This window comes from Streptomyces sp. P9-2B-2 (genome assembly GCF_030406865.1).
GTDB classification, from domain to species: domain Bacteria; phylum Actinomycetota; class Actinomycetes; order Streptomycetales; family Streptomycetaceae; genus Streptomyces; species Streptomyces platensis.
Genome location: NZ_CP129126.1, coordinates 1,032,388 through 1,086,769, shown reverse-complemented (window position 1 = coordinate 1,086,769; position 54,382 = coordinate 1,032,388). Strand labels below are relative to the sequence as shown.

Genomic DNA, 54,382 nt, shown 5'->3' with positions numbered 1-54,382 from the left:
GCATATGGGGCACCCAGCCGCTGCACGACGGACGGGTCTACGCCTATGCCACCGCGGCCGTCCCGCCCGGCGGCCGGGCCCCCGACGGCGAACGGGCCGAACTGCTGCGCCGCTTCGGCTCCTGGCACCACCCCATCCCTGACCTCCTCGCCGCCGTCGACCCCGCCGCCGTGCTCCGCAACGACGTCTACACCGCGGCCGCCGCACCGCCCGCCTTCCACCGCGGTCGGGTCGCGCTGCTCGGTGACGCCGTCCATCCGATGACCCCCAACCTCGGCCAGGGCGGCTGCCAGGCCGTCGAGGACGCCGTCGTGCTGGCCCATCTGGCCGCACCGGACGCCGACCTCGCCGCCGCGCTCACCGCGTACACCCGGCAGCGGCTGCCGCGCACCATGGACGTGGTCCGCCGGGCCGAGCGGATCGGCCGGCTGACCACCTGGCGCTCCCGGCCGGCCCGCGCGCTGCGCGCCGCGCTGATGGCCGTCCCCGCCCGCCTGGCACCGGATCTGGCGCTGCGGGCCATGGACGGCATCGCCGATTGGCGGCCGCCGACCGGCACGTATGCTTCCGGCACGCGAGGCACCCCCAGCGCGGCACAACCCAAGGAGCATGAGTGAAGGTCGGCTGCATCGGACTCGGCGACATCGCCCAGAAGGCGTACCTCCCCGTCCTGGGCACACAACCGGGGCTCGAACTGCATCTGCACACCCGCACCCCGGCCACCCTGCAACGCGTCGGCGCCACCCACCGGCTGCCCCCGGCCCAGCTCCACCCGGACCTGGACTCGCTGCTCGCCGTGGGCCTGGACGCCGCCTTTGTGCACCCCGCCACCTCCGCCCACCCCGAGATCGTGACCCGGCTGATCGAGGCCGGCGTACCGACCTATGTCGACAAGCCGATCGCCTACGAACTCGCCGAGTCCCGGCGCATCGTCACGCTCGCCGAGGAGCGGGGGGTGGGCCTCACCGTCGGCTTCAACCGCCGCTTCGCGCCCGCCTACGCCCAATGCCGTGAGCACGCCCGCGATCTGATCCTGATGCAGAAGAACCGCATCGGCCTGCCCGAGGACCCGCGCACCCTGGTGCTCGACGACTTCATCCATGTCGTCGACACCCTGCGCTTCCTCGTCCCCGGGGAGGTCGACCACATCGATGTGCGGGCCAGGATCCGGGAGGGGCTGATGCAGCATGTGGTGCTTCAGCTATCCGGCGACGGCTTCACCGCCCTCGGCATCATGAACCGCCTCAGCGGCTCCGCGGAGGAGATCCTCGACGTCTCCGGGCAGGACACCAAGCGTCAGGTCGTCAATCTCGCCGAGGTCATCGACCACAAGGGGCAGCCGAGCGTCCGGCGCCGCGGCGACTGGGTGCCGGTCGCCCGTCAGCGCGGGATCGAGCAGATCGTGCTGGCGTTCCTGGACGACGTACGGGCCGGCCGGCAGCCGTCCGCGCAGGACGCGCTGCGCACCCACGAACTGTGCGAACGGGTCGTCACCGACGCGCTCGTGCAGAGCGTCTGCTGAGCGCCCGCAGCCCCGCATACCCGCCGGCGAGCACCAGCGCGCCCATCGCCCCGTACACCGCCCAGTCGCCGTACCGGGTGTACGGGGTGGTGCCTTCGGCCAGCGGCAGGTCGTAGACGGCGGCCGCGCTGCGGTCGGTGCCGAGCCGCACGCCGATCTGCTCGCCCCGCGGGCCGTAGACGGCACTGATACCGGTGAGGGTGGCGTGCACCATCGGCCGCCCGTTCTCCGCGGCGCGCAGCGCGGCCAGCGAGGCGTGCTGCGCGGGCGCCCAGCTCTCCTGGAAGGTCGAGGTCGAGGACTGGGCCACCAACACCTGCGCCCCGTCGCGCACCAGATGGCGGCTCATATCGGGGAAGGCGCTCTCGAAGCACACCAGCGGTCCGACGCGCAGTCCGCCCGCGGAGGCGACCGGCATCACCACCGTGGCGGTGCCGCGCAGCCGGTCGGTCGGGGCGGCCTTGCCTACCCGGGTCGCCCAGCCGAGCGCGGACCGGAACGGGATGTACTCGCCGAAGGGCACCAGCCGCATCTTGGCGTAGCGGTCCCCGGTCGGTCCGTCCGGTCCGATCAGGACGGCACTCTTGGAGATGCCCGGCCGTCCGGCGTGCGCGGAGTCGGCGTTGATCAGCAGCTCGGCGCCGGTCCGCCGGGAGAGGGCGGCGAGACGCTCGGCGAGCGCCGGGTGGTCAGCCGGGTCCTGGGTGAGGCTGCTCTCGCCCCAGACGATCAGGCGCACCCCGCGGCCCGCCAGCGACCGGGTGAGCGCCTCGCTCCGGGCCAGCCGTTCCGCCGGGGTGCCGGTCAGGTTGGGCTGGACGACGGCGATCCGTACCGTGCCGGTGGTGCGGAGGACCGGTGACCGGAACCAGGCCGCGGTGACCGCCAGCGCGCACACCAGCAGCCCGGCGACGGCGGGCAGCCGGGCCGCCGGGCGGGCGATCAGCTCGGCCAGGGCGGTGTTCACCGCCACGATCAGCAGGCTGACCAGCCACACCCCTCCGAACGAGGCCAGCCGCAGGGCGGGCGGCACCTGCCACTGGCTGGCGCCCATCAGCCCCCATGGGCCACCCAAGTACTCCCAGGACCGGACGAGTTCGACCATCAGCCAGCCGGAGGGCACCAGCACCAGCGCGGCGGCGCACCGGCCCGCGCCGGGCGCACCGCCCAGCAGCGCCCGCACCAGCAGCCCCCAGGGCGCCCACAGCGCACCGAGCAGCAGGGCCAGCACGAGGATGAAGACATGCAGGCTCGGCAGCAGCCACTGGTGGACGGCGAGTATGAAGCCGGTGCCGCCCAGCCAGCCGTCCAGCGCCGCCCGTCCGTACGTCGGAGCCGTCCGCACCAGCAGCAGCCAGGGCACCAGGGCGGCGTACGCCAGCCACCACCAGGACGGGGCGGGAAAGGTCAGGGCCGGGACCGCTCCGGCGAGCGCGGCGGCCAGGCCCCGTGACCAGGGGGAGCCGAGCCACCGCGCCTGCCGGCCGAGCGGTCTGTCCATGCCGGGCTCCCTGGTGCCGGTTTTCGCCGGTCGGACGGCCAGTGTGCGCGGGTGCGCCGATCAAGAAAAGGGGGTGTCGCCGCAACAGCCGATACCGGATCGCGACCGGCTGCGCGGCCCTCAGTCCGCCACCGGCTGCACCTGCCGCCACTTCTCGTGGACGACGACTCCGGTCAGCCGCCAGCCTTCGGTGGTGCGGCGGGCGGCGAATTCATAGCGCCCGGCGCAGGTGTAGTTGGGGGCGGTCGGCCCGCCTCCGGCGTCCGACGCGGGGCCGGCGAGCCGCATCGGGTTGAGGTAGTCGGCCTGGACGGTGGCGGTGTCGCCGGGGGCGCCGTCCCGCCGGTTGAGGGTGACCCGGCGGTTGACGATCAGATGCTGCCGTATCGCGAAGTGCCGCAGCATCTCGGCGAGCCAGGCGGCCATCTCCTCGGCGCCGCCCTCGATGCCGCCCGCTGAGCGGTAGTCGGCGCGGCCGTCCGGGGTGAACAGGGCCAGATAGCCGGGCCAGTCGCCGTCGTCCACGGCGATGGCGTACCCGGTGATCAGATCGTCGATGGCGAGGCGGTCCATGAGCGTGGAGTGTTCCGCGCGCTGCGTCATCGCCTCAGTTTTCGGCATACCGGGGCCCCCGCCAAGAGGCGGGGGCTCACCGGCGCGGCGTCAGTTCACCAGCGCCGACTCCGGCAGGTGGTCCGGGCCGGAGTCCGTGCGCCCGGCTTCCGCGGCGGCCCGCCGGTCCTCCGAGTCGGCGAACTGGGTCCGGTACAGCTCCGCGTAGCGCCCCTCGGCCGCCAGCAGCGTCTCGTGCGTCCCGCGCTCGACGATCCGCCCGCCCTCGACCACCAGGATCAGGTCCGCGGCCCGTACGGTCGACAGCCGGTGGGCGATGACCAGGGCGGTACGGCCCTCCAGCGCCTCGGTGAGCGCCTCCTGCACCGCCGCCTCGGAGGTGTTGTCCAGGTGGGCGGTGGCCTCGTCCAGGATCACCACCCGGGGGTGGGCGAGCAGCAGCCGGGCGATCGTCAGCCGCTGGCGCTCGCCGCCCGACAGGCGGTAGCCGCGCTCGCCGACGACGGTGTCCAGCCCGTCGGGAAGTCCGGCGATCAGCTCCTCCAGACGGGAGCGGCGCAGCGCGTCCCACAGCTCCGCCTCGGCCGCCTCCGGCTTGGCCAGCAGCAGGTTCTCGCGGATCGAGTCATGGAAGAGGTGCCCGTCCTGGGTGACCATGCCGAGGACGTCGCGCAGCGAGGCGGCGGTCAGATCGCGGACGTCCACCCCGGAGAGCCGGACCGCCCCGGTGTCGGTGTCGTAGAGCCGCGGCAGCAGCTGGGCCACCGTCGACTTCCCGGCGCCCGACGAGCCGACCAGGGCGACCATCTGGCCCGGTTCGGCGCGGAAGGAGATGCCGTGCAGGACCTCTTCGCCGCCGCGGGTGTCGAGGGTGGCGACCTCCTCCAGGGAGGCCAGCGAGACCTTGTCGGCGGACGGATATCCGAAGCGTACGGAGTCGAACTCGACGGACACCGGGCCCTCGGGGACCGCCCGGGCGTCCGGCTTCTCGGTGATCAGCGGCTTGAGGTCGAGCACCTCGAAGACCCGCTCGAAGCTGACCAGCGCGCTCATCACCTCGATATGGGCGCCGGACAGCGCGGTCAGCGGGGCGTAGAGCCGGGTGAGCAGCAGGGCGAGCGAGACGATCGCGCCGGGCTCCAGCTGTCCGCGCAGCGCGAGGAAGCCGCCCAGGCCGTAGACGACGGCCAGCGCCAGGGCGGAGACCAGGGTGAGGGCGGTGACGAAGTACGTCTGGACCATGGCCGAACGGACCCCGATGTCACGCACCCGGCGGGCCCGGGTGGCGAACTCGGCGGACTCGCGGGCCGGACGGCCCATCAGCTTGACGAGGGTGGCACCCGGCGCGGAGAACCGCTCGGTCATCTGGGTGCCCATCGCCGCGTTGTGGTCGGCGCCCTCCCGGCGCAGATCCGCCAGGCGGCGGCCGACCCGGCGGGCGGGCAGTACGAACAGCGGCAGCAGCACGAGTGCGATCAGGGTGATCTGCCAGGACAGGCCGATCATCACCCCGAGGGTGAGCAGCAGCGTCACGATATTGCTGACGACCCCGGACAGGGTGTCGCTGAACGCCCGCTGCGCACCGATCACATCGTTGTTGAGCCGGCTGACCAGCGCTCCGGTACGGGTACGGGTGAAGAAGGCGATCGGCATCCGCTGGACGTGGTCGTACACCGCGGTGCGCAGATCCAGGATCAGGCCCTCGCCGATGCTCGCCGACAGCCAGCGGGTCACCAGCCCCAGGCCCGCCTCGGCGACCGCGATGACGGCGATCAGCCCGGACAGGCGGAGGACGAGGGACGGTGCGTCGCCGCCGACGATGGCGTCCACCACCCGGCCGGCGAGCAGCGGGGTGGCCACCGCGAGCATCGCGGTCACCGTGCTCAGGACGAGGAACCACACCAGGCGGCGGCGGTGCGGGCGGGCGAAGGCCGTGATGCGGCGCAGGGTGCCGCGGGAGAAGCGGCGCCGTCCTTGCTGCGCGGTCATCGAACTGTGCAGGGCGTGCCAGGCGGTGACTTCCATGTCCATCGTGGCCTCCAGGTGCCGGGGTCGCGTCACGGGATCGCCGTGCGTGACCGGCGACATAAAGGAACCTAGAACCTCAACCAATCTTGAGGTCAAGCCATTCCGGTGCGCTCACCCGTCGGATTCAGGAGCCGGAGTGGTCGTCGAGCGGACGTTCCCACGTCACGGGCGGGTGCGAGCCGTCGGGGGACCGCACCGTCAGCCGTACGCCCGGCCGTCCGTCGGGCAGCGTGGCGGTGGTGTCCACCACGACCGACACCCGGGGCGGCGACGGTGCCCCCACCGACGTCAGCGCCCGGTCCAGCGCGGTCAGCAGCTCCCGGCCGGTCCGCTCGTCCACCCGCGCCTCGACCGGGCCGACGAACTGCACCGACGGTCGGCCGCCGAGCGCCGCACCCGCCGCCCGCAGCACCCGGGTGCGGAGGCCGGGCGGCGCCTCCGACGGCCCCTGCTGGAGCGCGATGATCGCCGTCCTGATCTCCTGGATCGTCGCGTCCAGCTCATCGATCGCCTCGCCGAGCCCCTCCTGCACCTCCGGCAGCAGCGCCTTGCGCCGGGCGGTCTCCAGCAGCATTCCGGTGGCGAACAGCCGCTGGATGACCAGATCGTGCAGATCGCGGGCGATCCGGTCGCGGTCCTCGAAGACGGCGAGCCGCTCGCGGTCCCGGTGCCGGTCGACGAGCACCAGCGCCACCGCGGCCTGCGCGGCGAACTGGGTCCCCAGCGTGCGTTCGGTGTGGCTGAAGCGCCGGTCGCCGGACATCCGGCACAGCGCCAGGGCGCCCAGCACCCGCCCGTTGCTGCGCAGCGGCAGCAGCATCGTCGGGCCGTAGTGGCGCGACAAGGGGGAGATCGAGCGGGGGTCGGCGGCGAAGTCGTCGGAGAAGACCGCCAGCCCGGCGTGCAGCTGGTGGAGCACCGGGCTCGCGGGAGGTATCCAGTCGTGGAATGCCTCGGTCCGCACGTCCTCCGACAGCACGGTGGAGATCGCCACCACCTCCATACCGCCGTCGGCGTGCGGCAGCAGCACCGCTCCGGTGGCCGCCTCGGCCAGTTCCCGGCCCTGTTCCGCGACGACGGTGAGGGCGTGGGTGGCCGTGGAGCGGGTCTCGGGCCCGGCCAGCAGCGCCGTGGTCACGGAGGCCGCGCCCTCGATCCAGCGTCGTCGCTGCCGGGCGGCCGCGTGCATCCGGGCATTGCTCAGGGCCAGCCCGGCCTCGGCGGCCAGCACCCGCACCAGATGCCGATCGCCGTCGTCGAATTCCCCGCCGTCGCCCTTCCCCGCGACGTACAGCGTGCCGCACACCTCGCCCGCCACCTGGATGGGCACCTCCAGCGCGGCTCCGACGGGCGGCGCGGCCCCGGGGGAGACGCCGTGGGTGATCGGCTCACCCGGCCCGCCGCCGTCCGCGTCACGGAGGGCGACGGCGGCATGGTGCGCACCCGTGAGAGAGGCGGCGGCCTCGGCGATACGGTCCAGCGCGCGGCCCAGATCATGGTCGGAGCCGACCCCGCCCCCCTCTTCCCACAGGTGCGGAAGCCCGGAGAACGGCCCCGCGGCCGGCGCAGGCGGGCTCTGCGCGGTCCGGTCGGGGAGATCTCCAGCGGGATCCGACGGCTTCAGGGCACACCTCACACTTTCCGGCGATTCGGCCAGTCTAATTCGCCCGAAAGTGTTCCATTGGGGCCGTCCGGGCGAGGCGATTGGGGAGGCTCATGGCGAGGCCCCGAGCGAGGCGTCCGGCGGGGCGCCCGGGGCGATCAAGGGCCGGTCGCGGGGGCGTCGGGGCGGCCCGGTCCGCGGTCCGGCCGCCGGGCCGACGTGCGCCCGCCCGCCGACGCCGGAAGCTGCTATTTCCGGCCGCACGGTGTCCACAGCCCCTCGCGGGTCTACGCGGCCCGCAGCCCGGGCGCACAACCGGCGACGTACGCGGAACCGCGGTCGGCCGTGCCGCGCCCCGGGGATCCAGCCCTGGGGCACCTGTCTCAGCCACACCCGCGAGGGTCGACTTTGAGACAACCTGTAGATGTCCCGGTCGCTGGGACTTGGAGGCCGCGGCCTGCGGGTAAGCCGTAGACAACTACGGACAGCAGCAGAAACGCAGGAACACAGCCGACACACCACCCCCGACCCGGAAACGGGCCGAACCGCCCGGAATGCGCCGGGCGCCCCCCACACCTACCGAACGTCTCCGCCGCAGACGCGTGGCCATATCCCGCGCCTCGGCACGAAAGTGGGCCGGGCCGATGGATGAAGGTCAGTACTACCCGAGACTTGTGGGACCCAGCCCCGCGACGGGCGGCACCACCGTCCTGGAACTCCGCGGTGAGCTGGACATCCTCGCCGTGTCGGTGCTGTCCGACCAGCTGGACGACCTCACCGGTGTCCAGGGCAGCGATCTCCTGCTCGATGTGCGCGCGGTGACGTTCATCGACTGCGCCGGTCTGTCGCTGCTCAGCCGTGCCCGCTACCGCACCCGGCAGCGCGGCGGCCGGCTGCGGCTGACCGGGGTCACCCACGGCGGAAGCGTCGCGCGGCTGTTGCGCATGACCGGGCTGAACGGCACCTTCGAGATCGTGTCCGACGGGGACGCCGCCGGGGAACCGGCCGCCGGCACCGCCGGATCAGCTGAGGTCACGGACGGCGCCGGTACGGCCGTTGCCTGACCGGCGCCCTCCGGTACGCCGCCGCCCGCCCCCGCGGACCGGCGGCGCGGTCATCGGATCAGCCCGGCAGGACCGCCTCGATGGCGGTGACCAGCTCCTCGGCCTCCGGCTCGGTCCGCGGCCGGAAGCGGCCCGCGACCTTGCCGTCGGCACCGATCAGAAACTTCTCGAAGTTCCACTGGACGTCGCCGGCCGTCCCCTCGGTGTCCTCGGTGCCCGTCAGCTCCGCATACAGCGGATGCCGGTCCGCGCCGTTGACCTCGGTCTTCTCGAACAGCGGGAAGCTCACGCCGTACGTCGCGGAGCAGAAGGTGGCGATCTCCTCGGCGGTGCCGGGCTCCTGGCCCGCGAACTGGTTGCTGGGGAAGCCCAGCACGCTGAAGCCACGGTCCCCGTAGCGCTGCTGGAGCCGCTCCAGGCCCGAATACTGCGGGGTCAGCCCGCACTTGGACGCCACATTCACCACCAGCAGGGCCTTGCCCCGGTAGTCGGCGAGTGAAGCGGGCTCACCGGTCAGGGTGCGCAGGGGGATGTCGTACAGGCTCACGGTCATGCTCCTCGTCGCGGTTCCGCGGATAGGGACGGCCATCATCCGTCCCAACAGCGGAGCCCGCCCTGATCTTCCCCGGATCGTCCACCGGCCAGGACACCACCGGCCGAAGCTCCCCGGAGCGCCACTCCTTGAGCAGCTGGTCGAAGATCGGCGTCCCCTCCTCGGCCGGGCGGCGCGCCTGTGGAGCGGGGGGCGGCAGGGGCGGCGGCTGGCGGGGGAGCGCGATGCGCTGAAAAGGGTGTGCGGCGGGCTTCTTGGCGTCCATGCCCGGACTCAACCGGAAATAGGTTCCCCGGGTTGCGGGACGCGGCCGGGACGGCCCTCAGATGCCCCTGCGGTGGTGACGGGCAGAAGATACGTTCGCGCGGCGGCGGGACCGGCGGGACAACGGGCGGAGGGGCCGGCGGGTGTCCCGCCGGCCCCTCCGCTCTCAGCCGCCTCCTGTGCTTCGCGGCCCGGCCCCTGCCCGTCGGACCGGGCGGGGGTGGGCCGGGCCGGTCAGCTCCGGCACAGCAGTGAGGCGAGGACCTCCCGGAGCGCCGCCTCGGGGTCGGCCACCCGGCCCTCGGCCCGCCAGGCGACAAAGCCGTCGGGGCGCACCAGCACCGCGCCCTCCGGTGTCGTCCCGTGCTTCTCGGCCCAGTCGGCGCCCTCTTCGGGGGCCATGTCGTCGTTCGGCCCGGTGCCGATCATGTAGCACGGCAGCCCCAGGGCGAACTCCTCGTTGGCGCCCTTGGCCGCGGTACGCCACATCTCGCCGTCGGTGCCGGTCAGCAGCACGAAGGACTTCTCGTACAGATCGAGGGTCGAGCGGCGCTCACCGGCGGCGTGCAGCCACATGTGCGGGGCGCGGGTGCCCGGTTCGCCGGTCAGCCGCATCTGGTCGGGGACCACCGGCAGCTCGGGATCGGCGCCGACGACCGCGCCCTGCGGATAGCAGTACCCCAGGGCCACGGTGAGCACCCCGCGCTGCCGCCCGCCGCCCGCACCGGGCGCCGGGACGTACCCCGGGTGGCTGTGCTCGGCGGAGCGGGCCGAGGCGCGCGCACTGGTCTCCCGCGCCACCGGCTGCCGCTCCGCCTCGTACGACGCCAGCAGCTCGGGGCCCGCCCAGCCGTTCAGTACGGCGCTGAGCTTCCAGGCGAGGTTGTGCGCGTCCTGGATGCCGGTGTTGGAGCCGAACGCTCCGGTGGGGGACATCTCGTGGGCCGAGTCGCCGGCGAGGAAGACCCGGCCGGCCGCGTACCGTTCGGCGACCCGCTCCGCGGCGTGCCACGGTGCCTTGCCGGTGATCTCAACGGGCATGTCCGGTACGCCCGTTGCCCGGCGGATGTGGTCGATGCACCGCTCGTCGGTGAAGTCCTCCAGGGTCTCGCCCCGGTCCGGGTGCCACGGGGCGTGGAAGACCCACTCGGCCCGGTTGTCCACCGGCAGCAGGGCGCCGTCCGCCTCGGGGTTGGTCAAGTAGCAGGCGATGAAGCGGCGGTCGCCGACGGCGTCCGCGAGGGCCGGGGCGCGGAAGGTGATGCTCACGTTGTGGAACAGGTCGCCGGGCCCCGTCTGGCCGATGCCCAGCCGCTCCCGTACGGGGCTGCGCGGGCCGTCGGCCGCGATCAGGTAGTCCGCGCGGACGGTCCTCTGCTCACCGGTCTCCCGGTTCTTCAGGACCGCGGTCACGCCCTGCGCGTCCTGTTCGAAGGAGCACAGCTCGGTGGAGAACCGCAGGTCACCGCCGTGCTCACGGGCGCAGTGCACCAGCTCCGGCTCCAGGTCGTTCTGGCTGCACAGGCACCAGGCGGAGGGGCTGAACTTGGCCAGTCCGCCGCCCGGGTCGATCTCCTTGAACAGCCACTCCTGTTCGTCACCGGTGAGCGAACGGGCCTGGAGGATGCCGTGGTTGTCGGCGAGCGTGGACGCGGCCTCGCGGATCCGCTGCTCCGCGCCGGCCACCCGGTACAGCTCCATGGTGCGGACGTTGTTCCCCCGCCCGCGCGGGTGGCGGGAGGTGTCCGAGTGCTTCTCGACCAGCAGATGCCGGATACCCAGACGTCCCAGGAACAGCGACGCGGACAGGCCGACCAGGGACCCGCCCACGATGAGTACCGGAACCCGGTCTTCGGCGGTGGGATTCATTGCGTGCTCCAGCTCCAGGGGCGTGTACGGCAGATGGAGCACGAATGCCCGGCTGCGGCCGTGTTCGATCACGGTTCACCTGCATGGCTCACAGATCTCGCGCCACCCGTGGGTCCCGGCCACGATCGAATCCGGGACGCCCCCGGACACCGGGCGGGCCGTCCCCACCATCCGGCTCAGTCACCGGATCGCACCGGAACTGACGACGCACCACTGGGGCCGTCGGGCCCCGAAGGAGATGCGTAGACGATGACAACGCTGTCGGAACGAATATCCCAGTCAGCCTTCGACGGCTCACGGCTTCGGGTCGTGCTGCTCCTGGATCTCCACGAAGGGGCCCAGCAGGACTTCCTGGAAGCCTACGAGCACCTGCGCAACCAGGTCGCGTCCGTCCCCGGGCACATCACCGACCAGCTGTGCCAGTCCATCGAGAACCCCTCACAGTGGCTCATCACCAGCGAATGGGAGAGTGCGCCGCCGTTCCTGGCCTGGGTCAACAGCGAGGAACACGTCAAGATGGTGCAGCCGCTGCACGGCTGTGTCCGTGACACCCGCTCGCTGCGCTTCAGCGTGCTGCGCGAGACCTCGAACATCGCCAGCCTCGCGCCCGAGCCCCCCAAGGGACGGCTCCAGGCCAACCCCCGCGTCGGCGACGGCGTGGTCCGGCACGCGCTGACCTTCACCGTGAAACCGGGCAGCGAATCGATGGTCGCCGAGATCCTCGCCGGGTACACCTCCCCGGAGGCCAAGGTCGACGACACCACCAGGCTCCGCCGCACCTCCCTCTTCATGCACGGCAACCGCGTCGTGCGCGCGGTCGAGGTGCAGGGCGACCTCGTCGCGGCGCTGCGGCACATCTCCCAGCAGCCCGAGGTCCGGGCCGTCGAGGAGGCCATCAACCCGTATCTGGAGCAGGACCGCGACCTCGGCGACCCGAACTCCGCCCGGGTGTTCTTCACCCGTGCCGCCCTGCCCGCGGTGCACCACGTCGCGGCCGGTGGACAGCAGCCCGACGGCATCAGGCGGCATGCGCTGTACTACCCCGCCAAAGAGGGCTGCGGCATGGCGCTGGCCCGGATGCTGGCCCGCCAGGACGAACTGGCCGCCGACGATCCGTCCTGTCCCGTCGCCGGCAGCACCATCTTCCAGCGCGACGACGTCGTGGTCCGGATGGTCGACCTCCGTATCCCCGTCGACAGCGACCCCATGCTGTCGCTCGGTGTGCGCGGCCCCCGCAAGACGGCCGTGCTGCGGCGCCTCATCGACACCGATGTGGCCGGCGGGCTGTCGAACGACCGGGAGATCGCGCACTTCCTGGAGCGCGCCGACATGGCCCTCATCACCGACCGCCGGGCACCGGGCGCCTGACGCCCCGGCCGTAGGCAGGCCGCTCATCCATTCAACCGCCGGCATCACGCCCCTGGAGGAACAGCCATGACCACGCACCGCCCACGCATCGTGGACCTCAGCGAGACCCAGCCCAACCGCCGGCGCGGAGGTGATCTGCGCGCCATGCTGACACCCAGCGCGGTGGGCGCCACGAGCGGCTTCATGGGCATGGCACTCGTGCAGCCCGGCGAGCGCATTGGCGAGCACTACCACCCGTACTCCGAGGAGTTCGTGTACGTCGTGCAAGGCCTGCTCGAAGTCGACCTCGACGGGGAACCGCACCCGCTGCGCCCGGACCAGGGTCTGCTGATCCCCCCGTACATGCGGCACCGCTTCCGCAATGTCGGGGACGAAGAGGCCCGGATGGTCTTCCATCTCGGCCCGCTGGCTCCGCGCCCCGAGCTCGGCCACGTCGATACCGAGGGCGCGGAGGAGAGCACACCGGTCGCGCCACCGGAACGCACGGAGCCGGTGTCATGACCCGCCGCGTGGCGGTCACCGGCGTCGGTATCGTCGCGCCGGGCGGCGTGGGTGTGCCCGCCTTCTGGGACCTGCTGTCCTCCGGTCGTACGGCGACGCGTGGCATCACCCTCTTCAATCCCGAGGGTTTCCGTTCACGTATCGCCGCCGAGTGCGACTTCGACCCCGCGGCGCACGGTCTGAGCGAGGAGCAGGTGGCCCGCTCGGACCGGTACATCCAGTTCGCGATGGTCGCCGCGGACGAGGCGCTGCGCAGCGCCGGCCTGGACACCGAGGCGGAGGACCCCTGGCGGGTCGGGGTGTCGCTGGGCACCGCGGTCGGCGGCACCACGCGGCTGGAGCACGACTATGTCGCCGTCAGCGGTCACGGTGCCCGCTGGGATGTCGACCACCGGCCGGCCGGCCGCCACCTGGAGCGGGCGTTCTCCCCGAGTTCGCTCGCCTCCGCGGTGGCGGAACAGATCGGCGCCCACGGCCCGGTGCAGACCGTCTCGACGGGCTGCACCTCCGGCCTCGACGCCATCGGGTACGCCTTCCAGTCCATCGAGGAGGGCCGGGTCGATGTGTGTATCGCCGGGGCCTCGGATTCGCCGATCTCCCCGATCACCGTGGCCTGCTTCGACGCGATCAAGGCGACCTCGGCGAACAACGACGATCCCGCGCACGCCTCCCGCCCGTTCGACGCCCACCGCGACGGATTCGTGATGGGTGAGGGCGGCGCCGTGCTCGTCCTGGAGGAGCTGGAACACGCCCGCGCCCGCGGAGCGACCATCCATTGTGAGATACGTGGCTATGCCACCTTCGGCAACGCGTACCACATGACCGGCCTCACCCAGGAGGGCCTGGAGATGGCCGAGGCGATCAACCGCGCACTCGGCCACGCCAGGGTTGACGCCACCCAGGTGGACTACGTCAACGCGCACGGTTCGGGCACCCAGCAGAACGACCGGCACGAAACGGCCGCCGTCAAGCGGTCGTTGGGCGCGCACGCCCACAAGGTGCCGATGAGTTCCATCAAATCCATGGTGGGCCACTCGCTCGGCGCGATCGGCGCCATCGAGATCGTGGCCTGTGTGCTGGCACTCACCCACCAGGTGGTGCCGCCCACGGCCAACTACGAGACTCCGGACCCGGAGTGTGACCTCGACTATGTGCCCAAGACGGCCCGGGAGCTGCCGCTGCGTTCGGTGCTCTCGGTCGGCAGCGGCTTCGGTGGATTCCAGTCAGCTGTGGTACTGACCCGACAGGGTGGGAGGGCATCATGAGCTCCCCGAAAGAACGTCGTTCCGTCGTCACCGGCATCGGTGTCATCGCCCCTAACGGGGTGAGCACCGAGACCTTCTGGAAGGCGACGGTGGAGGGCATCAGCGTCCTCGACCGCGTCACCCGTGAGGGGTGTGAGCATCTGCCCCTCAAGGTCGCCGGTGAGGTAAGGGGCTTCGATCCGGCGGATCTGATCGAGGAGCGCTACCTCGTCCAGACCGACCGTTTTACCCACTTCGCCATGGCGGCGGCCAACCTCGCGCTGGACGACGCCCGGCTCGGCCGTGCCGACTACAACGACTCACCGTTCGCGGTGGGAGTCGTCACGGCCGCCGGATCGGGCGGTGGTGAGTTCGGCCAGCGGGAGCTGCAACGGCTCTGGGGCCAGGGCTCCCGCCATGTCGGCCCGTACCAGTCCATCGCCTGGTTCTACGCGGCGAGCACCGGACAGATCTCCATCCGCGGCGGCTTCAAGGGGCCGTGCGGAGTCGTGGCCAGCGACGAGGCGGGCGGTCTGGACGCCCTGGCGCATGCCGCCCGCACCATCCGGCGCGGCACCGACGCCGTCGTCGTGGGTGCCGCCGAGGCACCACTGGCCCCCTACTCGGTCGTCTGCCAGCTCGGCTACGACGATCTGAGCAAGCTCGACGATCCGGCCCGTGCCTACCGCCCGTTCACCAGCGGCGCGTGCGGCTTCGTGCCCGCCGAGGGCGGCGCGATGCTGATCGTCGAGGAGGAGGAGGCGGCCGTGAGCCGCGGGGCGAGTGTCCGGGCCGTGCTGGCCGGGCATGCCGCGACCTTCACCGGGGCCTCCCTGTGGGAGGAGTCCCGGGCCGGGCTCGCCCATGCGATCGGTCGCGCGCTGGAGGATGCGCGGTGCGCCCCGGAGGAGATCGATGTGGTGTTCGCGGACGCGCTCGGCGTTCCCGCGGCCGACCGGGCCGAGGCGCTGGCGCTGGCGGACGCCCTGGGCCGGCACGCCTCGCAGGTCCCGGTGACCGCACCCAAGACGGGCACCGGCCGGGCGTATTGCGGCGCCCCCGTCCTGGACACCGCGGCCGCGGTGCTCGCGATGGAGTACGGCGTCGTGCCGCCCACCCCCAACGTCGTCGACGTCTGCCACGACCTCGACGTGGTGACCGGCCGGGCCCGCCCGGCCGAGTTGCGGACGGCGCTGGTGCTGAGCCGGGGACTGATGGGCTCGAACGCGGCGCTGGTGCTGCGGAAGGGCTCCGGGTCCCCCTCATGAGAAGGAGAACCTCGGATGACCGCTCAACTGACGCTCAATGAGCTGGCCGCACTGATGAAGTCCGCGGCCGGCCTCACCGTCGACCCCAAGGAGCTGGCGAACCGGCAGGACGCGACCTTCGCGGACTTCGGCCTCGACTCGCTCGGCCTCCTCGGCATCGTGGGCGAGCTGGAGAACCGTCAGGGCCGGCCGATGCCGACCGACGCGGAGCGCTGCAAGACGCCGCGCGACTTCCTCGCCCTCGTCAACACCGCCAATGACACCGTGCCTACGACAGGAGCATGACATGCCCGGCCACACCGAGAACGACATCACCATCGCGGCGCCCCTCGACCTCGTCTGGGACATCACCAACGACATCGAGAACTGGCCGCAGCTGTTCAGCGAGTACGCCTCGGTCGAGGTGCTGTCCAGGGAAGGCGACAAGACCACCTTCCGGCTGACGATGCACCCGGACGACAACGGCACGGTCTGGAGCTGGGTCTCCGAGCGGGTCGTCGACCGCGAGAACCGCTCGGTCCGCGCCCGCCGCGTCGAGACCGGCCCGTTCGCGCACATGGACATCCACTGGAAGTACGCCGAGATCCCGGGCGGCACCTCGATGCACTGGACCCAGGACTTCGCGATGAAGCCCGACGCGCCGGTCGACGACAAGGGCATGACCGAGCTCATCAACCGCAACTCCCGGATCCAGATGGAGCTCATCCGGGACCGGATCGAGCAGCGGGACCGCGAGCTCCGGTCCGCCACCGTCAGCTGACGGCCCACCAGGCCGCGTTCGGACCGCCTGCCGGCGGCAACGAAGGGACCCCTGATGCATCACGCTCTGATCGTCGCGCGCATGAAACCCGGTTCGGCTCCGGACATCGCCGAGGTCTTCAATGCCTCCGACCGTACGGAACTGCCCCACCTGGTCGGCGTCTCGCGGCGGACCCTCTTCCAGTTCGGTGACGTGTATCTGCACCTCATCGAATCCGACCGGCCGCCCGGCCCGGAGATCGCCAAGGTGACGGAACACCCCGAATTCCGCGCCGTCAGCGACCAGCTGTCCGCCTTCGTCAGCGCTTACGACCCGGAGACCTGGCGAAGCCCCAAGGACGCGATGGCCCAGCAGTTCTACAGCTGGCAGCGCGACGGCAGCAGCTGACGCGCACGCGGAGCCGAGGCGATCCCCCGGCTCTCGCGCATCCCCGGACCGGGGCAAGGTCGCCCGGCGAGGAGCAGTCTCCTCACCGGGCGACCTGCCGTGCCCGGACCGCTCATTCAGGGACGGTGCACTCGAAGGCGTGCAGATACGGGTTGACGACCAGGATCTCGCCGACCTTCAGGCCGGCTTCGGCCATCCGGCTGACCAGGCTCGCCTTGGTGTGCTTGGCGCCACCGACATTGAGCAGCAGCAGCAGATCCATGGCGGTGGTGAACTTCATGGAGGGGCTGTCATCGACGAGGTTCTCGATGATGACGACCCGGGCGCCGGGACGGGCGGCCCTGACGACGTTCCGCAGGGTTCTGCGGGTGCTCTCGTCGTCCCACTCCAGGATGTTCTTGATGATGTAGACATCGGCCTGGACCGGGATGTCGTCGCGGCAGTCGCCGGGCACGATCTGTGCCCGAGCGGCCAGCGCGCCGCCGTCCGCCAGCCGCGGGTCCGGGTGCGCCACGACCTTGGGCAGATCGAGCAGCGTGCCCTGGAGCGTGGGGTGCTTCTCCAGCAGGCTGGCGAGGACATGGCCCTGCCCGCCGCCGATGTCCGCCACCGAGGACGCCCCGGTCAGGTCGAGCAGCCCCGCGATGTCCTGCGCCGACTGCTTGCTGGACGTGGTCATCGCCCGGTTGAAGACCTCGGCGGACTCCCGTGCGTCCTCGTGCAGGTAGTCGAAGAACCCCTTGCCGTACAGCTCGTCGAAGACGCTGTGGCCGGAGCGCACCGCGTCGTCCAGCCGCGGCCAGGCCTCCCAGGTCCACGGCTCCGTGCACCACAGGGAGATGTAGCGCAGGCTGTTCGGGGTGTCCTCCCGCAGCAGCCGGGACATCTCCGTGTGGACGTACTTCCCGTCGTCCGTCTCGGCGAAGATCCCGTAGCAGGACAGCGCGCGCAGCAGCCGGTCCAGCGGCCGCGGCTCGGTCTGCACCGCGGCGGCCAGTTCCTCCGCGGTGGTGGGCCGGTCGCCGAGGGCATCGGCGACACCGAGGCGTGCCGCCGCCCGTACGGCCGCCGCACACGCGGCTCCGAAGATCAGCTCCCGGAGCCGCATCGCGGGTGGGGGAGTGGAGCTTACGGTGGTCATTGCGCCTCTATTCTCCCGATGCCGACGGGGTCAGCCCGTCCCGGGGCAGCCGTCGGCACAGCCCGGCCGGCTCCGAGGTCCGGCAGACGTTGCGGATGAACCGGTTGCCCTTGCCGGGGAGGTCCCGGTTGGCCAGGTCCACCGGCCTGTTGTGCAGCACGATGTTGTGGCTGATGACGTTGTGGTGGTTGAGCACCTTCACGAAGCTGTGGAAGAGCACGACACCACCCGAGAGCGGCGACTTGCCGTGGTGGTCCCGGATCACGTTGCGCCGTACCAGGACGTGCTCGGCTCCGGTGAGCACGACGCCGGAACCCTGGATGTCCGGCAGCCGGGTGTTGCCGCGGCAGAACTTGTTGTTCTTGTAGATGGAGTTGTTCCGTACCGTCAGCGCGCCGGCCTGGGGACGGGACTCGTCACCGACGACGAACACCCCACCGCAGTTCCTGGTGATGGTGTTGTAGCCGACCGTCAGGTTCCTGACCCGCCGGATCGTGACGCCGATGCGGTTCCCCGCGAGGTAGTTGTCGCTGATCACGGCGCCCCGGGTGTCGGCGCCGCCGCCCTCTTCCTTGGTCTTGTTCGCGAGGAAGATGCCCGCGTCGCCGTTGTCGATGGCGGAGTTGTCGCGGAAGACACCGCGGATGGACTTCTCCTGCGCGATGCCCCACACACCGTTCTTCCGCACGGTCACGTGGATCACCGAGAGCCGGTCGGTCCCGGAGGCGAAGATCCCGTTCTTCTTGAAGCCTCTGACGGTCAGCGAGCGGATCGTGACGTCGCGCAGCGTTCTGCCCTTTCCGACGACACAGATGCCGTTGCCGTCCTTCCCGCAGGCGTTCGCGGCCCGTCTGCCCGACGGGGCGATCACCGTCTTGCGGCCCGCGCCGACCAGGCGCAGCCGTGACTTGTTGATCAGCACGCTCTCCCGGTAGACGCCGGGCCGGACGACGATGGTGTCGCCCGGCCGCGCCCTGTTCACCGCGCGCTGGATCGATTCGCCTGCGTGGACGACATGGCGTCCGGAAGCGTCGCACGGGGACGCGGCACCCAGGCCGCCGATCATCACCGCGGCGACGCAGCCCATGTATTTCATCTGTCGTAGCACCATGAGGCGAAGCTATGGGTGATCACTCCGGCTCGCCACACATGGTGAGCCGATCGTCACGGTGGGTGCAGCCGCCAGCTTTCGACACGCCGTCAGCTCCCTTGCCCGGCCTGCCGCCGGGCCCGCCATCAGGGCCGGTCAGCGGGCTTGTCCGGGTCCCTGTCGGGGGTGTCGGGCGCGTCCGGACGCGAGGGGCAATCGGTCGGCCCGGAATCAGCTGACCGGGTATCGGACCGGGTGGCGGACGGGGTGTCGGACGGCGCATGCGACGGCCCGTCGGGTCCGGTACCGGGCCCGGTATCCGACGGGTCGTCAGCCGGCCCGTCCGGCCACGCCTCGGTCAGGAAGGCCGCGAGGCTGGTCGGCAGAAACCACGGACGGGCGCGGAAAACGGTCACGGAAGACCAACGCGCCAAGCCCGGCCGACGACACCGGCCCGGGCGCAGCGAGGCCCCTTGATCACCCCAACGGCCGCGCGGGAAAGCGGGCCGCCGGGGTGGCGGCCCCTCAGCGGCCCTGCTGGATCGCCGCGTCGATGCCGTCCAGGATGACGGCGAGTCCGATGTCGAAGGTGCTCCGCGCCTCGCGTTCCATGTAGGGGACCGCGTCGCCCGGGTCCGGGGCGGCACCCTCGGTCTCCAGCCGGACCAGCAGCGGAAAGCGCTCCGCGAAGTCGGGGACCATCTCGGTCAGCAGGCCGGAACGGGCCTGCCACCACTCCTCGTCGGACACTCCCGTCGAGGCCGCGGCCTGCCGCGATTCCGTCACGGTCTGCGCGGCGCCGCGGATGAAGTGGAACAGCGCCCCGACCACCCGTCGCAGCACCGCCGAGCTCAGCTCCGTCGCGTACAGCAGGCGGAGCAGCGTCTCCAGGGCGCGGTATTCGTTGGGGCCGAGCACCGGGCGTGCCTGGGAGACCTGGAGCACCCAGGGGTGGCGGAGGTAGAACTCCCAGGTGTCCTCGGCCCACGAGGTCACCGCGGTGCGCCAGCCCGGCGTCAGGTCGTAGTCGGTGGGCAGCTCGGCCAGCACCTGGTCATACATCAGGTCCACCAGCTCGCTCTTGCCGGGGACGTAGGTGTAGAGCGCCATCGCGGTACGGCCCAGCCGTTCGCCGACCGCGCGCATGGACAGCGCCGCCATACCGTCGGCGTCCGCGACCGCCACCCCGGCGTCGACGATCGCCGCCACGCTCAGCGCCGGCTTGGGTCCCGGCCACCGCCGCGTCCGCGCTCCGGCGGGGCTTTCCGCACGCCACAACAGTGCCATCGAACGACGGGCGTCGCCCTGGCCCGCGAAAACCACCACTTGCCACTCCTTACGGCATAAAGTAACGTCCCCGACCGGACTCTTTACGGCGTAAAGATAGCAGAGGGGTGGCAGCGCACATGGGGGACGGGCAGACCCGCCGACGGCCGGGCAACGGGGAAACATCGGCCGCGGACCGTCACGACCTGATCCAGGTACGCGGCGCCAGGGAGAATAATCTCGCCGATATCTCACTCGACATTCCCAAGCGCCGGCTCACCGTCTTCACCGGTGTTTCCGGCTCGGGGAAGTCCTCCCTGGTTTTCGGCACCATCGCCGCCGAATCGCAGCGGCTCATCAACGAGACCTATACGGCCTTCATCCAGTCCTTCATGCCGAGCCAGGGCCGGCCCGATGTCGACGCGCTGCACCATCTCAGCGCGGCGATCGTCGTGGACCAGGAGCGGATGGGCGCCAACTCCCGTTCCACGGTCGGCACCGCGACCGACGCACAGACCATGCTGCGGATCATCTTCAGCCGCCTGGGCACCCCGCACGCCGGTACCTCCACCGCCTTCAGCTTCAACAGCGCCGAGGGCATGTGCCAGGAGTGCGAAGGGCTCGGCCGGGTCTCGGCGATCGACACCGGCGAGCTGCTGGACACCGAACTCTCCCTCAACGAGGGGGCGATCACCGCTCCCGGCTTCACCGTCGGCTCGTGGTACTGGCAGACCCTCGCCACCTCCGGATTCTTCGACCCGGACGTCAAACTCAAGGACTTCACGCCCGCCCAGTGGGACGACTTCCTGCACAAGCCCGCCACCAAGATCAAGGTGGGCACCTCCACCCTCAACTACGAAGGCCTGCTGGTACGGGTGCAGCGCAGCTACCTCGCCAAGGACCGGGCCGCCATGCAGCCGCACATCAGGGCCTTCGTCGACCGGGCGGTGACCTTCACCGCCTGCGGTACCTGCGGCGGAGCCCGCCTCAACCCCGCCGCCCTCGGCTCCCGGATAGCCGGCCGCAACATCGCCGAATGCGCCGCCCTCCAGATCAGCGACCTGGTCACCTTCGTCCGGGGCATCGACGACCCCGCCGTGGCCCCGCTGGTCGCCACCCTCTGCCACACCCTCGACTCGCTCGTCGAGATCGGCCTGGGCTATCTGAGCCTGGACCGGGAGTCCGCCACGCTCTCCGGCGGTGAGGCCCAGCGGGTGAAGATGGTCCGTCACCTCGGCTCCAGCCTGACCGATGTCACCTATGTCTTCGACGAGCCGACCGTGGGACTGCATCCGCATGACGTCCAGCGGATGAACGATCTGCTGCTGCGGCTGCGCGACAAGGGCAACACGGTCCTGGTCGTCGAGCACAAGCCCGAGACGATCGCGATCGCCGACCATGTCGTCGACCTCGGCCCGGGAGCCGGCTCCGCCGGAGGAGAGCTCTGCTTCACCGGTGACGTCGCCGCGCTCCGCGCCTCCGGCACCCTGACCGGGCGTCACCTCGACCACCGCGCCGGGCTGCGCGAGCGGGTGCGGCGGCCGGTGGGAGAGCTGACGATCAGCGGCGCGAACACCCACAACCTCAAGGACGTCAGCGTCGGCATCCCGCTGGGGGTGCTCACCGTCGTCACCGGCGTCGCGGGCTCGGGCAAGAGTTCCCTGATCCATGGGTCACTGCCCGGACGGGACGGCGTGATCGTCGCCGACCAGTCCCCGATCCGGGGTTCCCGGCGGTCCAACCCGGCCACCTATACGGGGCTGCTCGGCCCGATCCGTACGGCGTTCGCCAAGGCCAACGGCGTCAAGGCCGCCCTGTTCAGCGCGAACTCCGAAGGGGCGTGCCCCACCTGCAAGGGCATCGGCCTCGTTTACACCGACCTCGCGATGATGGCGGGGGTGGCCTCGGTGTGCGAGGAGTGCGAGGGCAAGCGGTTCACGCCCAAGGTCCTCACCTACACCCTGCGCGGCAAGAACATCAGCGAGGTCCTCGCCATGCCGGTGGCCGAGGCCCGGGAGTTCTTCGCCACCGGGCAGGCCCGCACCGTCCTCGACCGCCTCGCCGAGGTGGGGCTGGGCTATCTCGGCCTGGGCCAGCCGCTCACCACCCTCTCCGGCGGCGAACGCCAGCGGCTCAAACTCGCCCTCCACATGGCGGAGCGGGGCGCCGTCTATGTCCTCGACGAGCCGACCACCGGACTCCATCTCGCCGATGTGGACCAGCTGCTGGGCCTGCTGGACCGGCTGGTCGACGACGGCAACACCGTCATCGTCATCGAGCACCACCAAGCCGTGATGGCGCACGCCGACTGGATCATCGACCTCGGCCCCGGCGCCGGCCAGGACGGCGGGCGGGTGGTCTTCACCGGCACCCCCGCCGATCTCGTCGCCACCGGCGACTCGCTGACGGCCCGCCATCTGCGGAGCTACGTCACGGCGCACCCCGCACAAGCCCCCGCCCTCGCCCCTGCTGCCCCATGGAGGACCCGATGACAGCCGTGCCCGTCGCGCTCATAGAGGTCACCGACGTCCGGCGGATCACCCCGCACATGGTCCGGATCACCTTCGCCGGTGCCGGCCTCGACGACTTCCCCACCTGGCCCGACCAGCAGCTCAAGCTGCTCTTCCCCAAGCCGGGCCGGCGCGCGCCCCGGCTGCCCGACGCCGCCGCGGACGGCGACGCGATGAGCTGGTACCAGGCGTTCCTCGCCCTCCCCGAAGACGACCGGCCGTGGATGCGCAGCTATACGGTGCGCGCCTACGACCCCGTCCGGCACCGGATCACCGTCGACTTCGTGCTGCACGGCACACCGGCGACGGCCGGCCCGGCGACCCGGTGGGCGGCCTCCGCCGCCGTGGGCGACCTCCTCGCCCGGTACGGCCCGGCCGCCGAGTACGCCAGGGCGCTGCCGCTCGACCGGGCCGACTGGCTGCTGCTGGCCGGCGATGCGACCGCCCTGCCGGCCATCGGCTCCCTCGTCGAGGCGCTGCCGTCCGGCACCCGCGCGCTGGCCTGCGTCGAGGTGGCCGGCCCGGCCGACGAGCAGCACTTCACGACCCGGGCGGAACTCACCGTGCAATGGGTGCACACGGACGGCCGCCACGACACCCTCCCGGCCGCCGTACGCGCCCTCACCTTCCCGCCCGGGCCGGTCTTCGCCTGGCTGGCCGGGGAGGCGGGCGCGGTCCGTGCGCTCCGGCGCCATCTGGTCGACGAGCGCGGTATCGACAAGGGCCGGATCGACTTCAGCGGCTACTGGCGCCGGACTCTCACCCAGGACGACGCCCCGACCGACGAGGACCTCGCCGAAGCACAGGAGCGCCTCGCGGCCGCCCGGTCCCCGCAGGACTGAGGCGGATTCAGCCCGCCCGCTCCGCCGCGCTGCGCTCCACACAGAACTCATTGCCCTCGATATCGGCCAGCGTCACCCACCCGGTCCCGTCCGGGCGCCGGTGGTCGGCGACCGGCGTCGCGCCGAGCGTCAGCAGCCGCTCGACCTCCTCGTCCCGGCCCCGGTCCTGCGGCTGGAGATCCAGGTGCACCCGGTTCTTCCCGGCCTTGGCCTCGGGCACCGTGACGAACAGCAGCGCGGTGCCCGCGGCCGTGACCGTGGCCTCCGGATCGCCCGGCAGGTCGTCCTCGGCCAGCGAGCCGTCCAGCACCTCCGCCCAGAAGCGCGCCAGGCGATAGGCGTCGGTGCAGTCGAGGGTGAGGTGGCGTACCAGTGAAGTCATGGGCGTCACTATGTGGTTGGGGCGTGGGGCTGTCCACCGGAATTGTTGCGGGCGGGGCACCGGCCGATGCCCCGCCCGCGGCCGGTGCGGGTCCGGCGTCGACACAGGTCCGCCCGGCCGGCCCCACAACTGTGCGCGGCAGCCGCGGAGTTCGTCCGGGCAGCGGAGGGCCGGGTGGTGAGCGGGCGGACGACGGCGTACGCACGTGCCGTGCCCGTACCGCGCCCGCCCCCGGTTTCTCCGCGACACCCATTCAAGAAGCCCGCCCGCGTCGTCTACAGTTGCAGAATTCCGCAATTCAACAGATGACGCGACGGCCGTGCGGCCTGAACGCGGAGGACATGCGTGGGCGGTTTCGCCGAATCGGCAGGGGAACGGGTGTGTGCGGCGTGGTCCGCGGCCGGTCCCGGGAGCGGGGCGCGGACATGAATGGTGCGTGGCTTCCGGTCTGTCAGGCCAAGGCCGATTTCTTCCGGATGCTGGGCCACCCGGTCCGTATCCGGGTGCTGGAACTGCTCCAGAGCGGACCGATGCCGGTGAGCGGGCTGCTCACCGCGATCGGGGTGGAGCCGTCCGCGCTCTCCCAGCAGCTGGCGGTGCTGCGCCGCTCGGGCATGGTGACGGCCACCCGCAGCGGTTCCACCGTCGTCTACGAGCTGGCCGGCGGCGAGGTCACCGAACTGCTGCGGGTCGCCCGCCGGGCCCTCACCGAGGTGCTCGCCGGGCAGCATGCCCTGCTCACCGAACTCCGGCAGGCCGACGCCGGCGCACGGCCGACGGCCGCCGGGGTGCCGGCGACCGGCGCGGTGGGGGCGGTCTCGTGATCCGCTCGCCGCGCTCCACGGACGCCGGCCGGACGGGCACGGTCCGCATGAGCCCCACCGGAACAGGGTGATCGCTGATGTCCGGCGCACCACGGCGTAAGGGGCCGCCGCCCTGGCGTGCGGTCCGCTCCCGCACCTGCATACCCACACCCTCCGGCCCGGGCACCGTACGGCCCTGCCGGGGGCGCCCACCCGGGCGCGGGACGATCCGTACGGCACCCGGACACGGCCGGGCCTGCCCGGAGGGCGCCGCCCGCCCGCACACCTCGGCGCGCTGCGGCGTCCGGCGGCCCCGGGCGACCGCGATCCGCCCCGGGACCCAGCTGGCGCGGCTGCCCGGCGCGGTCCTGTTCCCCCACCGGGCTCCCCGGCGCAGCCTGTGGCGACGGGTGTTCCTCTACTTCGTCGTCAGCCATCTGCTGCTGGTCTTCCTGGCGCTCGTCATCTATCTGGGCCGGCACGCCGGGACATAGCGGGCAGGTCTTCCTCGGCCCGGTCCGGTCCGCGCGCCGCAGCCGGGCCGCCCGAGAGCCCCCGGACCCGCCACAGCCAGCCGACATCCCGCCCGAAGGACCACACCAGCGCCGCCAGCGCCCCGCTCACCGCGACCGCCGCCGCGGGGCGCGGCAGCACCCCGGCACCGGCCACGACCAGCACGATGCCTTGCAGCGCCGCCACGGTCTTGCGGGCCATGCTGTGCGGCAGCGCGCCACTCAGCCATGGCCAGACCCAGGACGCCGCGACGAAGACGTACCGCATCAGGCCGATGCACAGCACCCACGGGCCCAGCGGCACCACGAGATACACACAGAGCACCAGGATGAGGAAGGCGTCGACCTCCATGTCGAAGCGCGCCCCGAGCGGCGTCACGGTGCCGGTGCGCCGGGCCACCTGACCGTCCACCGCGTCCAGGATCAGCGCCACGGCGGCCAGCGCGACCAGCACCGCGACCGGCGTCCGCCGCTCGAAGGAGTCCGCGACCAGCGCCGTCACCCCGCCGACCAGGATCGTGCGGGCCAGTGTGACGCGGTTGGCCATACCGAACGAAGCCATACCGAATGACCGGGGCCACGACCGGCGCAGCGCGACGGTGAGCACCACCCAGGTGGCCACCGCGAACACGCAGCCCGTCAGCCACCCCGCGGTGCTCAGACCGACCACCCGGCGGAGCGCTTCCAGTATGAGCAGCTGCACTCCTGTGCCCGCCGTAATGTCCGGTCCGAACGGCCTTGTGTCGTAACGCTCTTGTACGGTCACCATGCCTCCCGGATGTGTGGCGGAGTCGAGAGGTGCCGCGTAGGGTGACGGCGTTCTCATGATCCCCAGCATCGACGAATCATCGCCGGAGCGTCCAGGAGGATTCCGATGCCGCGCGTCGCTTGTGCGTTTTGGCTAAACGCTCCGGGTCACGGTGAAATCCGGACAGTGCCCTTGCCGGACCCCGGACCCGATGAGGTTTTGGTACGCACACTATGTTCCGGAGTGAGCCGCGGAACGGAGACCCTGGTCTTCCGTGGCGGCGTCCCCGTGAGCCAGCATTCCGTGATGCGGGCGCCCTTCCAGGAAGGCGATTTCCCCGGGCCCCTCAAATACGGCTACCTCAATGTCGGAGTTGTCGAGGAAGGGCCTCCCGCTCTACTGGGCCGCACCGTCTTCAGTCTCTACCCGCACCAGACGCACTATGTCGTCCCGGCGAGCGCGGTCACTCCGGTGCCCGACGCGGTGCCCGCCTCGCGGGCCGTACTGGCGGGCACCGTGGAGACCGCGGTGAACGCCCTGTGGGACGCCGCGCCGCTGGTCGGCGACCGGATCGCGGTGATCGGTGCGGGCATGGTGGGCTGCGGTGTCGCCGCGATCCTCGCCCGCTACCCCGCCGTCCGGGTACAGCTGGTGGACGCCGACCCCGCGCGGGCGGCGACCGCCAAGGCACTGGGCGTGGACTTCGCCCTGCCGCAGGACGCGCTGGGCGACTGCGACCTCGTCGTCCACGCCAGCGCCACCGAGGAGGGGCTCGCGCGCTCGCTCGAACTGCTCGCCCCGGAAGGCACCGTCATCGAGCTGAGCTGGTACGGAGACCGGCAGGTCAGCCTGCCGCTGGGGGAGGCCTTCCACTCCCGCCGGCTGGTCGTCCGCAGCAGTCAGGTGGGCGCGGTCTCCCCGGCCCGCCGCGCCCGCCGTACCTTCGCCGACCGGCTCGCGCTCGCCCTGGACCTGCTCGCCGACCCCGCCTTCGACGCGCTGATCACCGGCGAGTCCGCCTTCGAGGAGCTGCCGGAGGTGCTGCCCCGGCTCGCCTCCGGCGACCTGCCGGCGCTGTGCCACCGCATCCGCTACGCGTCGGCGGACGGCTGACCGCCCCGCGAAACCGCCCTGAATTCCATCCCCGGCGACCCCGCCACTGAGACCGACATCACACCGGAGGAACGGCCTTGTTCAGCATCACCGTCCGCGATCACCTGATGGTCGCCCACAGCTTCCGTGGCGCGGTCTTCGGCCCCGCGCAGCGTCTGCACGGCGCGACCTTCATCGTGGACGCGACCTTCCGCCGGGCGGAGCTCGACGCCGACAACATCGTCGTCGACATCGGCCTGGCCACCCAGGAACTCGGCGGTGTGATCGCGGAGCTGAACTACCGCAACCTCGACGACGAGCCCGCCTTCGCCGGTATCAACACCTCGACGGAGGCCCTGGCCAAGGTCATCGCCGACCGGCTCGCCGACCGCATCGAGGCGGGCAACCTCGGCGAGGGAGCCCGCGAGCTGGCCGGGATATCGGTCACCTTGCACGAGTCACACATCGCCTGGGCGACGTACGAGCGCACTCTGTGACCCGAACCGGCGCCGCCCCGGGGGAGCGGGTGGTGCACTTCGTCCTGCCCGGTGACATCGACGACCCGACGTCACCCAGCGGCGGCAACACCTACGACCGCCGGGTGTGCCGCGACCTCCCGGCCGCGGGCTGGCAGGTACGCCCGTACGCGCTGTCCGGCAGCTGGCCGCGGCCGGACGCCACCGCCTGCGCGGAGCTGGCGCAGCGGCTGGCGGCGCTGCCGGACGGCGCCGTGGTCCTCCTCGACGGCCTGGTCGCCTGCGGTGTCCCCGAGGTCCTCGCCCCCGAGGCGGAACGGCTGCGCCTCGTCGTCCTGGTGCATCTCCCGCTGGGCGACGAGACCGGCCTCGACCCCGCCGTGGCCGCGGAGCTGGACGCCCGCGAACACCGCACCCTGCACACCGTCGCCGCCGTCGTGGCCACCAGCGACTGGGCCGCCGACCGGCTCGTCACCCACCACGGACTGGCCCCCGAGCGGGTCCACGCCGTCCGGCCCGGCGCCGACCCCGCGCCCCTCGCACCCGGCACCGACGGCGCCACCGGGCTGCTGTGCGTCGCCGCGGTCACCCCGCGCAAGGGACAGCACCGCCTGATCGACGCACTGGCGACGGTCACGGACCTGCCGTGGAGCTGCGCATGTGTCGGCGGGCTCGGCCGCGACCCCGGCTATGCCGCCCAACTCCGCGGCGCGGTGGCCGGGTTCGGCCTCGACGACCGGATCACCTTCACCGGGCCCCGCGCGGGCGCGGACCTGGAGGCGAGCTACGCCGCCGCCGACCTGCTGGTGCTCACCTCGTACGCGGAGACCTACGGCATGGTCGTCACCGAGGCGCTGGCCCGCGGGATCCCGGTGCTCGCGACGGCGGTGGACGGCGTACCCGAAGCGGTCGGGCAGGCCCCCGACGGCAGTGTCCCCGGCCTGCTCGTACCGCCCGGCCACCCGGCGGCGCTCGCCGAGGCACTGCGCGGCTGGCTCGGCGATCCACAACTGCGGGACGGGGTCAGAAGTTCGGCGCGCGCCCGGCGTGCCATGCTGGAGAGGTGGGAGATGACGTCGCACAGTCTGGCCGGAGTGCTGGAACGGGTTCGGCACAAGCCCCGGAGCACGCGATGAGCGCGCCCGAGAGGCCCCGATTCGCCCCGCGGTGGCTGGAGTTGCGGGAACGCGCCGATGCCGCGGCCCGGGCCCCCGAGCTGCTGCGCCCGCTGCTGGCGTGGCTTGAGGCACAGTCCGCGCCCGAGGGCCCGCCCGGCGGCCCCCGCGGTCTGGTGATCCGTGATCTCGGCTGCGGTATCGGCTCCATGGGGCGCTGGCTCGGCGTCCGGCTGCCCGGTCCGCAGCAGTGGGTCCTGCACGACCTGGACCCCGCGCTGCTCGCCCTCGCCGGGGCGCGGATGCCGGTAACGGCCGCCGATGGCACGCCCGTTGCCGCCACCACCGCGCGCGGCGATCTGGCCACCCTCACCGCCGACGACCTCGCCGGGACCTCGCTGGTCACCGCCTCAGCACTGCTGGATCTGCTCACCGAGGACGAGGTGGAAGACCTCGCCGAGGCCTGTATGGGCGCGGGCAGCCCGGCGCTGCTGGCGCTCTCCGTCGCCGGACGGGTCGAGCTGACCCCGGCCGATCCGTTCGACGCCGAGATCGCCGACGCCTTCAACGACCATCAGCGCCGTACGGACCAGGGCCGCGCACTGCTCGGACCGGACGCCATCGCGGCGGCGGTCGCGGCCTTCGAACGGCACGGGGCGACGGTGCTGGTGCAGTCCAGCCCGTGGCGGCTCGGCTGTGCCGAATCCGCGCTGATCGCCGAATGGCTGCGCGGCTGGGTCGGTGCCGCGCACGCCCAGCGGCCGGAGCTGGCGCCCGAGGCCGTCGCCTATCTCCGCCGGCGGCTGGAGGAGTGTGCGGCGGGGGAGCTGACCGTCGCGGTGCACCACACCGATCTGCTGGCGCTGCCCCGGCAGCGGTCCGGGAGCGCATGATGACGCGGTCCCGCTGGGCGGCATGGCTCAGGATGCTCGCGGGACTGGGCATCCTGGTGGCCCTGGTGTGGCATCTGGGCTCGCAGGCCTTCCTGGACGGGCTGCACCGGATCGACGCCGCCACCCTGCTGGCCGCGCTCGCCATCGGCGTGCTGACCACGGTGTTCAGTGCCTGGCGCTGGTGTCTGGTGGCCCGCGGCCTCGGCCTGCGGCTGCCGCTCGGCCGGGCCGTCGCCGACTACTACCGGGCGCTGTTCCTCAACGCGGCGCTGCCCGGTGGCGTGCTGGGGGATGTGCACCGCGCCGTGGACCACGGCCGCACCTCCGGCAACCTCGGCCGGGGGGTCCGCGCGGTGGCCCTGGAACGGACCGCCGGCCAGGTCGTGCTGCTCGTCACCGGGGCCGCGGTGCTGCTCGTCCGGCCGTCACCGGTCCTGGCACCGGTCGCCCGCTTCCTCGCCTCGCCCGCCGTGGCGCTGGCCGCGGCCGTTACGGGTCTGCTGGTGGTCGCGGTCGCCGTCCGGCTGCGCCGCCGCCGGGGCGCCTCCCGTGGCGAACGCGCCCTGCGCACCGTATTGGCCGAAGCCCGCCAGGGCCTGCTGGCCCGCGGCGTCTGGCCCGGTGTCGCGCTCTCGTCCGTGGCCGTCCTGGCGGGCTACCTCGGGATGTTCGTCCTGGCCGCCCGGGTCGCGGGCGTCACCGCACCGGCCGCCGAGCTGGTGCCGCTGGTGGTGCTGGCGCTGCTCGCGATGGCGCTGCCGTTGAACGTGGGCGGCTGGGGACCCCGGGAAGGCGTCGCCGCCTGGGCCTTCGGCGCCGCCGGACTGGGCGCGACGCAGGGACTCACCACCGCGGTGATCTACGGCGTACTCGCCTTCGTCGCAAGCCTCCCCGGCGCCGCCGTGCTGCTGGGACCCGCCCTGCGCCGCGCCGCTCCGCTTCCCGCGGAACAGCCGGCGGCGTCCGCTGCCCTGCCCCGCCCGGCGGACGGGCACCCCCGTACCGGGAGTACGGGGATGGTCCGGCAGCGCGGTGCGGAGGTCCCGTCGGCGGTGGGCGGGGGAGCGCGGTACCAGGCGCAGACGCACGGCGAGCGGAGCGAGACGCCCTGGTCCGCCGGTCCGCCCTGACCGGCGGACCTGCCTCAGTCCGCCGGTCCGCCCGAGGGCTCACCGGCCGACCGCAGGGCGAACTCGAAGAGGGTGTCCTCGCCGAGCAACGCGCGCCGTAGTGGCGGGCGCAGCGCCTCCCGCATCACCGGCGTCCCGGGAAAACGGAGGCCGGGGATGCCGTCACCGAGCAGGACCGGGGCGACGGTGACATAGAGCCGGTGCAGCGCCTGTTCGTGCAGGAACCGCGACACGGTGACCCCGCCGCCCTCGATCAGCACCCTGCCCAGCCCGCGCCGCGCCAGCGCCGCGAGCAGCCGCTCCGGGGCGAACGCGGCCGCGTCCGGCAGCACCAGCACCTCGACTCCGGCGCCCGGGTCCGCGGGGGCGGCATCCGGTCCCACCACCCACAGGGTCGGCGCCGCGCCGTCCGTGAACACCCCGCTGCTCCGCGGCACCCGGCCCCGCGGATCGAGCACCACCCGCACCGGGTTGTCGCCCGCACAGGCGCGTACGGTCAGCCGCGGATCGTCCGCCGCGGCGGTGCCGGCCCCGACGAGCACCGCGTCGGACAGCGCGCGCAGCCGGTGCAGATGGCAGCGGTCCTCCTCGCCGGTGACGAAGTCGGCATCGCCGGTACGGGTCGCGATGAAGCCGTCCAGGCTCTGCCCGAGCTGGGCGAACGCGACCTCCGGGCCGGCCAGGCAGAGCGGCAGATAGCGGCCGGCCAGCTCCTGCGCCTCGGGTGTGGCGGGCCGCCCCCAGCGCAGTCCGCCGTCTCCGTCCGGGGCCATCCCGGCGGCGAGCGCCTCGTCCGTCGTACGGAGACGCCGCAGCAGGTCCCAGGCGGCCGACGCGTCGAGCAGCTCAGACATCGGCTGCCGCCCGGTCGCCGAACAGCGCTGCGTATTCACCGAATGCCTCGGTGAGCCCGGCCAGCAATTCCCGTCCCTTGTGGGCGGATGCCAGCGACGGCCGCCCGATGACACCGGATTCGGTATAGGCCGACATGCCGAGCGTCAGCAGCTGCTTCCGGTCATCGGCGACGCAATCCGCCGATTCATAGCCTTCCTTGACCAATTCGGGATGGGCATACAGCAGAATGGACGTCTCGACCTCTCCCGCATGCATATCGGTGTGCGACGGCGTCTCCACCCCGGCCCGGGTGCGTGCCGCGTCCCAGTCGGCGGAGCCCGGGAACAGTGCCATCCGCACCCCGCGCCCGGCGGATTCCTGAACGACATTGCGCAGGACGTAATTTCCGCCGTGCCCGTTGATGAGAATCAGGGTGTCGATACCGGACCGGTGGAGCGAATCGGCGATGTCCGTGACGACCGCGTGCAGGGTGCGGGCGGAAATGCTCACGGTCCCCGGCCAGTCGGCGTGCTCATGCGAACAGGACACCGTCAGCGGCGGCAGCACCTGGACGGGACGGCCGGCGGCCACCTCCCGGGCGATGGTGCAGGCGATGACGGTATCGGTGGTCAACGGCAGGAAGGCACCGTGCTGTTCGAAGCTGCCGATGGGCAGCACGGCCATCGTCGGCCGCCGTGCCCGTACGTCCTCCGTGGTGTCCGCCGGCAGCGGGCCGGTGGCCGAAGTCGGGTGTCCCGAAGCGGTCATGGGATGCTGCGGCCTTTCGTCGCCGACTCGCGGAGTCGTGGTTGTCACGGCATCGTTTGTCACGGCGTCGCAGCATACTTGTTGTCATGGTGAGTGAGTTCTGCCGATCATTTACCCGCGCGGGTACGATCGCCGCCATGATGGACCCCGAGGACTCCGCCGGCCCCGACCTCCGTGTCGCAATCAATGATGCCTTCGGCCAACGGCCGGGCGTGGAACAGGTGGTGACGGTCAGGCTGCCCACGACCTACGGTGAATTTCTCGCCGTGGGCTATCTGGACCGCCGTAGCGGTATCGAGCAGGTGGCTCTGGTCCACGGCGATGTCGTGGGGGAGTCGGTGCTGACCCGGGTGCATTCGGAATGCCTGACCGGTGATGCCTTCGCGTCCACCCACTGTGAATGCGGCGATCAATTGTCCGAGGCGCTGCGCGCGATCGTGGCGGAAGGCCGCGGCGTTCTGGTCTATCTCCAGGGCCATGAGGGCCGCGGAATCGGGCTGCTGGGCAAGCTCCGCGCGATGAAGCTCCAGGAGGGCGGGCTGGACACCGTCGAGGCGAATATCGCGCTCGGGCTGCCGGTCGATGCCCGTGACTACGGCGCCGCGGCGGAGATCCTCCAGGACCTCGGTGTCCGGTCCGTACGGCTGCTGTCGAACAATCCGCGCAAGCGCGAGGCCCTGCTGCGGCACGGGATCCCCGTCGACGAACAGGTCCCGCTGCTGATGCCGCCCCGTGCGGAGAACATCCGCTACCTCCGCGCCAAACGGGAGCGCCTCGACCACGATCTGCCGCATCTGGACAGCGTCCCCGGTCTGTCCTGAGGCCGTCCGCGGCCGGGACCGCGCACACCCCGCCCGCTACGCGTCGAGGGAGGGCGCGCGACGCGAAGTCGCGGACCCTCCCTCGGTGATTGCGGCCGGCCGGATCAGGAGACGGCGGGAGCCGCCTCGGCCGCGGGGGCCTCCTGCCGTGCCGGTACGACGCGCTCCGCGAGGTGGCCGAAGAGCAACCCGAAGGTCGTCCACAGCACCAGTTGGATGGCGAGCGCCGACAGCCGGAACTGCCAGAGCAGCGTGCCGGGGAAGCCCTCGGGCACATTGTCGTAGGCCGGCAGGAACGCATAGGCGAGGCCGATGGCGACCACGAACGCGGCGCCGGCCACGACCGTGGCGTTCCAGTTGCCCAGCTTCGGAGCCAGCCGCCGGCCGAGGAGCGTGGCGGCGACGGCCAGCAGGATGCCGAGCAGCATCATCAGGAAGAACAGGGCGGTGCGGGTGCCGATCGTGTCGGGGTCACCGACGGCGGGCGGATTGGCCGGGTACTTCAGGAACGGTACGAGGTACACGGCCACCAGCGCGGCGCCGGAGAGCAGCGCCGCCGTGGTGCGGGCACCGAACCGGCCGATCCGCCCCAGAGCGAAGCAGAAGACCAGTGCGGCGATCCCGCCGAGTGCCACGCCGTAGATCAGTACGCCGGTCGCCAGCCCCGCCGTGGACTGCACACCGCGGCTGACGACCTCCATCCCGTGTTCGTGGCTGTGTGCGTCCTCGAACGCGATGGCGGCATCCACCTTCGGCTCGCCCAGCAGGTAGGCGACGACGAGGGCCAGGACACCGGCGGCCAGACCGGCGAGCATCCCGCGCACCAGAAGGTTTCTGATGGTGACGGAGTTCATGGGTGCGCGGTCCGATCAGTGGCAGGGGAAGCCGAGAAGGTGGCGCCCGTCGTGGACCCACTCGTGGACCTCTGAGCCCGAGAGCAGCGAGGTGGCACCCTGCTCGGCGCCGATGAAGTAGAGCAGAACCAGCATCAGGACGCCGACGAAAAGCGCCCACGGTGCGATGGCCTTGAGGGGGATCGGGGCCGGGGTGACGGCGCCGGCGGCCGGGGGTGCGATGGTCTGAGCCATGGCAGGACCTCCTGTGCGGGGGAACTCGCGTCCCTGTTCGTTGGAGTGCGTAACGACATGCCGGGTCTGGCTCGCCCGGTCCCGGCCCTGGGGGGCTGGTAAATAACCGGACATACAGTGGCGCGACCGCGCCGGGATCCCACCGGCTTCCGTCATGTCGTCGTCAATATCATCGGGAAGGTACCGCGAACCGACCCCCCGGCCAAGGCCACGGAGGGGGCGGAGAGGCGCAGGACAGGGCGCGCCGTCCGGACAACTCCCTTGAGCGGGCCAGGGGTTATCGCCCTGCGCGGAGCGAGAGAAGAGGACATGACAACTCGGGTGATGTTGGTCTCACCGGCCGCCGGTTTGGCGCAGCGCGAGGCGCGTTTCGATGACGACGGGCCACTGAGCGAGGCCGGGCTGCGCCGTGTCCGGGCCGCCGCCGGAGAGTTGCCGCCCGCCGACCGGGCCTTCGCCTCGCCCTCCGTCCGGTGCCGCAGTACGGCCGAGGAGCTCGGGCTCTCGGCGCTGCCCGCGGGGGAGCTGGCGGGCTGTGGGATGGGCGGCTGGCGTGGGCGGACCCTGGCCGAGGTGGCCGACGCCGAGCCGGTCGCGGTGTCGGCCTGGCTCTCGGACCCGGACTTCACCGGGCACGGCGGGGAGTCGCTGCGGCAGCTGTGCGACCGGATCGCCGGCTGGCTGGCGCGGATGGCCGAGGACGCGGGCCGGGTGCTGGCCGTCGTCGAGCCGGATGTCGTGCGTGCCGCGGCGGTGTGTGCCCTGCGGGTCGCCCCGGACGCGTTCTGGCGACTGGATGTGCCGCCGCTGACCGTGACGGAGCTGAGCGGCCGCGGCGGGCGCTGGAATCTGGGGCTGGGGCGGGATCTGGGTCGCAGGTGACGGCGCCGCGACGGTAAAACTTTAAAATTCACCTGCTCCGTCATCTACACATAAAGCCGACATAAGCGCAGAATAAAGATGCGTGGTCGGATGCCACGTGGAACGGCCGGACTTGCGAACGAAGGAGGCGAGTCGCATGGCCGACGTCTCACACCACAGGGGAGATCTCGCAGGTCACCCCGACGCTTCTGAGATGCAGGCACGGTATGACCGAGTGCTCGGCGGGCGGGATGTCGTACTCGTCGACGGCCCGGTGCTCCTGGTCGGCCTGTATTGCGCCGTCTCACCGTGGATTCTGCACTTCGCCGGCGCGCAGTCGGCGCTGATGGTGCACAACCTCATACTCGGTGTCGCGATCGCCCTGATGGCGGTCGGGTTCACCGTGGCCCCTGACCGGATGTACGGCCTGAGCGGCGCCATGTGCGCGATCGGCGTGTGGATGATCATCTCGCCGTGGATCGTCGGCAGCTCCCCGGACGCCGGCGTGATCTGGAACAACATCGTCATCGGTGCCCTGACCTTCCTGCTCGGTGCCATGTGTGTCGCCGCGGCGTCGAAGAGCCGCCGTGCCACCTGACCGCGCCCTCACGGGGGCGTGAAAAAGCCGCCGGCCGCTTGCCTCCCATGGGGGCAAGTGCCCGGCGGCTCACTTGTCGGGGCGTGGGCGTGGGCGTGGGTGCGGTGTGGGCGCGGCGTACGGTGTGCCGGCCGGTCCGGCTCCTCAGGGCCCGGCGGCGCTCCTAACGGTGCCGGTCGCGCCCGTACGCGGCGCGCTGCCCCAGCAGCCCGGCCAGCACCAGCCCGCTCGCGAGCAGCAGACCGTGGGCCAGCACGACACCGGCGGCGAGTATGCCCGCCGCGGCGGCCGGTGCCAGCCAGGCGAAGCGGTGGTGCGGACGGGGTCGGGCCGGCCCGCGTAAGGCCGGACGGTGACGGGGGCGGCGGGCGGCGCCGTGCCGGAACAGCTCGGTGAGCTCGCCGAAGGCGCGGTCGTCATGCGGGGACAGGGGTGTCCCTCCTCTCCCGGTCGTACGGACGGCCACGCCGTGGAGGCAGGGCGAAGGGCCGGGGCATCGTTCCGGTGAGCGCGCGACGTCAGGGCTGCCTGACCAAGGCGTCAAGGGCACAGTGCCGCCTGCGTTGTTGTGCCCTCTCGCGCCCTGCCCGTAACGCCGTTGAGCGGACCGGCCGGTGACGGCGGGCGGGCCGCGGACGAATGGGAGGCGGAGCTTGCAGCCAGGCCGCTTCGGTGCCGTCGGGGCCGCGCCGGATGGAAGGCGGCTGCTAGGCGGCGGCGGGGCGCCCGCGGCCGCGTCCCGGTGGGCGCCCGCACGCATGCGACAACCCGGCACATTGGGTTAAATCGGTGACATGGGTCTTCCGACTGTGGCCCGCCGCCCCGGAGAGGTAGCGCCCCGTGACCGCTGTACCCGTGGATGACCACGAAGACTTCGCCGACGCCGACCGTGGCTTCATCGCCGCGCTCGATCCGCCCCAGGTCACCGCGGACGACGGCCGGGTGATCTGGGACGCCGAGGCCTATGCCTTCCTGGCCGGGAACTGCCCCGACACCGCGCACGAGGGCCTGTGGCGGCAGGGCCGGCTGGTGAGCCGGCAGGGTCTGTACGAGGTCACCGACGGTATCTACCAGGCGCGTGGTCTGGACCTCTCCCATATGACGCTGGTCGAAGGCGACCACGGCGTCATCGTCATCGACCCGCTGCTCTCCACCGAGACCGCCGCCGCGGCCCTGGAGCTCTACCGCAAATACCGCGGCGACCGGCCCGTCACCGGCCTGATCTACACCCACTCGCACCGCGCGCACTTCGGCGGCGGCCGCGGCGTGCTGCCGCCCGGCCACCACCCCGTGCCGGTGCTCGCCCCGGCCGGCTTCCTGCAGCACGCGGTCAGCGAGGGCGTCTACGCCCGTACGGCGATGACCCGGCGCGCCGTCTACATGTACGGCTCGGAGCTCCCCAAGGGGCCGGACGGCCAGATCGGCTGCGGTCTGGGCGCCGCCCGCTCCAGCGGCACCACCACCCTCATCCCGCCGACCGTCGACATCACCCGCACCGGCCAGGAGGAGATCGTCGACGGTATCCGCCTCGTCTTCCAGCTCACCCCGGGCACCGAGGCACCCGCGGAGATGAACTTCTGCTTCCCGGCGCACCAGGCCCTCTGCCTGGCCGAGAACGTCACCCACACCATGCACAGCTTCCTGACGCTGCGCGGCGGTGCGGTCCGCGACGCCCGGGCCTGGTCCCACCACCTGGGCGAGGCGCTCGCCCTCTTCGGCGACGAGGCCGAGGTCGCCTTCGCCTCCCACCACTGGCCGACCTGGGGCAAGGACCGCGTCCGGACCCTGCTGGCCGACCAGCGCGACCTGTACGCCTATCTGCACGACCAGACGGTCCGGCTGCTCAACGAGGGGCTCTCCGGCGCCGAGATCGCCGAGGAGCTGCAGCTGCCGCCGGGCCTGGAGGAGGTCTGGTCCCACCACGGCTACTACGGCTCGCTCAGCGACAACGTCAAGGCGGTCTACCAGCGTTACCTGGGCTGGTTCGACGGCAACCCCGCCCATCTGTGGGAGCATCCGCCGGCCGAACAGGCCCGGCGCTACGTGGACACCATGGGCGGCGTCGAGGCCACGGTGGACGCGGGCAAGCGCTACGCCGCCGACGGCGATCTGCGGTTCGCCGCCACCCTCCTCAACCATGCCGTCTTCGCCGCCCCGAAGAACCTCCGCGCCCGCCGCGAACTGGCCCTCGTCTACGAACGGCTGGGCTACGGCTGCGAGAACGGCACGTGGCGCAACTTCTACCTCACCGGCGCCATGGAACTGCGCGGCAGCCTCGCCGAGGCCGCGCCGGACACCCTCCACCCCGACATCGCGATGGCCCTGCCCGTCGACCACCTCATCGACTCGCTCGCCATCCGTATCGACGGCCCCCGGGCCTGGTCCACCGCCCTCGCCCTCGACCTCTACCTCCCCGACGAGGACCGCACCTGGCAGCTGACGCTCTCCCACGGGGCCCTCACCTACGTCAGTGCGCCCGGCGTCCCCACCCCGTCCGAGGAACGCACCCCGGATCTCACCCTCACCCTCACCAAACCCCAGCTGCTCGGCCTGCTCACCGGCAAGGGACCGGGAGACGCCGCACAACACGGCGAGACGGGCGCACTGCACCAGTTCCTGGGCCTGCTCAGCACGCCGCATCCCACCTTCCCCGTCGTCACGCCCTGACGCAGAACGCGCCGTCCGGCCGGCCGCCGTCAACCTCGCGCCCCGGCCCGCTGCCCCTACGGGACCGCAGGACGCCGCGCCTGGGGCAAACTGGGCCGGTGGCGAGCAACATTCCCGAGGAGTCGACCAGCTTCGTCGGCCGGCAGGCCGAACTGCGGCGGATCGACAACGAGTTGACGGAACACCGGCTGATCACCCTGACCGGCCCCGGTGGTGTGGGCAAGACCCGGATCGCGATGCGGGCCGCGCGTGCGGCGGCGGCCCGGTTTCCGGACGGGGTCTGCTGGGCCGATCTGTGGCCCTTGCAGGGGGACGGACTGCTGGTGGCCAGCGTCTGCGATGCCGTCGGCCTGGCCGACCACACGGCCCGGACACCGGTGGCCGCGCTGTGCGAATGGCTCGCCGACAAGCGGCTGCTGCTGGTCCTGGACTCCTGCGAACACCTCGTCGACGCCAGCCGTGACCTGCTCGGGGATCTGCTGACCGCCGCCCCCGGCGTGACCGTGCTGGTCACCAGCAGACAGCCGCTGGACATCGTCGGCGAGTGGACCACCGAGATCGGCCCGCTGCCGTGCACCGGCGACAACGACGCGCTGGCCCTGTTCACCCAGCGGGCCGGCACCGCGGCCCCCGGACTGCGGCTCACCACCCCGCTGCACGCCCAGGCCGCCGCCGTCATCTGCCGCCGCCTCGAAGGCATCCCGCTGGCCCTCGAACTGGCCGGTGCCCAGCTGGCGCACAGCTCCGTCGAGCGCATCGCCGAGCGGCTCACCTCCCGCTTCGACACCCTCGACCCCGCCGACGGCCCGGTACGGCTGCCGCGGCACCGGACCCTGCGCTGCGCCATCGGCTGGAGCCATGAGCTGTGCGCACCGCTGGAACGGCTGCTGTGGGCCCGGCTGTCCGTCTTCCGCGGGACCTTCGACGAGGAATCCGCCAGCGCCGTGTGCGCCGGGGGACCGCTCACCGGACCGGAAGTACGCAGCACCCTGGCCGCCCTGGCCGCCAAGTCGGTGCTCACCCGCGAGGGCACCCGCTTCCGCATGCTCGACACCCTGCGTGAGTACGGCCGGATGTGGCTGGCCGAACTGGACGAGGTGACCGCCCTCGCCGACCGGCACGCCGCGCACTTCGCCGACTTCGGCCGCCGCGCCGAACTGGGCTGGCTGGGCCCCGAACAGGTCGGCTGGTACCGCCGGGTCGCCGACGCCCATGTCGACCTGTGCACCGCGCTGGACCACCTCCTGGTCACCGACCCGGAACGCGCCCAGCAGCTCAGCGCCTCGATCGGCCTCTTCTGGAGCTGCTGCGGCCATCTGCACGAGGCCCGTGAATACGTGGCCCGGGCCCTCGCCGCGCAGCCGGAGCCGAGCGCGGCCCGCACCCGGGCCCTGTGGGCGCTCGGCGTCGCCGTACTGCTCCAGGGCGATCTGGCGCTGGCCGACGCCCTGGGCCTGGAGTGCGCCCGCACGGCGCGGGTCTCCGACGACGCGGAGGCGGTACTGGCGGCCGGCTACCTCATCAGCCTCACCCATCTGATCGCCGGCCGCCCGATGTCCGCGCACACCGTCGCGGAACAGGTGCTGGGCCCGCCGCCCTACGACCCGTTCGACTCTCCCGGGCGGCTGCGCTGCCAGCTCGTACAGATCTTCGCGCTCACCGGACTGGGGGAACTCGCCCGGGCCCGTGCCGAGGCGACCGCACTGCGCCGCGGCTGTGTGGAGCGCGGCGAATACTGGACCCGCTCCTACACCGACTACCAGCTCTCGCTGATTTCGCTGCTCCAGGGCCGCCCCAAGGAATCGGCGGAGCACGCCCGCGCGATGCTCTCGGCCAAGCAGGGCATCGGTGACAAGTTCGGGATCGCGCTCGGTCTGGATCTGCTCGCGGCGGCGGTCGCGGCCCAGGGCGACGGTGCCGCGGCCGCCCGCGTCTACGGCAGCGGCCAGGCCATCTGGCGCACCGTCGGGCATCCGCAGCGCGGCACCCCGGAACTGCGCGCCGTACGCGAGGAGTGCGAGCAGCGGGCCCGCGCGGCGATCGGCGACCAGGCGTACGCGGAACTCTTCCACCGGGCCAGCGAGGAACGCCCCGGCACCTCGCTCGCCCGGATTCTGGCGGGCGACCTCTGACCGGTGGCGCTCCCCGCGTCAGGGCGTGGGGTCGGCGGCCAGCGCGTAGAGCAGCTCGTAGGCGGTGCTGATCATGTGGCAGGTACGGCCGCGGCGGGTGGCCAGCGCGACCAGGCCGGTCTGCGACGCCGGGTGGTAGCCGAGGAACGCCTGCTGGCCGAAGGTCGCCCCGACATGGAAGAGCAGCGGGCCGCGGGCGGCGGGGTGCTGATACCACGTCAGAGTATGGGTGTCGCGCTTCCGCAGGCCGCGGCGCAGCAGCGGCACCTGCACCTCGCGCAGCGGCCCGGCCAGCGGGGTGTCCTCGGGGGAGAGGTGCGCTTCGAGGTAGCTGAGCAGATCGCCGGGGGTGGCGCGGACCGAGCCGGCGGCGATGAAGGCTCCCATGTCGGCACTGCGCACCGGCGTCGCCCCGTTCGTCCGGTGGCCGATGGCGTCGGTGCCGGTGGTACCGGGGCCCAGCGTCGTGTCCGTGAGCTCCAGCGGTTTCAGTACCCGGTCGGTGAGCAGGGCGGGGTAGCCGGCGCCCGCGGCACGGGACATGGCCGGGCCGAGCAGTGCCAGCCCGAAGTTGGAGTACCGCCAGCGGGTGCCCGGCCGGTGCCGCGTCCGGGTCCGGGCGAAGGTGTGCAGCAGCTGCTCCGTGTCGTAGTGGGCATAGCCGTTGGCGTACGGGTGCACCAGCGCACCGGCGATCAGATCGGCGGGGATCCGCGGCAGTCCGGAGGTGTGGGTGGCCAGGTGCCGCAGGGTGATCCGGCGGGAGTTCGGATGCGGCAGCGGCAGCCCGGGCAGATGCGCGGCGAGCGGATCGTCCAGGGACAGCACACCGGACCGGGCCAGGTCGGCGAGCAGCAGCACGGTGAAGGTCTTGGACAGCGACCCCAGCTCGTAGCGCAGGGCATGCCGGGGGGTGGGCGGCGCCATGGCCGAACCGCCGGTCATCACGGTCCGCCGGCCGCGCCGGGTCACGGCCACCACGATGTCCGGGGCGTCGATCAGGGTGACCGCGTCCGCGAGACGGTCGGCGAGCCCGGGTCCGGGGCGCTCGGGGCTCATCCGACGGCGGCCAGGGCCCGGGACGTGGCCATCGCGGAGGCGAACGCGGCGACCAGGGTGGGGTGGTGGACCAGATCGAAGACCCGCGCCGCGTCGCCCTGCGGCATCCGGCGCTGGATGGGCATCGCACCGGTGGCGGACTGTGCGGCGGCGTAGCGCTCCCACAGCTCCGTGTCCAGGGTGGGCCGCGGCAGACAGGCGTCGACGACCAGGAGTTCGCCGAGCAGATCCCAGTGTTCGAGGTCCGCCCAGTCCTCCATCCACGCGGGCAGATACCGCGTCAGATAGTCGGCGATGGCCGGCGGGATGTGCTCGGGGGACTCGCCCCAGTTGGTGAGGTGGAAGACGGTGTGGGTGAGGTCGTAGGCGATGTGCAGCTGCACGGTCCACGGCTCCGCCAGCTGCCCCAGCCAGGTACGCGCCACCGCCTGGTCGAAGTCGCTGCTGAGCGGCAGGCCGAGCTTGCGTTCCGCGTTGAGCACGCCGAGCCGCCGGTTGGGCATCATCTCCAGCGCCGTCCAGGTGGTGGTGCGCCGGCACACCTCCAGCGCGGACTCCAGCCCCGGATGACGGTGGCCCAGTTCGTGGAAGGTCGCATAGACCTCCAGGGGCACCGGGGAGAGCGGCTCGTCGTGCTGGAGCCGGGCCAGTACGTTGCCGCCGTCCAGCAGCTCCCGCCAGGTGAAGTCCAGCAGCTTCCCGGCCCGCTCCTTCTGCCGGGAGCCGGCCACGCCCTCCCGGAACAGCACCTGCATATTGAGTGCCAGCTCCCCGATGGGCTTGAGCCGCTCGACGACCGCACCATTGTTGGCGAAGTCCTCAGGGGTCAGCCGGAAGTGCTCACGGTGGTCGTCGAGCCAGGTCAGGGCCCGGTCGCCGACACGGTGCAGCAGGGCGGGGGATGCGGCCGTCACGGTCACGGGGCAGTCTCGCTTTCGCAGGGGGTCCGCCCGCCCACCGCCGTCGCGTTCCCGGCCGGGGGACCGGCCTCGGCCTCGTCGGAGGCGATACGCGCGAGGGTGGCGGCGAACGCGGTCACCAGGGTGGAGTGGTAGCAGGCCGTGAACGCCTCGGCCCGGTCGCCCGTGGACGGTGCGGCACCCAGCTCGGGCACACTCCCGTCGGCCGCCTGGGCACCGGCCAGCCGCTGCCAGGCCGCCGCGTCGTAGGGAGCCGCGGGCAGACAGGCCGTCACGGCCAGCAACTCACCGACCAGGTCCCACAGTTGTTCCTCCAGCCAGTTCTCCAGCCAGGAGGGGACCCACAGCCGCAGGTAGTCGGCGAGCTCGGGGGACAGCCGCTGCCGGTTGCGCCCCCAGTCGGTGAGGTGGAAGACGTCATGGGTGATGCCGTACGCACCCTTGCGGTCCAGCGCCCAGGGCTCCGGCAGCCGCCCGAGGCCGGTCAGGGCGAGCACGGCACCGAAGTCGGCGTGCTGGCGCAGCCCGATCCGCCGTTCCGCGTTGAGCACGCCGAGCGTCCGGGTGTGGTCCTCGCGGGCCACCCGCCAGCCGCGCAGCCGCGTCGTGGTCCCCGTCAGTGCATCGGCGTCGGCATGGCGCAGCCCGGCCTGGGCGAAGACGCCGTAGAGCTCCACCGGATAAGTGGCGAACGGCTCACCGCGGATCAGCTCGGCGAACAGCTCACCGTCGCGGGTCTCGTTCCAGGCGAACGCGAAGAGACCGCGGGCCGTCCGACGGATGTCGTCCCGCGGGTGCAGCGCTCCGATCAGCTGAGTGAGTTCGGCCAGCTCACCCAGGGGTTTGAGGGTCAGATTGGGATCGGCGTCCGTGGTCACGTTCGAGGGCAGGCGGAAGAACGGGCGTGCCTCGTCCAGCCACCCCAGGCTGTCGCGGACCATCCGGTCCAACAGCCCGGGGTCGCCGCCCCGGTCCCCGGTCACCAACCCCGTCCGTAGAAACGCTGGGCGGCCGCGACATGCAGCGCCACCCGGGGGTCACCGCCACCCATATGGCGGACGAACGCCAGCCCGCTGTCGAGCCCCAGGCTCTGCGGGGCCTCGGGCAGCCGTGCCAGCCAGCGGCCCAGACCGGCCGCCTGAAGCCAGTCCCGGCGGCGGACCGCCCGGACGAAGCCGCGGGCCAGATCGTCGGTACGGGTGGCCAGCCGCTCGGTGAGACCGGGCGCCAGCCCGGGCAGCGCGAGCGCGGCAACCTGGGACACCCGGTGCGAAAGCTTGGGCCAAGGATCGTGGTCGACCCAGCCGGCGGCGGCCTCGGGCGGCGACGGCCAGTGCTGTGCGCTTCCCGGGAGAAACGCATGCGAGGCCTCGACCAGGCCCCGGTAGCTCCACACCGAGACCTCCGAGGCATCCGCTCCCGGCGGATAGGCCGCCAGCGCCTGCCGGATCACCGCTTCGTCGTCCGCGCCCACGGGCGTGCCGACCTGGTCCATCGCGTACGGCGCGAGCGCGTCGGCGCCGAGCACCCGGATGGCGGCCGGAGTCAGCGCATCGCTCTGCCGAAGAATGCCGGACAACGCATAAGGGTCGCCCTCACCCCGCAGGGCGAGGGCGACCCCGGTTGCGGCATCGGCAATCACAGCGCTCAGCGGGACTGCTCCCTGCGTCTGTTCAGCCAACGCTTTCCCCTCAGCCTTAGCGAATGTCAGTCTTGGGCCGGGGGGTGGGGGGCGAGATCAGGAGCAGCGCGGCCAGCAGCAGCGCACCTCCACACTCGCGGGTATCGCGGAAAACACCGTCGGCCTCGGCGGGTTCAAGCAGTCCCTCGACCTCGGCGGCCAGGGTGGCCGTCTCGACCGGCGCTGTGCGATCCGTAACCATGCGATCAACTCCTTCGACGAATGGGATACCAGATTCACATCGCCATAATTCGGGCGCAAGAGGAGAAATGGTGCAAATCATAATCTTTCGGGTTGGTGTGATGGGTGTTCAGTGAGCCCCACGCGCGCCAACTCCCTTGATCCACAGGGCAGATGGCTGCCCATCGGGCTCGGCAGGCGGGGGTATGGCGCGCCTGCACCAAGTGTGCGGAAGACCCGCTGATGGCGGATAGCACTGCTCTGTTCGGATGTCCTCCCGCGACACGGATGGCCCCCTAGGGGAGGCGCCGGGACAGGCCCGGGGTGGGGCCCGGGTGACGGAAGCGGGGTCGCCCCCTCGCTCCGGTTGCCGGACATGAGCCGTCCTTCGAGGGACGTGAGCTACGTCTGACGCAGGCTGCCTTCCCCCCGCACGGGGGACCCGGCCCGGTCCTGCGAGGGATGCCCCGGGCCACGGGCAGCAGCGATCTTGGGAGAGCGCAGGAAGTGACCGCCCCCGGATCGGGCGGAAGCACACGCACCCCGCATCGCCCCGCGCGAGGACGAGGAGATTCCCATGCCCGCTCGCACCATCCTCACCAAGCTGCACGGCCGGACGGTGCCGGGCGTGCCCCGCTGGGCAACGCGGACCGCCTTTGCCATCACCCTGCTCGCACTGCCCTCCTGCGTCTGGCGCATCGCCGCCATCAACCTCAACGCACCGCTGCTGGACCACGGCGCGACGGCCCCACCTGGTCCGGAGCCCTTCGACGGCGAGTGGTGGTACCTCATCGGCCTCAGTGTGTTCAGCGAGGCGTTGGCGTTCCTGGCGGTCGGGCTGGTCGCCCGGTGGGGCGAGGTGTGGCCGCGCTGGATCCCTGTCCTGCGCGGGCGCCGGGTGCCGGTCCTGGCGGCCGTCGTCCCCGCCGGCCTCGGCTCGGTGGCGTTGCTGGTCTTTCCCTACGCCATGGTGATGTCCGCCCTCGGCCTGAAGATCACCGGCGAACCCGAGGGGATAGCCGTCCACGGCTGGCAGCTCGTCGCCTTCTGGATCGCGTATCTGCCGCTCACCGCCTGGAGCCCGCTGCTCGGCCTCCTGACGGTGCACTACTACCGGCGCCGCCGCTCCGCCCCGGGCGGACAGGCGGATGTCGCGACAAGGCCGCCCCTGCGCCCGATCACCCGGCGCGCGGGTACTGACGGGCCGTCCCGGCCGCTGCCCTAGAGTGCGGGGGTGCCGACGTACAGCATTGGTCAGGCAGCGGGGCTGCTGGGTGTGAGTTCAGAGACGGTCCGCCGCTGGGCCGACGGCGGTCAGCTGCGGATGGAGCGGGACGGGGCCGGCAACCGTGTGCTCGACGGGGTGAGCCTGGCGGCGTTCGCCAAGGAGCGCGCCGCGGGCCTGCATCCGGTGCCCGGTGAGGTGCTGACCTCCGTGCGGAACGCGTTCGCGGGGATCGTCACCCGGGTGACCCTCGACGATGTGATCGCCCAGGTCGAGATCCAGTCCGGACCGCACCGGGTGGTGTCCGTGGTCAGCCGGGAGGCGGTCGAGGATCTGGGGATCGAGGTCGGGGTGACCGCCACCGCCCGGGTGAAGTCCACCCATGTACATATCGACCTGACGGACAACCGGCGCTGAGCCGCCCGCCTGTGCGCCGACCGGGCGCCCTTAGCCCACACGCGCAACCGCTCAGCGGCAGAGCAGCGCCGCCTGAAGATCCAGCTTGTGCTCCAGCCGGGACAGGTCGCGGCCGGTGAGCGACTCGATGCGCTGGATGCGGTAGTGCACCGAGTTCACATGCAGCTGGAGTGCCGCGGCCGTCCGTGACCAGGACCCGTGATGCGCGAGGAAGACCTCCAGCGTCTCCAGCAGCATCCGGTGCGAGCCGTCGCGCGCCACGGGCCCCAGCACCCGGCTCCTGAAGGCCGTACGGACCTCCTCGGGAACCCCGGCGAGCAGAGCGGCCAGGGTGCTGAGGTCCTCGACAGCGGTCACCCGGGCCGTGTCCGGGGCCTTCGCGCGCGCCGCCGCCAGCGCGTAACGCGCCTGCCTCAGCGCGGAGTTGAGGCCCTCTGGGGTGCGCACCGGGCCGCTGACCCCGGCGTGCAGCGGTATCTGCGGCCGCTCGGCATGCAGCGCCGGCCACAGCTCGGCGAGCGACCGCCGCGGCTCGGTGTCGGGCTCCGCCGGGACAATGGCGACCGCCTCACCGCTGGGGAGCCGCCCGGTCGCCCCCGGCTCACCGGGGGAGTGCCGTAGCGCCTCCGCCAGCGCACTCGCCGCCTGGCCGCTCTCCTCGTCGCCGACCGTCGTGGCGACCACGACCCGGTACGGACCGGAAGCGGGCAGCCGGCAGGCGCGCAGCGCGGCATCGAGCGCCGCGCCATCGGCCGGGTGGGCCGCGGCGAGCGCCACGAGCGAGTCGGGCTGGAGGAGGTCGGGGACGTGCATGTGCGGGCTCCTTGGGCGGCTGCCGGGCAGGAGCCCGGCACCTCACATTCACCAGGCAAAAGCGAGTTCCCACATGGTAAATGCCAGAAGATCAGGGTCATAGTCCCGGCCCAGCTCGCCCCGTCCCTACGGCCCGTCCCGTCCCCACGGCCTGTCCCCTCCCGCCCTGGATATGCCGCCCCCAAACCCCATCTTGCCTCACGCCAGCGAGCCAAAAGCGCACAAGAGGCTCGCATCCGTGGTTCAGGGAGGCGTCAGTCGGGCATCACTGGGACGCAGCCGTCGCGTGGATCGCCTCAAGGAGGTCTCGAATGAGCCGACCCGGCCCGCCGTCCCGCACCACTGCCGTACGCCCGCACCCCGGGGACGCCCTCCCCGCCGGGCACCGGCGCTTTCTGATCCGCGGTCAGCTGCGGCGTCCGCTCGCGCTGACCGTCGCGGATCTGCGGGAGCGGTGGCCGCAGCGGCGGGCCGAGGTGGTCTTCGACTGCGCCACGAACGGGCCGCAGCACCACACCTTCGAGGGGCCGCTGCTGCGGGAGGTCATCGACGCGGCGGGCCCCGCCTTCGATGCCCGGCGGCGCAAGGACCGCTCCCGCTATCTGCTGGCCGTCACGGGCGGGGACGGGCATCACGCGGTGCTGTCCTGGGCGGAACTCGACGCGGACTTCGGCGATGCGCCGGTCCTGCTGGCCACGGCCATGGACGGGCGGGCCCTCGACGCGGCGGGCAGCCAGCTGGTGGTGCCCTCCGACCGCTGCGGCGCGCGCTATATCAGTGCCCTGACCGGCATTTGGTTCGGGACCTGCGCCCCGCCCGAGCCGGTGCCCGAGCTGTCCTCCGGTGCTCTGGTGGACAGCTCCTGACCTCCCGTCACCGCAGGCTTCGGGGGTGCCGGGCTCAGGAGGCGGCGAGTGCGATCTCGGTCGACTTGATCAGTGCGATGACCTCGGAGCCGGCGGTCAGGCCGAGGTCCTCGGCCGCTTCCCTGGTGATGGCCGCGGTCAGTTCGCCGCCCGCGACGGCCACCTTGACGCCGGCCATCGCGCCGCCGGTGGCCACCTCGGTGACGGTGCCGGGGATCTGGTTGCGGATGCTGAGACCCTCGACCGTGCCGGTGGCGAGCGCGACCTCGGTGGACTTGATCAGCGTGCGCACCGCGGAACCCGCCTCGATGCCCAGGTCCCGCACCGCCTCCAGAGTGATGGCGGCGGTGATCTCCTGGCCGCGTGTCAGCCGGACCTTGACGGTCGCCATGACCTCGCCGGGGGTGACGGAGGCGACGGTGCCGGGAATCTGGTTACGGATGCTCAGGCTCATGGACATGCCTCACCGGGGGAGTGGGAAGGTGAACGTAGCGGGGCAGATACGGGCGTAACTCCCGCTCCGGTCCGCACTGTAGTCACGGGGCGCGTGGCCGCCGGGATGCCTTGCGGCGCCGGACGGGTGTCCGTAGGCGTCGGCCGGAACGGAGCAAGGTGAGCCCTCGGACCGGTGGGCCGGGGTCGGCTGCCGGGCCTCGTTCTTTCCTCCAAGGTGGCTGGCATTTGCTATAGAGCTTCGCCTTATTGGTTGCAGATGCGAGCTGATGTTGCCTATCTTGTCGCACATGCAGTCCTATACGATCGGCCAGGCGGCGCGGCTGCTGGGCGTCAGCCCCGACACCGCGCGCCGCTGGGCGGACGCCGGCAAGGTCGCGACCCATCGCGACGACGGCGGCCGCCGCCTCATCGACGGCCGTGATCTGGCCGCCTTCTCCATCGAGGTGGCGCAGAACGGCACGGGTGAGGACGACGCCTCGTACACCTCCGCGCGCAACGCCTTCCCGGGCATCGTCACCGCCGTCACCCTCGGCGATGTCGCCGCCCAGGTCGAGATCCAGGCCGGTCCGCACCGGCTGGTCTCCCTGCTGACCCGGGAAGCGGTGGAGGAACTGGGCCTGGAGGTCGGCATGCAGGCCACCGCCCGCGTGAAGTCCACCAGTGTGCACATCGACCGCACCTGACAGACCGCGGTAGCACCACAGCCGAACCGCGACCACCGTCCCCCACCGGCCGGCTGCCTCATCCCAGCGGCGTCGCCCGTCCACGGCGCGGCTTTTCCCATCCGCTAGGACGACCCCCGTCGTCCTGGGTTCCAAGGAGTCCCGCCTCATGTCCCAGCTCTTCACGCCGCGCCGCGCCACCGCCGCGCTCGTCACCGCCGCCCTGCTCTTCCCCCTCACCGCCTGCGGTGGCAACGACGACGGCACCAAGGACAAGGACGCCGAGAAGTCCGGCAGCTCCGCCCCCAAGGCGGATCTCACCGTGCTCGCCGCGTCCTCGCTGACCGATGTCTTCAAGAAGGCCGGTGCGGTGTACGAGAAGGAGCACGCCGGGACCAAGGTGAACTTCTCGTTCGCCGGGTCCCAGGAGCTGGCCGCCCAGGTCCGGGAGGGTGCCCCGGCCGACGCCGTGGTCACCGCCGACACCAAGACCATGGACGGCATCAAGGTGGACGTCGGCAAGCCCACCGTCATCGCCAAGAACCGCCTGGTCATCGTCACCGGTGAGGGCAACCCCAAGAAGATCGAAAACCTCAAGGACCTCGGCAACAGCAAGCTGAAGGTCGTCCTCGCCGCGCCCCAGGTGCCGGTCGGCCGCTACAGCCAGCAGGTCCTGGACGCGCAGAAGCTGCACGTCAAGCCGGTCTCCCAGGAGCCCAACGTGCGGGCGGTGCTCAGCAAGGTCGAGCTCGGCGAGGCCGACGCCGGGCTGGTCTACAGGACGGACGCCGCCACCGCCCCGAAGAAGGTCGATGCCGTCGACATCCCCGACGCGCAGAACGCCGTCGCCTCCTATCCGGCCGCGACCCTGAAGGCGTCCCAGCACGCCGCGGCCGCGGCCGCGTTCGTGAAGTGGCTGAGCACGCCCGAGGCGCAGCAGATCCTTCAGCAGGCGGGTTTCCAGAAGCCGTAATCCGGCCGGACGCGCACGGGACTGCCCAACTCGGGGGAGAGGACAGCCCGTGCGTGCGCCGCCCGGCCCGCCCCGAGCCGAGGAACCCCGATGAGACGCACCCCGCCCGCGGCAGGCAGGTTTCGCGCGCCCGGCACCCGCACCCCCGTCGTGCTGGCCGTGCCCGCGCTGGTCGCCGTCGCCTTTCTGCTGCTGCCGCTCCTCGGCATCCTCGCCCGCACCAACTGGAGCGACCTCGGCACCCACCTCACCAGCCCGGGTGTCCTCGAAGCGCTCCGGCTGTCGCTGCTGGTGTCCTTCTGGGCGCTCGGGCTCGCACTGCTGCTGGGCGTTCCGCTGGCCTGGCTGCTGGCACGGGTCAGCTTCCGCGGCAAGGCGCTGGTCCGCTCGCTGGTGCTGCTGCCGATGGTGCTGCCGCCGACCGTCGGCGGCGTCGCGCTGCTCCTCGGCTTCGGCCGCCGTGGCCTGCTCGGCCCCTGGCTGGAGGACGCCTTCGGCATCGTGCTGCCGTTCCACACCTCCGGTGCGGTGGTCGCGGCCACCTTCGTCGCGATGCCGTTCCTCGTCATCAGCCTGGAGGGCACGCTCGCCGGACTCCGCCCGAGTTACGAGGAGACCGCGGCCTCCCTCGGGGCCTCTCCCGTACGGGTCTTCTGCACCGTCACCCTCCCCATGGTCGCCCCCGGCCTCGCCGCCGGCGCCGCGCTGACCTGGGCCCGTGCGCTCGGCGAATTCGGCGCGACGATCACCTTCGCCGGGAATCTGCCCGGCACCACCCAGACCCTGCCGCTCCAGGTCTATCTGCTGCTCCAGGACTCCCCGGAGGCCGCCACCTCGGTCTCGTTGCTGCTGCTGGTCATCGCGATGGCCGTGCTGATCTGTCTGCGCGGGCGCTGGACCGGCGCCACCAGCACCGACCGGGCGGCCCGCCGGGTACGCGCCGCCGACGACACCGGCGCCCCGGCCCCGCCCGAGGCGGCCGCCGAGGAGCCCGTCCCACCGTCAGCGGCGCACCGGGAACGCTGGCCGCTGCACGCCGAGGTCACCGGCTTCAACCGGCTGACGCTCGACGCCGACCCGGGCACCACCATCGCCGTCGTCGGCCCCAACGGCGCCGGCAAGACCACCCTGCTGCGCGCCCTGCTCGGCCTCACCCCGCGCGCCCGCGCCGCGCTCCGCCTCGGCGACACGGACGTCACCGCGCTGCCCCCGCACCGCCGCGGCGTCGCCTGGGTCCCGCAGGACGGTGCGCTCTTCCCGCATCTGAACGCCCTGCACAACACCGCTTACGGGCTGCGCGCCCACGGCATCCCGCGCGGTGACGCCCGCCGCACGGCACAGCAGTGGCTGGACCGGCTCGGCGTCGGCCACCTCGCGCACCGCAAGCCCGCCCAGCTCTCCGGCGGACAGGCCCAACGCGTCGCCCTGGCACGGGCGTTGGCCGCCCGCCCCCGGCTGCTGCTGCTCGACGAGCCGCTCGCGGCGCTCGACCAGACCACCCGCGCCCGGGTCCGGCACACCCTGCGCAGCCATCTCGCGGAATTCGGCGGTGTCTGTCTGATCGTCACGCACGACCCGGTCGAGGCGGTCTCCCTCGCCGACCGGGTCCTCGTCCTCGACGACGGGCGGGCCCTCCAGGACGCCCCGCCCGCCGAGGTCACCCGGCACCCGCGCTCGCCCTGGGTGGCCCGGATGCTCGGCCGTAACGCCTGGCCGGGCACCGTCACCGGCGACGCCCTCGCCCTCACCGACGGCGGCCGGCTGGTCATCGCCGACCCGCTCCCCGACGGTGCCCGAGCGCTGGCGATCATCGCGCCCGAGGCCGTGTCCGTACACCTCGACCGGCCCACGGGCAGCCCCCGCAACGTCTGGCCGGGCACCGTCCGCGAACTCACCTCCGCGGGCAGCCGGCTGCGGGTCCTGATCACCTCGCCCGAGGCGCCCGACCTGGTGGCCGAGATCACCCCCTCGGCGGCACTGGAACTCGGCCTGGCCGACGGTGTGTCCGTATGGACCAGCGTCAAGGCCACCGAGGTCTCCCTGGTGACCCTGTGACCCGGTGAGCGTGCAGGTGGCAGGTCAGTGCGCCGTGGCCGCCGGTTCCAGTACGAACACCGGGATCTGCCGGTCGGTCTTCTTCTGGTAGTCGTCGTAATCGGGGTACGCCTCGACGGCGCGCCCCCACCACAGCGCCTTCTCCGTCCCGGTGACCTCACGGGCCGTCATGTCCTGGCGCACCGGCCCGTCCTGGAGCTCCACCCGCGGATCGGCCACGACATTGTGGTACCAGACGGGGTGCCGGGGCGAACCGCCCATGGAGGCCACCACCGCATACGCCCCCTCATGCTCCACCCGCATCAGCGGGCTCTTGCGGATCTTGCCGCTCCTGGCGCCCCGGGTGGTGAGGACGACGACCGGCATCCCGCGCAACGTCGTGCCTTCCCTGCCGCCGGAGCTCTCGTACAGCTCGACCTGATCGCGTACCCACTGCGCCGGGCTCGGCTCGTACTCACCCTGAAGAGGCATGCGGTCCGTCCCCTCTCGTAGACAACGTGACATCGCTCGCGGCCGGGGGCGTCGGCGCCGCCCGGCACGGTCCTGACGATCGCTCAACAACCGCGGCGGGCGCAATCTTCCCCGGCTCCGCCGTCGTGTCCGCGCGAGCCCCGGTGTGCCGCTCGCGCGGTCTTCCGTACGTGTGCCGTGCCAACTTCACCGGTGTACATGTGCCCTGGGGGGCCTGGGCGACGGCCGGTCTCGTCGCGACCGGTGTCCTCGGATGTCTGAAAGTAGCCCTCAGCGCCAAGGTGCTCGCCCTCGCGCTCGCCCTCGAAGCGCTCATTCTGCCGGCGGCACGCCGCCGGCCACCGGCGGCTGCCCCGGGACGCCTCATCGGCGGGTGCGGGAGCAGCCGGACCGGTGGCCGGCGGCGCATGTGGTCAAGGCTGCCCGCCCGCCGGTCGGCGGTGTGGGCAGGCCGGTGGTCAGGACACCAGTTCCACCTCGCGGGCGCTCCGGCGGTGCTGCTCGGTCCAGTTGTTGAGGGCGGCCTCGCAGGCGTGGTCGAGGTGGCGCAGGCCGGTCAGGTCGAGCTCCACGTCCCGGTCAGCGGGCAGCGATTCGAGCTGGTCGAGGATCTTCGGCAGCCGCAGGAACGTGGCGTTACCGACGGCCCGCACCTGCACCGGCTCCGTCGTGTCCTCCGGCGTCTGGATCTCCAGGTGGACATGGGAGGTTTCCCAGGCCGTCTTGGCGACGGCCATCAGCAGACCGATGAGCACGCCCTCGAACATATTGACCGTCACGATCGCGACCGCGGTGACCAGCAGGACGACCGCCTCGCCGCGGTGCTCGCGCCACAGCGGACCCAGCGCACGCACCGGGATGAGCTTGCAGCCCGCATGCACCAGGACGCCCGCCAGCGCGGCCACCGGTACGACACCCAGTGCGGCCGGGAACGCCGCGGCGAACACCAGCAGCCAGACACCGTGCAGCACCCGCGAGGCCTTCGTCTTCGCGCCCGCCTGCACATTGGCGGCGCTACGGACGATGACGGCGGTCATCGGCAGGGCGCCCAGGACACCGCAGACGGCGTTGCCCGCACCCTGGGCCATCAGCTCCTTGTCGTAGTCGGTCTTCGGACCGTCGTGCAGCCGGTCGACCGCGGCCGCGCTGAACAGGGACTCGGCGGACGCGATCAGCGCGAAGGCGAGGACCGTGCCGAGCACACCGAAGCTGCCGAGCCGGCCGAGGTCGTCCAGGCCGGGCGGCTGGATCGCGTCCAGCAGCCCGCTGACCTGGACCCGGGCGACGGGCATATCCAGCGCCCAGACCGCGGTCGTGGCGAGCGCCACCGCGGCCAGCGGTGCGGGCAGGACCCGTGCGGCCGGCCGCCAGCGCGGCCACAGCACCAGGACGGCGATGGTGCCGGCACCGATGGCGAGCGCGGCCAGCGCGTCCGGCGACCCCACGGTGGAGGTGACCAGGCCGGGGAACCCGCCGATGTTGGCGAGTCCGCTGCCCGGCGCCTTGGCGTCCGTGAGGGCGTAGAGCTGCCCGGCGATCAGGACCAGGCCGATACCGGCCAGCATGCCCTGGACCACGGCGACCGAGATCGCCCGGAACCAGCGCCCCAACTTCAGTGCGCCCATGGCCAGTTGGAGCACACCGGCGGCCAGTACCAGCGCGCCGAGCGTGCCGAGGCCGTACTCCTTGACGGCTTCGAAGACCAGCACCGTCAGACCGGCGGCGGGCCCGCTGACCTGGAGGCTGCTACCGGGGAGCAGACCCGTGAGCAGACCGCCGACGATTCCGGTGACCAGGCCCAGTTCGGCCGGGACGCCGGAGGCGACCGCCACCCCGACACACAGCGGGACGGCCACGAGAAAGACGACGAGGGAGGCGGTGAAGTCCGCCCGGAAGGAGGTGAAACGCTTCATGAGATCCGTCCCCGCCATCAGAGGGGGAGGAACAGGTCGGAGGCCGGGTGATGCGCGGCCACCATGCCGGTGTGCACTTCGTAGAACCAGCCGTGCAGATTGACCTCTCCGGCGGCCAGCCGCTCCTGCACACAGGGGTAGTCGCGCAGCCGGTTGACCTGTTGGCGCACATGCTGCTGGACCGCGGCGGCGACCGTCGGTTCCTCGTCGCTGGGCAGTTCGTCGGACAGCGCCTGTGCCAGCCAGTCCCGTACGGCCGGAGCGCCGGTCAGGTCCTCGCCGCGGGCCTTGGCGCCGACCGCGCCGCAGTGCGAGTGACCGCAGACCACGATGTCGGCCACGCGGAGCACCCGCATCGCGTACTCGATGGTCGCGGCCTCCGCGCAGGCCGCCATGTCGTCCTGGTACACGGGCACG

The 54,382-nt window shown here is 72.2% G+C and carries 56 protein-coding genes and 1 riboswitch (2 of these 57 running past the window's edge); of the genes, 30 read left to right on the top strand and 26 right to left on the bottom strand.

What is annotated here, in order from left to right; translation table 11 throughout:
• Both QT196_RS04880 and QT196_RS04875 read left to right on the top strand, forming a co-directional pair.
• Positions 1–617, top strand: the final stretch of a protein-coding gene (locus QT196_RS04880) for an FAD-dependent monooxygenase (RefSeq protein WP_168477806.1). The gene continues 628 nt to the left of window position 1, outside the view; only the last 617 of its 1,245 coding nucleotides appear in the window; its start codon lies off the left edge, out of view; the stop codon is at positions 615–617.
• Positions 614–1,522: a Gfo/Idh/MocA family oxidoreductase gene (locus QT196_RS04875; protein ID WP_290354404.1), complete on the top strand. Its 909-nt coding sequence runs from the start codon at positions 614–616 to the stop codon at positions 1,520–1,522. The genes QT196_RS04880 and QT196_RS04875 overlap by 4 nt, the downstream gene beginning before the upstream one ends.
• Here QT196_RS04875 and lnt read toward each other — a convergent pair.
• From lnt to QT196_RS04855, 4 genes are all read right to left on the bottom strand, one after another.
• Positions 1,491–3,023, bottom strand: a complete 1,533-nt coding sequence (gene lnt, locus QT196_RS04870; RefSeq protein WP_266734712.1) for an apolipoprotein N-acyltransferase — start codon at positions 3,021–3,023, stop codon at positions 1,491–1,493. The genes QT196_RS04875 and lnt overlap by 32 nt on opposite strands.
• 120 nt (positions 3,024–3,143) lie before the next feature.
• Positions 3,144–3,626 carry a nuclear transport factor 2 family protein gene (locus QT196_RS04865; RefSeq protein ID WP_168477803.1) on the bottom strand — a complete coding sequence of 161 codons (483 nt, stop codon included), beginning with the start codon at positions 3,624–3,626 and terminating at the stop codon, positions 3,144–3,146.
• A 60-nt stretch (positions 3,627–3,686) separates the two neighbouring features.
• Positions 3,687–5,627 (bottom strand): ABC transporter ATP-binding protein, encoded by a 1,941-nt coding sequence (locus QT196_RS04860; protein WP_168483561.1) that lies wholly within the window; start codon positions 5,625–5,627, stop codon positions 3,687–3,689.
• A gap of 121 nt (positions 5,628–5,748) precedes the next feature.
• On the bottom strand, positions 5,749–7,260 hold the full coding sequence (locus QT196_RS04855; protein ID WP_290354403.1) for a GAF domain-containing protein: 1,512 nt from the start codon (positions 7,258–7,260) through the stop codon (positions 5,749–5,751).
• A 641-nt stretch (positions 7,261–7,901) separates the two neighbouring features.
• Between QT196_RS04855 and QT196_RS04850 the strand changes: the two genes are divergently transcribed.
• The gene (locus QT196_RS04850) at positions 7,902–8,291 is read left to right on the top strand and encodes an STAS domain-containing protein (RefSeq protein ID WP_168477801.1); all 390 of its coding nucleotides are present in this window, start codon (positions 7,902–7,904) and stop codon (positions 8,289–8,291) included.
• 58 nt (positions 8,292–8,349) lie between these two features.
• Here the strand turns inward: QT196_RS04850 and QT196_RS04845 are convergent, their stop codons facing one another.
• Together QT196_RS04845 and QT196_RS04840 are read right to left on the bottom strand one after the other, a co-directional pair.
• Entirely contained in the window at positions 8,350–8,838 is a 489-nt protein-coding gene (locus tag QT196_RS04845) for a glutathione peroxidase (RefSeq protein WP_211117289.1), read from the bottom strand.
• Between the two features lie 504 nt (positions 8,839–9,342).
• The gene (locus tag QT196_RS04840) at positions 9,343–10,977 is read right to left on the bottom strand and encodes an FAD-dependent monooxygenase (protein ID WP_290356609.1); all 1,635 of its coding nucleotides are present in this window, start codon (positions 10,975–10,977) and stop codon (positions 9,343–9,345) included.
• A gap of 249 nt (positions 10,978–11,226) precedes the next feature.
• Here QT196_RS04840 and QT196_RS04835 point away from each other — a divergent pair, with 249 nt between their 5' ends.
• The 7 genes from QT196_RS04835 to QT196_RS04805 all read left to right on the top strand — a co-directional run bounded on the left by QT196_RS04835 (position 11,227) and on the right by QT196_RS04805 (position 16,505).
• Positions 11,227–12,345: a SchA/CurD-like domain-containing protein gene (locus QT196_RS04835; RefSeq protein WP_290354402.1), complete on the top strand. Its 1,119-nt coding sequence runs from the start codon at positions 11,227–11,229 to the stop codon at positions 12,343–12,345.
• A 66-nt stretch (positions 12,346–12,411) separates the two neighbouring features.
• Positions 12,412–12,846: a cupin domain-containing protein gene (locus QT196_RS04830; protein ID WP_085923415.1), complete on the top strand. Its 435-nt coding sequence runs from the start codon at positions 12,412–12,414 to the stop codon at positions 12,844–12,846.
• Positions 12,843–14,111, top strand: a complete 1,269-nt coding sequence (locus tag QT196_RS04825) for a beta-ketoacyl-[acyl-carrier-protein] synthase family protein (RefSeq protein ID WP_085923414.1) — start codon at positions 12,843–12,845, stop codon at positions 14,109–14,111. The genes QT196_RS04830 and QT196_RS04825 overlap by 4 nt, the downstream gene beginning before the upstream one ends.
• The gene (locus QT196_RS04820) at positions 14,108–15,358 is read left to right on the top strand and encodes a ketosynthase chain-length factor (RefSeq protein ID WP_168477797.1); all 1,251 of its coding nucleotides are present in this window, start codon (positions 14,108–14,110) and stop codon (positions 15,356–15,358) included. Before QT196_RS04825 ends, QT196_RS04820 begins: the two co-directional genes overlap by 4 nt.
• 15 nt (positions 15,359–15,373) lie before the next feature.
• Entirely contained in the window at positions 15,374–15,643 is a 270-nt protein-coding gene (locus QT196_RS04815; protein ID WP_042152343.1) for an acyl carrier protein, read from the top strand.
• A 1-nt stretch (position 15,644) separates the two neighbouring features.
• Positions 15,645–16,118: an SRPBCC family protein gene (locus QT196_RS04810; protein WP_290354401.1), complete on the top strand. Its 474-nt coding sequence runs from the start codon at positions 15,645–15,647 to the stop codon at positions 16,116–16,118.
• 54 nt (positions 16,119–16,172) lie between these two features.
• Positions 16,173–16,505, top strand: coding sequence for a TcmI family type II polyketide cyclase (locus tag QT196_RS04805; RefSeq protein ID WP_290354400.1), 333 nt, complete (start codon positions 16,173–16,175; stop codon positions 16,503–16,505).
• Positions 16,506–16,617: 112 nt separating this feature from the next.
• On the opposite strand, the gene QT196_RS04800 is transcribed toward QT196_RS04805, so the two are convergent.
• The 3 genes from QT196_RS04800 to QT196_RS04790 all read right to left on the bottom strand — a co-directional run bounded on the left by QT196_RS04800 (position 16,618) and on the right by QT196_RS04790 (position 20,062).
• Entirely contained in the window at positions 16,618–17,646 is a 1,029-nt protein-coding gene (locus tag QT196_RS04800; RefSeq protein ID WP_168477795.1) for a methyltransferase, read from the bottom strand.
• A 7-nt stretch (positions 17,647–17,653) separates the two neighbouring features.
• A complete protein-coding gene (locus QT196_RS04795; protein WP_290354399.1) occupies positions 17,654–18,757 on the bottom strand; it encodes a right-handed parallel beta-helix repeat-containing protein in 1,104 nt (367 codons plus the stop codon).
• Positions 18,758–19,261: 504 nt separating this feature from the next.
• Positions 19,262–20,062 carry a TetR/AcrR family transcriptional regulator gene (locus tag QT196_RS04790; RefSeq protein ID WP_290354398.1) on the bottom strand — a complete coding sequence of 267 codons (801 nt, stop codon included), beginning with the start codon at positions 20,060–20,062 and terminating at the stop codon, positions 19,262–19,264.
• A gap of 80 nt (positions 20,063–20,142) precedes the next feature.
• On the opposite strand from QT196_RS04790, the gene QT196_RS04785 reads away from it, so the two are divergent.
• Positions 20,143–22,494, top strand: coding sequence for an excinuclease ABC subunit UvrA (locus tag QT196_RS04785; RefSeq protein ID WP_168483558.1), 2,352 nt, complete (start codon positions 20,143–20,145; stop codon positions 22,492–22,494).
• The gene (locus tag QT196_RS04780; RefSeq protein WP_168477793.1) at positions 22,491–23,354 is read left to right on the top strand and encodes a siderophore-interacting protein; all 864 of its coding nucleotides are present in this window, start codon (positions 22,491–22,493) and stop codon (positions 23,352–23,354) included. Before QT196_RS04785 ends, QT196_RS04780 begins: the two co-directional genes overlap by 4 nt.
• A gap of 7 nt (positions 23,355–23,361) precedes the next feature.
• Here QT196_RS04780 and QT196_RS04775 read toward each other — a convergent pair whose 3' ends face one another.
• The gene (locus QT196_RS04775) at positions 23,362–23,736 is read right to left on the bottom strand and encodes a VOC family protein (RefSeq protein ID WP_168477792.1); all 375 of its coding nucleotides are present in this window, start codon (positions 23,734–23,736) and stop codon (positions 23,362–23,364) included.
• A 425-nt stretch (positions 23,737–24,161) separates the two neighbouring features.
• Here QT196_RS04775 and QT196_RS04770 point away from each other — a divergent pair, with 425 nt between their 5' ends.
• Entirely contained in the window at positions 24,162–24,560 is a 399-nt protein-coding gene (locus QT196_RS04770; RefSeq protein WP_168477790.1) for a metalloregulator ArsR/SmtB family transcription factor, read from the top strand.
• A gap of 77 nt (positions 24,561–24,637) precedes the next feature.
• Positions 24,638–25,033: a DUF6126 family protein gene (locus QT196_RS04765; protein ID WP_290354397.1), complete on the top strand. Its 396-nt coding sequence runs from the start codon at positions 24,638–24,640 to the stop codon at positions 25,031–25,033.
• Here the strand turns inward: QT196_RS04765 and QT196_RS04760 are convergent.
• Positions 25,002–25,820 carry a CDP-alcohol phosphatidyltransferase family protein gene (locus tag QT196_RS04760; protein ID WP_168477788.1) on the bottom strand — a complete coding sequence of 273 codons (819 nt, stop codon included), beginning with the start codon at positions 25,818–25,820 and terminating at the stop codon, positions 25,002–25,004. The two genes, QT196_RS04765 and QT196_RS04760, sit on opposite strands and share 32 nt — an antisense overlap.
• Positions 25,821–25,925: 105 nt before the next feature.
• Between QT196_RS04760 and QT196_RS04755 the strand changes: the two genes are divergently transcribed.
• From QT196_RS04755 to QT196_RS04735, 5 genes are all read left to right on the top strand, one after another.
• Positions 25,926–26,912: a zinc-binding alcohol dehydrogenase gene (locus QT196_RS04755; RefSeq protein ID WP_168477786.1), complete on the top strand. Its 987-nt coding sequence runs from the start codon at positions 25,926–25,928 to the stop codon at positions 26,910–26,912.
• Between the two features lie 77 nt (positions 26,913–26,989).
• Complete coding sequence (locus tag QT196_RS04750; RefSeq protein WP_127149515.1) at positions 26,990–27,388, top strand: 6-carboxytetrahydropterin synthase; 399 nt, start codon at positions 26,990–26,992, stop codon at positions 27,386–27,388.
• The gene (locus tag QT196_RS04745) at positions 27,385–28,503 is read left to right on the top strand and encodes a glycosyltransferase family 4 protein (RefSeq protein WP_266734741.1); all 1,119 of its coding nucleotides are present in this window, start codon (positions 27,385–27,387) and stop codon (positions 28,501–28,503) included. The genes QT196_RS04750 and QT196_RS04745 overlap by 4 nt, the downstream gene beginning before the upstream one ends.
• Positions 28,500–29,375, top strand: a complete 876-nt coding sequence (locus tag QT196_RS04740; RefSeq protein WP_168477782.1) for an SAM-dependent methyltransferase — start codon at positions 28,500–28,502, stop codon at positions 29,373–29,375. The genes QT196_RS04745 and QT196_RS04740 overlap by 4 nt, the downstream gene beginning before the upstream one ends.
• A complete protein-coding gene (locus QT196_RS04735; protein ID WP_323139162.1) occupies positions 29,375–30,505 on the top strand; it encodes a lysylphosphatidylglycerol synthase transmembrane domain-containing protein in 1,131 nt (376 codons plus the stop codon). Before QT196_RS04740 ends, QT196_RS04735 begins: the two co-directional genes overlap by 1 nt.
• A gap of 14 nt (positions 30,506–30,519) precedes the next feature.
• On the opposite strand, the gene QT196_RS04730 is transcribed toward QT196_RS04735, so the two are convergent.
• Together QT196_RS04730 and QT196_RS04725 are read right to left on the bottom strand one after the other, a co-directional pair.
• A complete protein-coding gene (locus tag QT196_RS04730) occupies positions 30,520–31,359 on the bottom strand; it encodes a RibD family protein (RefSeq protein WP_168477780.1) in 840 nt (279 codons plus the stop codon).
• The gene (locus QT196_RS04725) at positions 31,352–32,107 is read right to left on the bottom strand and encodes a creatininase family protein (protein ID WP_168477778.1); all 756 of its coding nucleotides are present in this window, start codon (positions 32,105–32,107) and stop codon (positions 31,352–31,354) included. Before QT196_RS04725 ends, QT196_RS04730 begins: the two co-directional genes overlap by 8 nt.
• A gap of 140 nt (positions 32,108–32,247) precedes the next feature.
• On the opposite strand from QT196_RS04725, the gene ribA reads away from it, so the two are divergent.
• Positions 32,248–32,928 (top strand): GTP cyclohydrolase II, encoded by a 681-nt coding sequence (ribA, locus tag QT196_RS04720; RefSeq protein ID WP_168483557.1) that lies wholly within the window; start codon positions 32,248–32,250, stop codon positions 32,926–32,928.
• A 104-nt stretch (positions 32,929–33,032) separates the two neighbouring features.
• Here ribA and QT196_RS04715 read toward each other — a convergent pair whose 3' ends face one another.
• Positions 33,033–33,782 carry a CbtA family protein gene (locus QT196_RS04715; protein ID WP_168477776.1) on the bottom strand — a complete coding sequence of 250 codons (750 nt, stop codon included), beginning with the start codon at positions 33,780–33,782 and terminating at the stop codon, positions 33,033–33,035.
• 15 nt (positions 33,783–33,797) lie between these two features.
• Positions 33,798–34,016: a CbtB-domain containing protein gene (locus QT196_RS04710; protein WP_168477774.1), complete on the bottom strand. Its 219-nt coding sequence runs from the start codon at positions 34,014–34,016 to the stop codon at positions 33,798–33,800.
• A 64-nt stretch (positions 34,017–34,080) separates the two neighbouring features.
• Positions 34,081–34,167, bottom strand: a riboswitch (cobalamin riboswitch).
• A 158-nt stretch (positions 34,168–34,325) separates the two neighbouring features.
• Here QT196_RS04710 and QT196_RS04705 point away from each other — a divergent pair.
• Complete coding sequence (locus QT196_RS04705) at positions 34,326–34,898, top strand: histidine phosphatase family protein (protein WP_290354392.1); 573 nt, start codon at positions 34,326–34,328, stop codon at positions 34,896–34,898.
• A gap of 136 nt (positions 34,899–35,034) precedes the next feature.
• Entirely contained in the window at positions 35,035–35,475 is a 441-nt protein-coding gene (locus QT196_RS04700; RefSeq protein ID WP_168477771.1) for an SPW repeat protein, read from the top strand.
• A 163-nt stretch (positions 35,476–35,638) separates the two neighbouring features.
• Here QT196_RS04700 and QT196_RS04695 read toward each other — a convergent pair whose 3' ends face one another.
• Complete coding sequence (locus QT196_RS04695; protein ID WP_168477769.1) at positions 35,639–35,941, bottom strand: hypothetical protein; 303 nt, start codon at positions 35,939–35,941, stop codon at positions 35,639–35,641.
• Positions 35,942–36,315: 374 nt separating this feature from the next.
• On the opposite strand from QT196_RS04695, the gene QT196_RS04690 reads away from it, so the two are divergent.
• Both QT196_RS04690 and QT196_RS04685 read left to right on the top strand, forming a co-directional pair.
• A complete protein-coding gene (locus QT196_RS04690; protein WP_290354391.1) occupies positions 36,316–38,142 on the top strand; it encodes an alkyl sulfatase dimerization domain-containing protein in 1,827 nt (608 codons plus the stop codon).
• A gap of 98 nt (positions 38,143–38,240) precedes the next feature.
• Complete coding sequence (locus QT196_RS04685) at positions 38,241–40,274, top strand: NB-ARC domain-containing protein (protein ID WP_168477767.1); 2,034 nt, start codon at positions 38,241–38,243, stop codon at positions 40,272–40,274.
• A gap of 18 nt (positions 40,275–40,292) precedes the next feature.
• On the opposite strand, the gene QT196_RS04680 is transcribed toward QT196_RS04685, so the two are convergent.
• From QT196_RS04680 to QT196_RS04660, 5 genes are all read right to left on the bottom strand, one after another.
• Positions 40,293–41,333 carry a serine hydrolase domain-containing protein gene (locus tag QT196_RS04680; protein WP_290354390.1) on the bottom strand — a complete coding sequence of 347 codons (1,041 nt, stop codon included), beginning with the start codon at positions 41,331–41,333 and terminating at the stop codon, positions 40,293–40,295.
• On the bottom strand, positions 41,330–42,253 hold the full coding sequence (locus QT196_RS04675; RefSeq protein WP_290354389.1) for a hypothetical protein: 924 nt from the start codon (positions 42,251–42,253) through the stop codon (positions 41,330–41,332). Before QT196_RS04675 ends, QT196_RS04680 begins: the two co-directional genes overlap by 4 nt.
• Positions 42,250–43,236, bottom strand: coding sequence for a hypothetical protein (locus QT196_RS04670; RefSeq protein WP_168477764.1), 987 nt, complete (start codon positions 43,234–43,236; stop codon positions 42,250–42,252). The genes QT196_RS04675 and QT196_RS04670 overlap by 4 nt, the downstream gene beginning before the upstream one ends.
• Entirely contained in the window at positions 43,233–43,832 is a 600-nt protein-coding gene (locus tag QT196_RS04665; protein ID WP_248001024.1) for a hypothetical protein, read from the bottom strand. Before QT196_RS04665 ends, QT196_RS04670 begins: the two co-directional genes overlap by 4 nt.
• Positions 43,833–43,950: 118 nt before the next feature.
• A complete protein-coding gene (locus QT196_RS04660) occupies positions 43,951–44,136 on the bottom strand; it encodes a hypothetical protein (RefSeq protein ID WP_168477763.1) in 186 nt (61 codons plus the stop codon).
• A 555-nt stretch (positions 44,137–44,691) separates the two neighbouring features.
• Between QT196_RS04660 and QT196_RS04655 the strand changes: the two genes are divergently transcribed.
• Positions 44,692–45,339 carry a hypothetical protein gene (locus QT196_RS04655; RefSeq protein WP_290354388.1) on the top strand — a complete coding sequence of 216 codons (648 nt, stop codon included), beginning with the start codon at positions 44,692–44,694 and terminating at the stop codon, positions 45,337–45,339.
• Between the two features lie 9 nt (positions 45,340–45,348).
• The gene (locus QT196_RS04650) at positions 45,349–45,756 is read left to right on the top strand and encodes a TOBE domain-containing protein (protein ID WP_168477760.1); all 408 of its coding nucleotides are present in this window, start codon (positions 45,349–45,351) and stop codon (positions 45,754–45,756) included.
• A 51-nt stretch (positions 45,757–45,807) separates the two neighbouring features.
• Here QT196_RS04650 and QT196_RS04645 read toward each other — a convergent pair whose 3' ends face one another.
• A complete protein-coding gene (locus tag QT196_RS04645) occupies positions 45,808–46,569 on the bottom strand; it encodes a helix-turn-helix domain-containing protein (protein ID WP_290354387.1) in 762 nt (253 codons plus the stop codon).
• 311 nt (positions 46,570–46,880) lie between these two features.
• Here QT196_RS04645 and QT196_RS04640 point away from each other — a divergent pair, with 311 nt between their 5' ends.
• Positions 46,881–47,435 (top strand): molybdopterin-dependent oxidoreductase, encoded by a 555-nt coding sequence (locus QT196_RS04640; protein WP_266734760.1) that lies wholly within the window; start codon positions 46,881–46,883, stop codon positions 47,433–47,435.
• 34 nt (positions 47,436–47,469) lie between these two features.
• Here QT196_RS04640 and QT196_RS04635 read toward each other — a convergent pair whose 3' ends face one another.
• Positions 47,470–47,889: a TOBE domain-containing protein gene (locus QT196_RS04635; RefSeq protein WP_168477755.1), complete on the bottom strand. Its 420-nt coding sequence runs from the start codon at positions 47,887–47,889 to the stop codon at positions 47,470–47,472.
• A gap of 289 nt (positions 47,890–48,178) precedes the next feature.
• Between QT196_RS04635 and QT196_RS04630 the strand changes: the two genes are divergently transcribed.
• The 3 genes from QT196_RS04630 (at position 48,179) to QT196_RS04620 (ending at position 51,581) form a co-directional block, all read left to right on the top strand.
• Positions 48,179–48,574, top strand: coding sequence for a helix-turn-helix transcriptional regulator (locus tag QT196_RS04630; RefSeq protein ID WP_042152434.1), 396 nt, complete (start codon positions 48,179–48,181; stop codon positions 48,572–48,574).
• Positions 48,575–48,722: 148 nt separating this feature from the next.
• On the top strand, positions 48,723–49,526 hold the full coding sequence (gene modA / locus QT196_RS04625; protein ID WP_290354386.1) for a molybdate ABC transporter substrate-binding protein: 804 nt from the start codon (positions 48,723–48,725) through the stop codon (positions 49,524–49,526).
• Positions 49,527–49,616: 90 nt separating this feature from the next.
• A complete protein-coding gene (locus QT196_RS04620) occupies positions 49,617–51,581 on the top strand; it encodes an ABC transporter permease (RefSeq protein ID WP_290354385.1) in 1,965 nt (654 codons plus the stop codon).
• Positions 51,582–51,605: 24 nt separating this feature from the next.
• Here the strand turns inward: QT196_RS04620 and QT196_RS04615 are convergent, their stop codons facing one another.
• From QT196_RS04615 to QT196_RS04605, 3 genes are all read right to left on the bottom strand, one after another.
• Positions 51,606–52,052 (bottom strand): nitroreductase family deazaflavin-dependent oxidoreductase, encoded by a 447-nt coding sequence (locus QT196_RS04615; RefSeq protein WP_168477752.1) that lies wholly within the window; start codon positions 52,050–52,052, stop codon positions 51,606–51,608.
• A gap of 458 nt (positions 52,053–52,510) precedes the next feature.
• Positions 52,511–53,965, bottom strand: coding sequence for a SulP family inorganic anion transporter (locus tag QT196_RS04610; RefSeq protein ID WP_266734769.1), 1,455 nt, complete (start codon positions 53,963–53,965; stop codon positions 52,511–52,513).
• Between the two features lie 17 nt (positions 53,966–53,982).
• A protein-coding gene (locus tag QT196_RS04605) for a carbonic anhydrase (RefSeq protein WP_168477750.1) crosses the window boundary here: on the bottom strand, positions 53,983–54,382 show its 3' portion. Its footprint extends 203 nt past the window's final position; only the last 400 of its 603 coding nucleotides appear in the window; its start codon lies beyond the right edge, outside the window; the stop codon is at positions 53,983–53,985.

What these genes read in the sequence shown, in the direction of transcription:
- QT196_RS04830 (WP_085923415.1), top strand. Translation starts at nt 12,412, where the DNA reads ATGACCACGCACCGCCCACGCATCGTGGACCTCAGCGAGACCCAGCCC.
- QT196_RS04825 (WP_085923414.1), top strand. Translation starts at nt 12,843, where the DNA reads ATGACCCGCCGCGTGGCGGTCACCGGCGTCGGTATCGTCGCGCCGGGC.
- QT196_RS04680 (WP_290354390.1), bottom strand. Translation starts at nt 41,333, where the DNA reads ATGAGCCCCGAGCGCCCCGGACCCGGGCTCGCCGACCGTCTCGCGGAC.
- QT196_RS04800 (WP_168477795.1), bottom strand. Translation starts at nt 17,646, where the DNA reads ATGACCACCGTAAGCTCCACTCCCCCACCCGCGATGCGGCTCCGGGAG.
- lnt (WP_266734712.1), bottom strand. Translation starts at nt 3,023, where the DNA reads ATGGACAGACCGCTCGGCCGGCAGGCGCGGTGGCTCGGCTCCCCCTGG.
- QT196_RS04700 (WP_168477771.1), top strand. Translation starts at nt 35,035, where the DNA reads ATGGCCGACGTCTCACACCACAGGGGAGATCTCGCAGGTCACCCCGAC.
- QT196_RS04730 (WP_168477780.1), bottom strand. Translation starts at nt 31,359, where the DNA reads ATGTCTGAGCTGCTCGACGCGTCGGCCGCCTGGGACCTGCTGCGGCGT.
- QT196_RS04735 (WP_323139162.1), top strand. Translation starts at nt 29,375, where the DNA reads ATGACGCGGTCCCGCTGGGCGGCATGGCTCAGGATGCTCGCGGGACTG.
- QT196_RS04640 (WP_266734760.1), top strand. Translation starts at nt 46,881, where the DNA reads ATGAGCCGACCCGGCCCGCCGTCCCGCACCACTGCCGTACGCCCGCAC.
- ribA (WP_168483557.1), top strand. Translation starts at nt 32,248, where the DNA reads ATGGACCCCGAGGACTCCGCCGGCCCCGACCTCCGTGTCGCAATCAAT.
- QT196_RS04840 (WP_290356609.1), bottom strand. Translation starts at nt 10,977, where the DNA reads ATGAATCCCACCGCCGAAGACCGGGTTCCGGTACTCATCGTGGGCGGG.
- QT196_RS04835 (WP_290354402.1), top strand. Translation starts at nt 11,227, where the DNA reads ATGACAACGCTGTCGGAACGAATATCCCAGTCAGCCTTCGACGGCTCA.
- QT196_RS04765 (WP_290354397.1), top strand. Translation starts at nt 24,638, where the DNA reads ATGTCCGGCGCACCACGGCGTAAGGGGCCGCCGCCCTGGCGTGCGGTC.
- QT196_RS04805 (WP_290354400.1), top strand. Translation starts at nt 16,173, where the DNA reads ATGCATCACGCTCTGATCGTCGCGCGCATGAAACCCGGTTCGGCTCCG.
- QT196_RS04725 (WP_168477778.1), bottom strand. Translation starts at nt 32,107, where the DNA reads ATGACCGCTTCGGGACACCCGACTTCGGCCACCGGCCCGCTGCCGGCG.
- QT196_RS04615 (WP_168477752.1), bottom strand. Translation starts at nt 52,052, where the DNA reads ATGCCTCTTCAGGGTGAGTACGAGCCGAGCCCGGCGCAGTGGGTACGC.
- QT196_RS04645 (WP_290354387.1), bottom strand. Translation starts at nt 46,569, where the DNA reads ATGCACGTCCCCGACCTCCTCCAGCCCGACTCGCTCGTGGCGCTCGCC.
- QT196_RS04810 (WP_290354401.1), top strand. Translation starts at nt 15,645, where the DNA reads ATGCCCGGCCACACCGAGAACGACATCACCATCGCGGCGCCCCTCGAC.
- QT196_RS04795 (WP_290354399.1), bottom strand. Translation starts at nt 18,757, where the DNA reads ATGGTGCTACGACAGATGAAATACATGGGCTGCGTCGCCGCGGTGATG.
- QT196_RS04610 (WP_266734769.1), bottom strand. Translation starts at nt 53,965, where the DNA reads ATGAAGCGTTTCACCTCCTTCCGGGCGGACTTCACCGCCTCCCTCGTC.
- QT196_RS04710 (WP_168477774.1), bottom strand. Translation starts at nt 34,016, where the DNA reads ATGGCTCAGACCATCGCACCCCCGGCCGCCGGCGCCGTCACCCCGGCC.
- QT196_RS04775 (WP_168477792.1), bottom strand. Translation starts at nt 23,736, where the DNA reads ATGACTTCACTGGTACGCCACCTCACCCTCGACTGCACCGACGCCTAT.
- QT196_RS04635 (WP_168477755.1), bottom strand. Translation starts at nt 47,889, where the DNA reads ATGAGCCTGAGCATCCGTAACCAGATTCCCGGCACCGTCGCCTCCGTC.
- QT196_RS04785 (WP_168483558.1), top strand. Translation starts at nt 20,143, where the DNA reads ATGGGGGACGGGCAGACCCGCCGACGGCCGGGCAACGGGGAAACATCG.
- QT196_RS04655 (WP_290354388.1), top strand. Translation starts at nt 44,692, where the DNA reads ATGCCCGCTCGCACCATCCTCACCAAGCTGCACGGCCGGACGGTGCCG.
- QT196_RS04620 (WP_290354385.1), top strand. Translation starts at nt 49,617, where the DNA reads ATGAGACGCACCCCGCCCGCGGCAGGCAGGTTTCGCGCGCCCGGCACC.
- QT196_RS04660 (WP_168477763.1), bottom strand. Translation starts at nt 44,136, where the DNA reads ATGGTTACGGATCGCACAGCGCCGGTCGAGACGGCCACCCTGGCCGCC.
- QT196_RS04780 (WP_168477793.1), top strand. Translation starts at nt 22,491, where the DNA reads ATGACAGCCGTGCCCGTCGCGCTCATAGAGGTCACCGACGTCCGGCGG.
- QT196_RS04770 (WP_168477790.1), top strand. Translation starts at nt 24,162, where the DNA reads ATGAATGGTGCGTGGCTTCCGGTCTGTCAGGCCAAGGCCGATTTCTTC.
- QT196_RS04860 (WP_168483561.1), bottom strand. Translation starts at nt 5,627, where the DNA reads ATGGACATGGAAGTCACCGCCTGGCACGCCCTGCACAGTTCGATGACC.
- QT196_RS04630 (WP_042152434.1), top strand. Translation starts at nt 48,179, where the DNA reads ATGCAGTCCTATACGATCGGCCAGGCGGCGCGGCTGCTGGGCGTCAGC.
- QT196_RS04760 (WP_168477788.1), bottom strand. Translation starts at nt 25,820, where the DNA reads ATGGTGACCGTACAAGAGCGTTACGACACAAGGCCGTTCGGACCGGAC.
- QT196_RS04815 (WP_042152343.1), top strand. Translation starts at nt 15,374, where the DNA reads ATGACCGCTCAACTGACGCTCAATGAGCTGGCCGCACTGATGAAGTCC.
- QT196_RS04865 (WP_168477803.1), bottom strand. Translation starts at nt 3,626, where the DNA reads ATGACGCAGCGCGCGGAACACTCCACGCTCATGGACCGCCTCGCCATC.
- QT196_RS04820 (WP_168477797.1), top strand. Translation starts at nt 14,108, where the DNA reads ATGAGCTCCCCGAAAGAACGTCGTTCCGTCGTCACCGGCATCGGTGTC.
- modA (WP_290354386.1), top strand. Translation starts at nt 48,723, where the DNA reads ATGTCCCAGCTCTTCACGCCGCGCCGCGCCACCGCCGCGCTCGTCACC.
- QT196_RS04755 (WP_168477786.1), top strand. Translation starts at nt 25,926, where the DNA reads ATGCCGCGCGTCGCTTGTGCGTTTTGGCTAAACGCTCCGGGTCACGGT.
- QT196_RS04715 (WP_168477776.1), bottom strand. Translation starts at nt 33,782, where the DNA reads ATGAACTCCGTCACCATCAGAAACCTTCTGGTGCGCGGGATGCTCGCC.
- QT196_RS04740 (WP_168477782.1), top strand. Translation starts at nt 28,500, where the DNA reads ATGAGCGCGCCCGAGAGGCCCCGATTCGCCCCGCGGTGGCTGGAGTTG.
- QT196_RS04705 (WP_290354392.1), top strand. Translation starts at nt 34,326, where the DNA reads ATGACAACTCGGGTGATGTTGGTCTCACCGGCCGCCGGTTTGGCGCAG.